Source organism: Vibrio nigripulchritudo (assembly GCF_027924785.1).
GTDB classification, from domain to species: Bacteria; Pseudomonadota; Gammaproteobacteria; order Enterobacterales; family Vibrionaceae; genus Vibrio; species Vibrio nigripulchritudo.
Window position 1 is genome coordinate 1,787,316 of sequence record NZ_AP027049.1, and the last position, 57,671, is coordinate 1,844,986.

Annotated in this window: 45 protein-coding genes (1 of these 45 only partly in view); 20 read left to right on the plus strand and 25 right to left on the minus strand. The window is 46.0% G+C overall.

Annotated features, from left to right (window positions below; all coding sequences use genetic code 11):
• Nucleotides 1-839, minus strand: the 5' portion of a protein-coding gene (locus QMG91_RS08175) for a 3-deoxy-7-phosphoheptulonate synthase (protein ID WP_022550778.1). 223 nt of this gene lie to the left of the window's left edge; the window shows 839 of its 1,062 coding nt (coding positions 1-839); it begins with the start codon at nucleotides 837-839; its stop codon lies beyond the left edge, outside the window.
• 325 nt (nucleotides 840-1,164) lie between these two features.
• On the opposite strand from QMG91_RS08175, the gene QMG91_RS08180 reads away from it, so the two are divergent.
• Nucleotides 1,165-1,644, plus strand: a complete 480-nt coding sequence (locus QMG91_RS08180) for a DUF4442 domain-containing protein (protein ID WP_281830203.1) — start codon at nucleotides 1,165-1,167, stop codon at nucleotides 1,642-1,644.
• Here the strand turns inward: QMG91_RS08180 and QMG91_RS08185 are convergent.
• Entirely contained in the window at nucleotides 1,634-2,983 is a 1,350-nt protein-coding gene (locus tag QMG91_RS08185) for a hypothetical protein (RefSeq protein ID WP_004399696.1), read from the minus strand. The genes QMG91_RS08180 and QMG91_RS08185 overlap by 11 nt on opposite strands.
• Nucleotides 2,984-3,185: 202 nt before the next feature.
• Here QMG91_RS08185 and QMG91_RS08190 point away from each other — a divergent pair, with 202 nt between their 5' ends.
• Nucleotides 3,186-4,022, plus strand: a complete 837-nt coding sequence (locus QMG91_RS08190; RefSeq protein WP_281830205.1) for a CvfB family protein — start codon at nucleotides 3,186-3,188, stop codon at nucleotides 4,020-4,022.
• A 160-nt stretch (nucleotides 4,023-4,182) separates the two neighbouring features.
• Here the strand turns inward: QMG91_RS08190 and rsmF are convergent, their stop codons facing one another.
• The 4 genes from rsmF to QMG91_RS08210 form a co-directional block, all read right to left on the minus strand.
• Nucleotides 4,183-5,613, minus strand: coding sequence for a 16S rRNA (cytosine(1407)-C(5))-methyltransferase RsmF (gene rsmF, locus QMG91_RS08195; protein ID WP_281830207.1), 1,431 nt, complete (start codon nucleotides 5,611-5,613; stop codon nucleotides 4,183-4,185).
• 99 nt (nucleotides 5,614-5,712) lie between these two features.
• Nucleotides 5,713-8,352: an MlaD family protein gene (locus tag QMG91_RS08200; RefSeq protein ID WP_281830209.1), complete on the minus strand. Its 2,640-nt coding sequence runs from the start codon at nucleotides 8,350-8,352 to the stop codon at nucleotides 5,713-5,715.
• Entirely contained in the window at nucleotides 8,345-9,592 is a 1,248-nt protein-coding gene (locus tag QMG91_RS08205) for a paraquat-inducible protein A (RefSeq protein WP_022550773.1), read from the minus strand. Before QMG91_RS08205 ends, QMG91_RS08200 begins: the two co-directional genes overlap by 8 nt.
• A 44-nt stretch (nucleotides 9,593-9,636) precedes the next feature.
• On the minus strand, nucleotides 9,637-11,427 hold the full coding sequence (locus tag QMG91_RS08210) for an ABC transporter ATP-binding protein (RefSeq protein ID WP_281830211.1): 1,791 nt from the start codon (nucleotides 11,425-11,427) through the stop codon (nucleotides 9,637-9,639).
• Between the two features lie 75 nt (nucleotides 11,428-11,502).
• Between QMG91_RS08210 and QMG91_RS08215 the strand changes: the two genes are divergently transcribed.
• The 14 genes from QMG91_RS08215 (at nucleotide 11,503) to rmf (ending at nucleotide 32,411) form a co-directional block, all read left to right on the plus strand.
• Entirely contained in the window at nucleotides 11,503-11,976 is a 474-nt protein-coding gene (locus QMG91_RS08215; RefSeq protein ID WP_281830213.1) for a GAF domain-containing protein, read from the plus strand.
• Nucleotides 11,977-12,075: 99 nt separating this feature from the next.
• The gene (gene proQ / locus QMG91_RS08220) at nucleotides 12,076-12,705 is read left to right on the plus strand and encodes an RNA chaperone ProQ (protein WP_281830215.1); all 630 of its coding nucleotides are present in this window, start codon (nucleotides 12,076-12,078) and stop codon (nucleotides 12,703-12,705) included.
• Between the two features lie 17 nt (nucleotides 12,706-12,722).
• Complete coding sequence (prc, locus tag QMG91_RS08225) at nucleotides 12,723-14,726, plus strand: carboxy terminal-processing peptidase (protein ID WP_004401683.1); 2,004 nt, start codon at nucleotides 12,723-12,725, stop codon at nucleotides 14,724-14,726.
• 130 nt (nucleotides 14,727-14,856) lie between these two features.
• Nucleotides 14,857-15,519 (plus strand): hypothetical protein, encoded by a 663-nt coding sequence (locus QMG91_RS08230; RefSeq protein WP_022550769.1) that lies wholly within the window; start codon nucleotides 14,857-14,859, stop codon nucleotides 15,517-15,519.
• A 227-nt stretch (nucleotides 15,520-15,746) separates the two neighbouring features.
• Nucleotides 15,747-18,353, plus strand: a complete 2,607-nt coding sequence (gene pepN / locus QMG91_RS08235) for an aminopeptidase N (RefSeq protein ID WP_281830219.1) — start codon at nucleotides 15,747-15,749, stop codon at nucleotides 18,351-18,353.
• 58 nt (nucleotides 18,354-18,411) lie between these two features.
• On the plus strand, nucleotides 18,412-18,630 hold the full coding sequence (locus QMG91_RS08240; protein WP_004409160.1) for a DUF2835 domain-containing protein: 219 nt from the start codon (nucleotides 18,412-18,414) through the stop codon (nucleotides 18,628-18,630).
• Nucleotides 18,631-18,847: 217 nt separating this feature from the next.
• Nucleotides 18,848-23,689, plus strand: coding sequence for an NAD-glutamate dehydrogenase (locus QMG91_RS08245; RefSeq protein ID WP_281830220.1), 4,842 nt, complete (start codon nucleotides 18,848-18,850; stop codon nucleotides 23,687-23,689).
• 45 nt (nucleotides 23,690-23,734) lie between these two features.
• The gene (pyrD, locus tag QMG91_RS08250) at nucleotides 23,735-24,745 is read left to right on the plus strand and encodes a quinone-dependent dihydroorotate dehydrogenase (RefSeq protein ID WP_281830222.1); all 1,011 of its coding nucleotides are present in this window, start codon (nucleotides 23,735-23,737) and stop codon (nucleotides 24,743-24,745) included.
• A 157-nt stretch (nucleotides 24,746-24,902) separates the two neighbouring features.
• Nucleotides 24,903-25,445: a cell division protein ZapC gene (locus tag QMG91_RS08255; protein ID WP_281830223.1), complete on the plus strand. Its 543-nt coding sequence runs from the start codon at nucleotides 24,903-24,905 to the stop codon at nucleotides 25,443-25,445.
• A gap of 522 nt (nucleotides 25,446-25,967) precedes the next feature.
• On the plus strand, nucleotides 25,968-28,094 hold the full coding sequence (rlmKL, locus tag QMG91_RS08260; protein ID WP_281870229.1) for a bifunctional 23S rRNA (guanine(2069)-N(7))-methyltransferase RlmK/23S rRNA (guanine(2445)-N(2))-methyltransferase RlmL: 2,127 nt from the start codon (nucleotides 25,968-25,970) through the stop codon (nucleotides 28,092-28,094).
• A gap of 3 nt (nucleotides 28,095-28,097) precedes the next feature.
• On the plus strand, nucleotides 28,098-28,349 hold the full coding sequence (locus QMG91_RS08265) for a glutaredoxin family protein (protein WP_080927975.1): 252 nt from the start codon (nucleotides 28,098-28,100) through the stop codon (nucleotides 28,347-28,349).
• Nucleotides 28,327-30,240 carry an ABC transporter ATP-binding protein gene (locus QMG91_RS08270; RefSeq protein ID WP_281830230.1) on the plus strand — a complete coding sequence of 638 codons (1,914 nt, stop codon included), beginning with the start codon at nucleotides 28,327-28,329 and terminating at the stop codon, nucleotides 30,238-30,240. Before QMG91_RS08265 ends, QMG91_RS08270 begins: the two co-directional genes overlap by 23 nt.
• Nucleotides 30,241-30,249: 9 nt before the next feature.
• Nucleotides 30,250-32,073 (plus strand): DUF3466 family protein, encoded by a 1,824-nt coding sequence (locus QMG91_RS08275; RefSeq protein ID WP_281830232.1) that lies wholly within the window; start codon nucleotides 30,250-30,252, stop codon nucleotides 32,071-32,073.
• A 164-nt stretch (nucleotides 32,074-32,237) separates the two neighbouring features.
• Nucleotides 32,238-32,411, plus strand: a complete 174-nt coding sequence (gene rmf, locus QMG91_RS08280; RefSeq protein ID WP_004409177.1) for a ribosome modulation factor — start codon at nucleotides 32,238-32,240, stop codon at nucleotides 32,409-32,411.
• A gap of 124 nt (nucleotides 32,412-32,535) precedes the next feature.
• Here rmf and fabA read toward each other — a convergent pair whose 3' ends face one another.
• Together fabA and QMG91_RS08290 are read right to left on the minus strand one after the other, a co-directional pair.
• Nucleotides 32,536-33,054 (minus strand): bifunctional 3-hydroxydecanoyl-ACP dehydratase/trans-2-decenoyl-ACP isomerase, encoded by a 519-nt coding sequence (fabA, locus tag QMG91_RS08285; RefSeq protein ID WP_004409178.1) that lies wholly within the window; start codon nucleotides 33,052-33,054, stop codon nucleotides 32,536-32,538.
• 64 nt (nucleotides 33,055-33,118) lie between these two features.
• Entirely contained in the window at nucleotides 33,119-34,780 is a 1,662-nt protein-coding gene (locus QMG91_RS08290) for a Lon protease family protein (protein ID WP_281830235.1), read from the minus strand.
• A gap of 280 nt (nucleotides 34,781-35,060) precedes the next feature.
• On the opposite strand from QMG91_RS08290, the gene matP reads away from it, so the two are divergent.
• The 3 genes from matP (at nucleotide 35,061) to QMG91_RS08305 (ending at nucleotide 36,322) form a co-directional block, all read left to right on the plus strand.
• Entirely contained in the window at nucleotides 35,061-35,510 is a 450-nt protein-coding gene (gene matP, locus QMG91_RS08295; protein WP_004409182.1) for a macrodomain Ter protein MatP, read from the plus strand.
• Between the two features lie 14 nt (nucleotides 35,511-35,524).
• Nucleotides 35,525-35,836 carry a DUF3634 family protein gene (locus tag QMG91_RS08300; RefSeq protein WP_281830238.1) on the plus strand — a complete coding sequence of 104 codons (312 nt, stop codon included), beginning with the start codon at nucleotides 35,525-35,527 and terminating at the stop codon, nucleotides 35,834-35,836.
• A gap of 162 nt (nucleotides 35,837-35,998) precedes the next feature.
• Nucleotides 35,999-36,322, plus strand: coding sequence for a hypothetical protein (locus QMG91_RS08305; protein WP_281830240.1), 324 nt, complete (start codon nucleotides 35,999-36,001; stop codon nucleotides 36,320-36,322).
• Nucleotides 36,323-37,006: 684 nt separating this feature from the next.
• On the opposite strand, the gene QMG91_RS08310 is transcribed toward QMG91_RS08305, so the two are convergent.
• The 11 genes from QMG91_RS08310 to QMG91_RS08360 form a co-directional block, all read right to left on the minus strand.
• Entirely contained in the window at nucleotides 37,007-39,964 is a 2,958-nt protein-coding gene (locus tag QMG91_RS08310) for a non-ribosomal peptide synthetase (RefSeq protein ID WP_281830242.1), read from the minus strand.
• A gap of 343 nt (nucleotides 39,965-40,307) precedes the next feature.
• Nucleotides 40,308-41,351, minus strand: coding sequence for a hypothetical protein (locus QMG91_RS08315; RefSeq protein WP_281830244.1), 1,044 nt, complete (start codon nucleotides 41,349-41,351; stop codon nucleotides 40,308-40,310).
• Nucleotide 41,352: 1 nt separating this feature from the next.
• Nucleotides 41,353-42,261 (minus strand): SMP-30/gluconolactonase/LRE family protein, encoded by a 909-nt coding sequence (locus tag QMG91_RS08320; protein WP_281830246.1) that lies wholly within the window; start codon nucleotides 42,259-42,261, stop codon nucleotides 41,353-41,355.
• 39 nt (nucleotides 42,262-42,300) lie between these two features.
• Nucleotides 42,301-43,626 (minus strand): TRAP transporter large permease, encoded by a 1,326-nt coding sequence (locus tag QMG91_RS08325; protein WP_022592609.1) that lies wholly within the window; start codon nucleotides 43,624-43,626, stop codon nucleotides 42,301-42,303.
• Entirely contained in the window at nucleotides 43,619-44,146 is a 528-nt protein-coding gene (locus tag QMG91_RS08330; RefSeq protein WP_281830249.1) for a TRAP transporter small permease subunit, read from the minus strand. Before QMG91_RS08330 ends, QMG91_RS08325 begins: the two co-directional genes overlap by 8 nt.
• 69 nt (nucleotides 44,147-44,215) lie before the next feature.
• Nucleotides 44,216-45,238, minus strand: coding sequence for a TRAP transporter substrate-binding protein (locus QMG91_RS08335; RefSeq protein ID WP_022592608.1), 1,023 nt, complete (start codon nucleotides 45,236-45,238; stop codon nucleotides 44,216-44,218).
• Between the two features lie 99 nt (nucleotides 45,239-45,337).
• Nucleotides 45,338-46,567 (minus strand): CaiB/BaiF CoA transferase family protein, encoded by a 1,230-nt coding sequence (locus QMG91_RS08340; protein WP_281830252.1) that lies wholly within the window; start codon nucleotides 46,565-46,567, stop codon nucleotides 45,338-45,340.
• Nucleotides 46,568-47,350 (minus strand): enoyl-CoA hydratase/isomerase family protein, encoded by a 783-nt coding sequence (locus QMG91_RS08345; protein WP_022550750.1) that lies wholly within the window; start codon nucleotides 47,348-47,350, stop codon nucleotides 46,568-46,570.
• Nucleotides 47,351-47,382: 32 nt separating this feature from the next.
• Nucleotides 47,383-48,426, minus strand: a complete 1,044-nt coding sequence (locus QMG91_RS08350; RefSeq protein ID WP_022550749.1) for an ABC transporter permease — start codon at nucleotides 48,424-48,426, stop codon at nucleotides 47,383-47,385.
• A gap of 24 nt (nucleotides 48,427-48,450) precedes the next feature.
• On the minus strand, nucleotides 48,451-49,956 hold the full coding sequence (locus QMG91_RS08355; RefSeq protein WP_281830254.1) for a sugar ABC transporter ATP-binding protein: 1,506 nt from the start codon (nucleotides 49,954-49,956) through the stop codon (nucleotides 48,451-48,453).
• 9 nt (nucleotides 49,957-49,965) lie between these two features.
• Entirely contained in the window at nucleotides 49,966-50,925 is a 960-nt protein-coding gene (locus QMG91_RS08360) for an arabinose ABC transporter substrate-binding protein (protein ID WP_281830256.1), read from the minus strand.
• Nucleotides 50,926-51,021: 96 nt separating this feature from the next.
• On the opposite strand from QMG91_RS08360, the gene QMG91_RS08365 reads away from it, so the two are divergent.
• Entirely contained in the window at nucleotides 51,022-51,798 is a 777-nt protein-coding gene (locus QMG91_RS08365) for an SDR family oxidoreductase (protein ID WP_281830258.1), read from the plus strand.
• A gap of 70 nt (nucleotides 51,799-51,868) precedes the next feature.
• On the opposite strand, the gene QMG91_RS08370 is transcribed toward QMG91_RS08365, so the two are convergent.
• The 6 genes from QMG91_RS08370 to QMG91_RS08395 form a co-directional block, all read right to left on the minus strand.
• Nucleotides 51,869-52,954: a glycoside hydrolase family 88 protein gene (locus QMG91_RS08370; protein WP_281830260.1), complete on the minus strand. Its 1,086-nt coding sequence runs from the start codon at nucleotides 52,952-52,954 to the stop codon at nucleotides 51,869-51,871.
• Nucleotides 52,955-52,980: 26 nt separating this feature from the next.
• Nucleotides 52,981-53,775: a FadR/GntR family transcriptional regulator gene (locus tag QMG91_RS08375; protein ID WP_045964184.1), complete on the minus strand. Its 795-nt coding sequence runs from the start codon at nucleotides 53,773-53,775 to the stop codon at nucleotides 52,981-52,983.
• A 298-nt stretch (nucleotides 53,776-54,073) separates the two neighbouring features.
• Nucleotides 54,074-55,231, minus strand: a complete 1,158-nt coding sequence (gene dgoD, locus QMG91_RS08380) for a galactonate dehydratase (protein WP_281830263.1) — start codon at nucleotides 55,229-55,231, stop codon at nucleotides 54,074-54,076.
• 43 nt (nucleotides 55,232-55,274) lie between these two features.
• Nucleotides 55,275-55,931: a 2-dehydro-3-deoxy-6-phosphogalactonate aldolase gene (locus QMG91_RS08385; protein ID WP_281830265.1), complete on the minus strand. Its 657-nt coding sequence runs from the start codon at nucleotides 55,929-55,931 to the stop codon at nucleotides 55,275-55,277.
• Nucleotides 55,921-56,820: a 2-dehydro-3-deoxygalactonokinase gene (locus tag QMG91_RS08390; RefSeq protein ID WP_281830267.1), complete on the minus strand. Its 900-nt coding sequence runs from the start codon at nucleotides 56,818-56,820 to the stop codon at nucleotides 55,921-55,923. Before QMG91_RS08390 ends, QMG91_RS08385 begins: the two co-directional genes overlap by 11 nt.
• A gap of 91 nt (nucleotides 56,821-56,911) precedes the next feature.
• Nucleotides 56,912-57,628 carry a FadR/GntR family transcriptional regulator gene (locus QMG91_RS08395; RefSeq protein ID WP_045964177.1) on the minus strand — a complete coding sequence of 239 codons (717 nt, stop codon included), beginning with the start codon at nucleotides 57,626-57,628 and terminating at the stop codon, nucleotides 56,912-56,914.
• Nucleotides 57,629-57,671: the final 43 nt, after the last annotated feature.

Here is a 57,671-nt window from a genome sequence, read left to right on the forward strand (position 1 = left end):
AGTTGTTTACGATGCTGCTTTTGGCAGTTAGCGTGACTAAAGTCGACCACAAGTTTTTGTGGTAAGTCGAATTCTGCTAATTGCTTGCAGGCATTTTCAATCGATTCAGAATCGAAGTTAGGTCCTTTATCTCCACCACGAAGAATAACGTGACCATAAGGATTACCCGATGTGCGGTAAACCGTCATTCGTCCATTCTTGTCTGGCGAGTAAAAGTAGTGAGACGCGTGGGAGGCGCGAATTGCATCAATGGCAATCTTAACGTTTCCGTTCGTGCCGTTTTTAAAGCCAACAGGGCAGGAAAGTGCAGATGCCATTTCGCGATGAATCTGAGATTCAGTAGTACGTGCTCCAATCGCACCCCAAGTGATGAGGTCGGCAATGTACTGACCAGTAATCATGTCGAGGAACTCAGTCGCCGTAGCCAATCCGAGTTTGTTAATGTCCAGAAGTAATTTACGCGCTTTGTTTAAGCCCGCTTCCAGCGCATAAGATCCGTCTAGGTTAGGGTCGGTGATCAAGCCTTTCCATCCGACAACGGTTCTTGGCTTTTCAAAATAAGTACGCATAACGATGAAAAGCTCATCTTTGTACTTGTCCTGGATGTCACTCAAACGCTTCGCATAATCCAGCGCAGCATCTGTGTCGTGAACCGAGCAAGGGCCAACAATAGCGAGTAGTCGGTCATCTTCACCAGCTAAAATGGCTTCAATTTGTCGACGAGACTGTTCGATTCGCTCGGCAACGTCATCCGTGAGTGGGTGAGCTTGAACTAGCTCTGCAGGGGTAGGCATAGGACCTAGCGGCTGAGTTCTTAATTCGTCTGTCTTTAAGGGCATGTTCACGCCTGTTGTTGTACTACAAAGCGGTTAAGATAGCTGAAATCCATAAGGGAATAAACACGCAATTCTCCATATGAACAAAAACTTATCTTTACACGCGAAATATCGCAAAAAAATGCCCGAAATGTACAGCTGACTTGACATGCTGTTGTTAGAACTTGACGCAATAAAGGCCTAAGTTATCCAGAATTTAGTGTGGTGACACTGTCACTTTTTTAAGGTGGTTTTAGAAGACGATCTTAATCTTTGTTTACATTTTGTTGACATTTACAGTGGCTTTTATTTAACTGGTCAGACAAGTTAAATAAATTAGGAGCAACGGATGCTCTCAGCTCTCCAAAAAGCCAATCTCTATCTTCAAATTTTTGGATTCTCTAAAGTGCCACTGATTTGGCTCTGCAGACCTAAGATTCTAAATATTGATGAGCAGTCTGTAGAAGTTCGCATCCCACTGCGAAGGCGAACCAAAAATCACTTGAACAGTATGTATTTTGGCGCGTTGGCAATTGGCGCCGATTTGGCTGGCGGCTTTATGGCGATGGGAAAGGCTCAAGAAAGAGGTGGAAAAGTTTCTCTGGCGTTTAAAGCTGTAAAAGGTGAATTTCTAAAAAGACCGGAGCGAGACGTTCATTTCACGTGCTCGGATGGTGAACTGATTGACCAGATGCTGGATGAGACGTTTTTAACAGGAGAACGGGTCAATAAACCAGTAACCATTACCGCCACTTGCCCATCCTTAAATGGAGATGAGCCCATGGCGGTATTTGAGCTGGTGCTATCAGTGAAAGCAATTAAATCGTGATTTGTTCAATGTCGACGATCTTTGAACGGTTTAGCACGATTTTCCAACGATAGTAATTGGGTTCAGCATCGTGATTGTCTTCTTTAATGATTAAGTTCAGCAAATGACGTTTTTCAACGGATTCTTTGCTTACCTGACCATCTTTTAGTTGATAGATCTTGCTGGAGCCCTTGTCCATTAATCGGGCAATAGGGCTCAGGCTCACGTTTAGGGTTTCTCTCGTTTGCTCGTAACCACTCATAAACAGAGTGGTGGTCATTTCAGTCTGGCTTCGGTAGTGCAAAACTTGCTCTTCTCGTTGAGCGACCCGGCGTTTGCGTATTTTCTGAATTCTGTCTGGCAGTTTGGAATAACTGGTGTAATCGAGCCATTCGATTTTCTGCCCCACCATTTTATTGGTGCTTGGATCGAAGTAACGACCACGCCATTTGGGTTTGCCTTTACGTATCCAGCGCCAAAGTATGTCCCTGAGATCGTCTTTAAATATCTCACGCAGGGCATAAATGAAAGACATGATAATGATGAAAGACACGGTAATTTCTCCCAGGCGATCTCTCATCAGAATGGCAATGGTGGTCACAAATATCATCACAAAACCCGTCGCGATGCCTTTTACTGCACGCATCACGTTCTTACCCATAGAACGGTTTTTCTTTTTCAAAACGATAGGGTATTCAATTAAACGTCGCAACAAGCGCATTTTGTTCGACATGCGGGTAATGTCGTTGCGCGCTTTCTTCGAGTTGTAGCGATTGAGTTCACGATGCGCCACCTCTTTTTCGCAAAGGACAATCAAACGTTCTTTGATTGCACCGTACTCTTTGCCTCGTGGAAGGTGTGCCACCAATGAGAGAAAGTGCTGTTCCGTGTACCAGGAAAGGTAGTTGTCGATGTTAGCGTAATAGCGTTTCTGAGTTTCATCATACGGAATGGAGCGGCGCAGTCGCTTGAGAATGTCTAATGCGATACCAATAACGTCATCCACTTCTTCTTCGGTGACGCTGTCACGAGATTGTTGATTCAATTCGTCTACAGCCTTATCCAGAGCGATAAGGTATTGGTATGCATACAAACTCAAACTAACACGATACTGGTTATTAGAAAGTTGTCCCCGTTTCGCCAACCGGCTGTGTACGAGTGGCAGGTGTGTTTTGTCACTGTAGTAGGCGCGTTTTTCACTTATCGCCCCGTAGTAAAAATCGTTTTCAGACAAAACGTCTGCGCTGAGCCCTAATTCCCCTGGGGCAAATATATACACGTCCAAATCCAACATCTTGGTGGTCGGCATAACGTGCGTAATTTTTAAAGTTAATGCGTCTTGTTTTTCAACCGTTATCAAATAGAAGTCCTTTCTTTTTATTTTTATGTCGTGAAAGCGTAATCAAAAGATTGGTATAGAATAATAAGTCAGATATCAATAAGCCAACAAGCACTGCTGTTGTTTGCTGCATCGTATTGAAAATGAAGAGTGATTTACCTAACCAATGATAGCAGAATTAACGTATAATCACCGCCAAATTTAAGATGAGTAACACCTTAACATGATAAAAATTGGTCAAACCAACACATTGGAAGTGGTTCGCAAAGCAGAATTCGGTCTGTTTTTGGATGCGGACGACTACGGCACTGTGCTTCTGCCCAACAAACACGTACCTGCTGGTGCAGATTTAGGCAGTGAGATTGATGTTTTTCTTTATTTCGACTCTGACAACCAGCTCTGTGCAACGACTGAAATGCCGATTGCTCAGGTAGGCGAATGGGGTCTGATGAAAATTGAGGGCATCAACAGCACAGGCGCATTTGCCAGCTGGGGGATTGATAAGAAAGATCTGCTGATTCCATTTAGCGAACAGCGTGCTCGTTTTCGCCCCGGTCAGGAAGTGCTTGTGCATGTCTATACCGATAAGGCATCAGGTCGAATTGTAGGAACAACCAAATTCAATAAGTGGTTGGACAAAACACCTGCGAAGTACACCAAAAACCAGCAGGTAGAATTGATTATTGCGGAGCGAAGCGATCTCGGCTTCAAAGCGATTGTTAATGGTGAGCACTGGGGAATGATTTTCCGCTCGGATGTATTTGGAAAGCTGTTTATCGGTAAGCGTTTAAAGGGCTACATCAAGTCTGTGCGTGAAGATGGGAAAATCGACCTGTCACTGCAAAAAGTCGGTACCGCAAAAATGGACGACCTAAGCAACAAGATCATTGAGACTTTGGAAAAGAAGGATGGATTTTTGCCGCTTAATGACAAATCCACACCAGAGGCTATTTTTGCAATTTTCCGTACCAGTAAAGGTACATTTAAAAAGACCATTGGTGGGTTGTATAAGCAGGGTAAAATCGTTATCGAGAAAGATGGTATTCGATTAAATAAGTGATTTTAAACGCCACTTATGTATTTCTAGAATTCCCGCCCAAAAAGAGCCCAGAACGATTCCTGTTCTGGGCTAGGGGAATGGCTCTTTTGTAAAGAGCCTGCGCTAATTGCTTTTACTAAAGCATAGTACACATAGGCTCAAATACCACCATATATAGTGCCTAGAACAGGTTTCCGTCCCTAACTAGTTCTCTTGGAAGACCATTTTTTATTCGGTTTCCTACCCATTTTCCGATTCCGATGACATCCTCGCCAAATTTAACGATGACTTCACCTTTGCCGGAGAGGTTCTCAGGGCGGACATCTCTTCCCATAAACCATTCTCTGGCGTCCTCGATATTCAAAGATATGCTTTGAGTTTCTTCACCTGTTGAGAGCGCCATAATGGCTTCATGTTGCCAGCGGTAACCTTTCTTATGCGCTTCTGCCAGCTTAATGCCCATGCGATCAAAGCGAATTTCGCCGATCATCGACTCAAGTGCAGTAGGGAACAGCCATACCTCTTTGTCTCGAAGCCATAGTTGGGTTTGGTCTGGCAATGAAATTCCTAGCGTTTCGGTTAGGTGATTCTCCACGTCCTGACTGATTTTTTTCGATGCTTTGTCAAACGGGAATTTACCCAGACGCTTTTTCACTTCTGGAGACTCAACAGAATGGTGTTTACGAAGGCGAGCAACAAAGAAGCCTTCGCTATCAAAAATCTGTGGGTAAATATGAAGGAAACCATCGTCGGTAATCGCATTTTCAGCGCTTTCGAACAAACCATTGAGTGGTTCAAAATCGACGGCGTCTCCAAATTTATCTTTTAAGTGATGGCATACTTGCTGATTTTCTTCCAGATTCAGAGTACAGGTCGAGTAAACTAATACGCCACCGGGCTTCAATGCGTAGAAGGCACTTTCAATCAAATCTTTCTGGGTGTGGGCGATATCAAGAACCGATTCTTTGCTCCAGTTGTTCATCGCATCTGGGTCTTTACGAATGGTGCCCTCACCAGAACAGGGTGCATCTAGCAAAATGGCATCAAACTGTTCTGGTAACCATCCACCGAATACGCGTCCATCAAAGTTGGTTAACGCAACGTTTCGCACACCACAACGTTGGATATTTGAGTACAGCCCCTTAATTCGGCTGGCAGAAAACTCGTTAGCAACAAGAGCTCCCCGGTTATTGAGCGCTGCTGCAATTTGCGTTGTTTTTGAACCGGGCGCTGCTGCAACGTCTAACACTGTATTCAGAGCATCAACGTCATTATCCGCGAGTAATGCCGTAACAGGCATCATTGAGCTGGCTTCCTGTATATAGAAAAGCCCAGCCATATGTTCCGCTGTGTTTCCAAGAGGAACGGTGTCAGTTTCTTCTCTTTCAATCCAGAAGCCAGTGCCGCACCAAGGCACAGGTGTCAAAGTCCAGCCTTTCGCCTCTGCTCGACCTAAAAAGTCTTCAACTGAAATTTTCAGAGTATTCACACGAATACTTCGACGCAGCGGACGTTTACATGCCGCGATGAATTCATCCATATCCAAATGAGAAGGCATAATATCTTGAATTTGACTGATGAATGCGTCTGGGAGTTTGATGTTAGAGTGCAAAGTGGTATCTCTGAAGAAAAATTTGCTGCCAATTCTAACGGAATATAAAAAAAATGCAGCCTAAAGTAAGGCTGCACTAATAGTTTACGGCGGCTTAAATTACCTAGGGATCGGTGTACGCCATTCAAGCCACTCTGGTTGTGACACTGCATAAAGGAAGAACGCTGACTTTTCTTTCGCTTCAGGAGGAAGAGGGCGTGTATCCGGAGTAGCAAATGCAATGCCTCCGCGGACTAAGCTGTCAACCGTACCTGCTTTGATTTTGGCGCCGGTAATGCCTATCGACACATCGACACCGGAAACGTTCCAAAATACTGTATTCTCACGTACTAAGTGTTCAAATTGATGATCAACCTGAATGGTGGTGATGATGCGATCGGCAAACGCCCCCAGATTTACGTCGATTACACGACCCACTTCCATGTCGCGGTATAAGAGAGGCGTACCAACGGAAATAGAGTTTCTTCGTTCGCTCTGGAGCTGAAACTCTTTGCCCTGTAACTGGCTACTTTGCATATGAAGTTTGAAGGCGAATGCACTTTTCTTGCCTGCCGGCTCCACATCAATGTATTTCGACAGCAAGGTTTCGATGTTTTTTACACCTCGTAAACCAACTTCCGGCTGAACAAGCCAGAAGTGCGATTTATCCAAAGCGATGTTTTTAACAAATTCTGGAAGAATCCGAGCTTTAATTTCGACTTTCTCAGCAGTGAAGTTTGGCGTAACCAAAGTGACTTCGCCAACTGGAACCCCTTGGTATCGAATTTCCATACCCGAAGCGACGCCAAGAGCACTGTCACTGGTCAGAGTAATCAAACGTCCGTACTTTCTCGCTTCATCGTAGTTGTCATACAGTTTCCAGTACTGTTTTAGCTTGTTTTCCACGCCAGGTAGTGAATCAAAAGCAATACCGCCTTGAATCAAGGTTTTGACTGGCGCTGCTTTTATGTTGACTCCGTTAAGGTCGGCGTTGACTTCAATACCAGAACGATTCCAGAAAACGGTGTTTTTGCTTAGCAAATGTTTGTACTGGTTATCCATTTTTAAGTGGAGCAGTACGCCTCCATTTGTCAGCTTGAAATCGGATACTTTACCTACCTGTAGATTACGGTAGAGAAGTGGCGCACCTTTGGAAACCGAAGGTAAATTCTGACTAAACAGGGTAAGGTCGTATGAGCCGGATTTGTTAAATTCAGCGAGTTCAGCAAGCGACTGACTGGCAAATAATGGGTAATTCGTTTTAGGTTTCTTACTACCAGAAGAAATAAAACTGATCGAACCTGAAAGTAAGCGTTTGGCTGGTGGCACCGATACGCTGATCCCAGAGTCAGTCAGCTCGGCTTTTGCGCTTCCATCGACAAAGAAGCGGTTGCGGCTTTTGATTAAGTGGGCGTATTGTGCGTCAATCAGTGCCTTCATCTGAACCTGATCATTGTCCAGTTCAATGTCGATGATGCTCCCGACCTGAATACCGCGATAGAGTACATGAGTTCCGTATTCCAGCCCAAAAGAATCCTTCGACGTGAAGGTGACTTCCAAAGAACCGGGCTTTTCCAGTGCAAATACGGACTTTCTGATGGCGGTAAATTCGCGTGATTTCTCTCCCTGACCGGGTACCAGTGTCAGGAAGTTACCTGTCACAAGGTTTCCGATGTTTTCAATCCCGGTTAGGGAAACTTCTGCTTCTTCCAATAAGAAGCGTGTACCTGTATTCAGTGTGTCGGCGAAGCTTGGTTGAATGGATGCATAGGCGATGATTTTTGTTCTATCGAGAGAAAGCTGAATATCCGTGATCTGACCAATTTCAATGCCACGATAAACAATCGGTGCGCCATTGGTACTGACCTTGTTGTCGTTTGGTAGCTCTATCTGGATAGGGATACCGCGACCTGCGGTTTTTAGATCGGGATAGAGCTTAAACTCCGCCCCTTCAGTAATCGGTTGTCCTTCGTCGGGCGAGTCCACAGCAATTGCACCGCCCAGCATAGCACTCAGGCTTTCTACCTTAACGTCTACGCCGTCAAACCCAACGTTTGCACCTATTCCACTTACGTTCCAGAAGCGGCTTTCACTGGAAACCAGGTGACGGTATTCGTCTTCTATGAAAGCTCTGATACTGACTGAGTTACCATCAGGGTCCAGCTGATAACCATACACTTCACCAATGGGGATTTTCTTGTAGACGATCTGGGAACCGACTGAAATCGAACCCAGATCGGAAGAGTGGAGCACAATATTCAGCCCCTGATTTGCTAGCAGATCTGTCGGGCTGTTTTCCAACGCGGTGTAGACGGTATCGAAGTCGTCATCTTCGTCACCACTGGCGCCTGGGTGAATGGCGATGTAGTTACCGGATACTAAAGCATCCAGACCAGATATGCCGGATAAGCTGGCTGTCGGTTTAACCAGCCAGAATCGTGTCTGACCGCTCAGTAGTTTGGTGGCTTCCGGGTAGATATCCGCTTCAACAAAAATGTTATCCAGTTCAGGGGAGAGTTTGATATCACGCACCATGCCCACTTCCAGACCTTGGTAACGAATGGTGGTTCTGCCTGCGATAAGCCCCTGAGCGTCTGAGAAATAGATCTGAATTCGCTGACCCGCTTCGTTGACGGCTTTAACGACCAGCCAGCCCGCAAGGCAGATAGTTATGATCGGCAAAAGCCAGAGAGGGGAAATGCCAATGTCCCGTTTTACACGTGGTGTATGGGCGCTTTGATTGTTGTCTAAACTACTCATTTAACGTCGCTTTCCGTTCCGGGACTTCTTTATGGTCCCATATTAACCGGGGATCTAAGCTCTCAGTTGCCAGCATAGTCAATATGACGACAATCGCAAAGGCAACAGCTCCATATCCCGGTGTAAAATCAAGAATTTGTCCTCTGTCTACCAGAGTCATCATGATCGATATGACAAATAAATCCATCATCGACCATTTACCAATCCATTTCACAGCAAAATAAATGTTCATTCGTGTTCTGTGACGTGTTTTTTGTTTGAACTGGACACTCAAAAGGATGTACCCAAGCCCAAGAATTTTGATGGCAGGAACCACAATCGATGCCACAAAAATGATCACCGCGATGCCGGGCATTCCGTTTTTCACCAGAGACGCCACTCCGGAAAAAATCGTGTCTTCCAGTCGCTTTCCGTTGGTCAGCAAAATGGAAATGGGAATTACGTTAGCCGGGATAATCGCAATGGAAGCGGCAATCAAATACGCCCAAGTTTTCTGAACTGAAAAGGGGCGCCTGTGATGCAGAGGGCTATCGCAGCGGTCACAGCGAATCGAGTCCGGTTGCGACAAATGGCAACTGTGGCAGTGAATGTCTTTTCTTGGGTAGTCGAACCCTGATTCTGGCTGCCATGTTTCCCAATATCGGCGAACGCTGATTCGGGTGACAAGCATGAGCGAAAACAGCTGCAACATAATGAGCCCCAGCAGTCCCCATCCGACAAAAATATCCGCGTAATCCTGCAACTTGAAGCAGGATATACCAATGCTGATCAGGAACACATCGAGCATCATCCAGTGTTTTAGGTGCTGAATATTAAGAAGAGAGTATTGAAGGGGGCGAAACCAGCGGTAGCGTAATGACAGATGAGCCACCACCACAGACATGCAGACAATAAAAGGTGCAATTGAGGCGCAGAACAGAACCAGCAACCCAAGCCCGACAAACCCTTCCTGCATTAATGAAAACGTGCCGTCGGGAAGGGTAGCCGGAATCATCACCCCAAACAGACGAATGCTGATAAAGGGAAAAAAGTGAGAAGGGATAAAAAGCAGAAGGCAGGCGACAGCTAACGCTAAGTCGCCATTAATAGAGCGCTCACCACCGCGGTACAACTGAGTGTTGCAACGGGGGCAATGTGCGCTCTGCCCCTTAGGAATGTCCAGCTTATCGACAGGGAGCTCACAATGCTGGCAAAGGCGTACTTGATTGACTTGCTGCGAGTGTTCCTCAGTCAGCGTCATCTTACTTTCCGCGTTGTAATCTTTATCGATTTCTTGTGACAATGTCACGCTCCGGTTTGAACGCTACCATAGAGTGTTTGATACAGCCCATCCTGTTGAACCAATTCAACATGCGTACCTGCTTGAGTTACTTGACCGTCTTCTAAAACATAGATCAGATCAGCTTGTTTTACGGCAGACAATCGGTGAGCAACAATCAGTGTTGTTCTTCCAGCGAGGAACTGATTCAGAGCAGAATGCAAAGCAGACTCAGTAGCTGTATCCAGCGCCGACGTGGCTTCATCCAGAATAACGAACTTCGGATCGCTCAGAACCATGCGAGCAATAGCCAGCCTTTGTCGCTGTCCTCCCGATAGCCTTACACCTTGTCGACCGATTTGAGTATCCAGACCATCGGTCAGCTGCTCTGTTACATCTTGTAGCTGCGCCACTTCCAGTGCTTTCCAAAGCTCTTGGTCACTGTGATTGCTGCCTAAAGTCAGATTATGCCTTAAGCTGTCATTAAAAAGTATAGGTTGTTGTAATACAACGGCAATTTGTTTACGTATGAGCTCAAAGCCTATATCGTCTGAAGAGTGACCATTAAACGATATCTGCCCCGAACTTGCTCTGTAAACCCCGATTAAAAGCTGAATCAGGGTAGACTTTCCTCCGCCACTTGCCCCCACAAGCGCTACCTTTTTGCCTGCCGGAATTTGAATCGACAACTCATTGAGCACCGTTTTTTCATCGTTGTAAGCGAAAGTGACGTCTTTGATATCGACATCCACGCTGTTGCTCATGCCAAATGGATCCACTTTACCACCAGTGCGTTTTTCTTCTTCAAGGGCAAGTAAAGAGTTAATGCGTTTCAAAGCAGCTTTTGCGCTGTACCAGGAAAATTGAATTCCCAGAAGCTCCTGAACGGGCGTGAGCATAAACCAAAGGTAACCGAATACCGCAAAAATCTGACCTATGGTCAGATCACTAAACAGGACCATAAGCATGGCAACAGCCCTGAACAGCTCAAAGCCAAGTAAAAATAGTAAGAATGATACTCGACCAGCCGCTTCCGACTGCCACGCGTATTTGTCGGCGTCGACTCGGATGTCGTTCGCTTGCTCTTTCAGCTGATCCAAGAAAATACTTTCTTTGTTAGCAGCTCGCAGTTGGTAAATGCCGTCGAGTGTTTCAATCAGTCGATTTTGGAAGCGTTCAAAAGATTGGTTTTCTCTCTTCTTTAAGTGCTTTACTTTGCCGCCAAGCTTACGAGAGAAGTAAATAACAATAGGGTTAACAAGCAGAATAAAGAGCCCAAGTCGCCAGTCTAGCCACAGGAGAATACCCGCAGTACCGATTACAGTAAGAAAGCTGACAATAAACTTGCTCAGTGTCGACCCGATGAATTGATCGATGGTTTCGATATCAGTGATTAAGTGGGCATTGATGCCGCCACTTCCGCGCGTTTCGTACTGTGCAATGCTGATTCGACCCAGTTTGTCGATCATGATTTCACGCATCTTACAAGTTATTGTCTTGGATACGAGTGTGAACTGCCGACTTTGAAGAATATTAAGCGCCTGCGATGCGCAACGCATCAAAATAACCAGCAACAGGGTAAGGCCTATATAACCCGTTGGAGTTTGCCAGTATTCGGGTAAAACCTGATTCATTGCAGCCAAACCACCGGCTGGCTGGTCCATAAGTACTTCATCGACCATAAGTGGCATAAGTAGGGGAATGGGCACACTGATTAAAGTCGCAGCAATTGCAATCAAGTTAGCGACCATCAAGCGCTTTTTGTGTTTTTTTGCTTGTGTTAAAAGCCACGAACGGCTAATAGTGTGTTCTCTCATAACGAATTTTTTACAAATGCCAGTTTTATTACATCAATGTGGCATTGTACGTACATCTCAGGGAAAAAGAAGAAAATGATAGAAAAGCAGTACCAGACTCTGACAAAGCAAGCACAGGCGATCATTGAAGGGGAGACGGATTTAATTGCCAATTTGTCGAACCTAAGCGCCTTGCTGAATATGGAGCTGGACAGGCTTAACTGGGTTGGTTTTTATCTTATGAAAGAAAACGAGTTAGTGCTCGGTCCATTTCAAGGTAAGCCTGCTTGTGTGAGGATTCCGGTTGGGCGAGGAGTTTGTGGAACTGCTGTTGTAGAAGATAAAGTTCAGCGAATTGAAAATGTCCACGATTTTGAAGGACACATTGCCTGTGACGCAGAAAGTAACTCAGAAATTGTGATTCCATTTCGAATTAATGGAGAAATTGCTGGAGTACTGGATATTGATAGCCCTGAAATCGGGCGTTTTGACCAAAAAGACGAAGCAGGTTTGACCTTCTTAATGAAGGAAATTGAAAAGCTGCTCAATTCCCACGCGAACAACGATTAATTTACAACTTGGTTGTGGTTTTTCCTAAGCATGTCACTATAATAGCGAAAATATTTACATGAACGCTTTGCGGACAGGCCGCAACAACCAGGAATCCTCATGGAAAACACTGAAAAGTTAAAAAACAGCAAAGAAGTTATTGCATACATTGCTGAATGTTTCCCTAAGTGCTTTACTTTAGAAGGTGAAGCTAAACCATTAAAAATTGGTATCTTTCAAGATTTAGCAGATCGTCTGAGTGAAGATCCGAAAGTAAGTAAAACTCAGTTACGCGCTGCTCTAAGACAATACACGTCGTCTTGGCGTTACCTACATGGTGCAAAACCTGGCGCAGTTCGTGTGGATCTGGACGGTAACGAATGCGGTGCCCTAGAAGAAGAGCACGTTGAACACGCTAAGACTGCACTTGCAGAAAGCAAAGCGCGAGTTCAGGCTCGTCGTAAAGAGAAAGCAGAAAAAGCACGTGAAGAAGGTAAAGCGAAAGCGAAGGCAAATAAGCCTCAAGCTCGTAAAGCGAAGCCTAAAGCACAAAAACCTCAGAACAATAAAGCAGCAACGCCTACACGTCCGTTGAATGACGATGACATGATCATTGGCAACTCAGTGAACGTAAACATGGGTAAAGGGAATATGGCTGCTACAATTGTTGAAATTAACAAGGATGATGTGCGTGTGCAGCTGAACAATGGCCTGCAGATGGTCGTAAAAGCGGAGCACCTACGCGCTTAAAGGAGAAATTCCTACGCATGAAATGTCGTTCTAAATTGACTCTGATTGCTGCCAGCTTTATGTTGGCGGCGTCAGCCCAGGCTCTCGAAGCCAAACTTTCCAAAGCCGACTTGCCACTTCTTGCTCCTGAAGTCCAACACACCACAGCGAGCAAACGAGTGACTTCCAGACTGACTCGTTCACACTACAAGCATTTCAATCTTAATGATGAATTCTCTCAGGCGATGTTTGATCGCTACGTAGAAATGCTTGATTACAACAAAAACATCTTCACTCAAAGTGACATCAACTCATTTGCTGAATGGTCAGTACAGCTTGACGACCAGTTGAAATCTGGCAGCAATATGATTGCGTTTAAGTTGTATAACCTGGCAAACGAAAAGCGTTTTGAACGCTTTGCTTACGCGTTAACTCTACTGGATCAAGAGATCAAGTTTGATACCGATGAATCGATGATGGTTGATCGCTCTGATGCCAAATGGCCTACAAGCCAGGCAGAGATTAATGAGCTTTGGCGCAAGCGAGTGAAATACGATGCGCTAAACCTGAAGCTGACAGGCAAAGAGTGGTCAGAAATTAAAGAAGTGCTCGAAAAGCGTTACAACAACGCAATGAAGCGTATTTCTCAGACCAAAAGCGAAGACGTTTTCCAGCTTTACATGAACGCGTTTGCCCGTGAAGTAGACCCGCATACCAGTTACCTTTCTCCTCGTAATGCCGAGCAGTTCCAGTCGGAAATGAACCTTTCACTGGAAGGTATTGGCGCGGTTTTACAGATGACCGAAGATTACACCGTGATTCGGTCGTTGGTTGCTGGTGGTCCGGCTTCTAAAAGCAAGCAATTGTCGGAAGGCGATCGCATTATTGGCGTCGCGCAAGACAAGGAAGAGATGGTTGACGTTATCGGATGGCGTTTAGACGACGTAGTCCAGCTCATCAAAGGTCCGAAGGGAACAAAGGTGCGTCTGCAAATTTTGCCTGAAGCAAAAGGAGCAAAAAGTTACGATGTCACCATTGTTCGCGATAAAATCCGACTTGAAGACCGCGCTGTAAAATCTGAAGTATTTGAAAGAGATGGCAAGAAAATTGGCGTTCTTGAAGTGCCAAGCTTCTATGTTGGTCTTTCCAAAGACACAGACAAATTGATCAGCGAGCTAAAAGAACAAAACGTAGACGGTATTGTTGTTGACCTGAGAAACAACGGCGGTGGTGCGTTAACTGAAGCAACTGCTTTATCTGGTCTGTTCATTAAGAGCGGTCCGATTGTTCAGGTTCGTGACAGCTATGGTCGCATTGAACAGAATAGTGATACTGGCGGGCAGATCAGTTATGACGGTCCGGTTACTGTTCTAGTCAATCGCTACAGTGCTTCGGCATCTGAAATCTTTGCTGCGGCACTTCAGGATTACGGTCGAGCCGTTGTTCTGGGTGAAAACTCGTTCGGTAAAGGTACGGTTCAGCAACACAGAAGCTTGAATCATATCTACGATCTGTTCGAGAAAGAGCTGGGATATGTTCAGTACACCATCCAGAAATTCTATCGAATCAACGGTGGCAGTACGCAAAACAAAGGCGTTGTTCCAGACATTGCATTCCCAACTGCCGTTGAACCCGAAGAAACGGGTGAAAGTGTAGAAGACAATGCATTGCCTTGGGATCAGATCAAAAAAGCTGAATATTCAGTATTGGATGACAAGTCTAAGTTAATTGCTGAGCTTACTGCGCTTCATGACAAGCGTATTGCTTCTGACTTGGAATACTCCTTCATTAATGAAGATATTGCTGAATACAAAGCAGAGAAGGAAGAAAATTCAATTTCTCTGAATGAGGCTGCTCGTAAGCAAGAACAAAATGAAGCAGAAGATAAGCGTTTGAGCCGAATCAATCAGCGCCAGAAGGCGATGGGAGAGAAGGTTTACAAGAGTTTAGAAGACCTGCCGAAAGATTACGAGGCACCGGATGCTTACCTTGATGAGGCGGTAGCGATAACGGTAGATATCGTCAAGAAAACAACCTCTTAAGGTTAAATAATTTGAAAAGCGAGCATTGTGCTCGCTTTTTTATTGTCAAAAATTAATGTGATATAGATCTAAAATTTTGGGTATTTACTCAATTCACTTCTAAGCTTAAAGAAAAAGCGAGGTAGAAGTGATGAGAGTATTACTATTAATTCTTACCTGTTTTTTGTTAGGTTCGACTCATGCCGAGGTGAAGCAAAAAGCGGATTTGACCCAATTTACCCATCCATTTTTGCTGGGAGACTGGTATCTTTTCAACCCTGAACCAGATGACTCATCAGAAGATTTTCTCGCTATCCGTCTGACCCTTGAGTCTGACTACATCTTCACTATAGAGATTCAGAAGAAAGACCACAGTGTCGATTACTGGCAGGGTCGATATGAAGCGGATGAATCGACACTTGTACTAGGTCTAGATACTGACACTCCTCAAATCTATCAATACCAAAACAATCACAATCAGCTCAATTTAAACGGCGTTGTCTTCCAGAAAGCACTGCCTTCAGCACTTGTAGGGAGCTGGACAAGCGAGTCACTGGGTGGTGATGACATTCTAGCTAGTGACGTGAGCAAAATGGACTTAGTGTTGAAAGCAGATTTTGTCTTCTCATTCCGGGTTGAATCCAGCGAGGGTGTGGAAGCTATTCATGAAGGCATCTATATAATTGAAGGCGACCATTTAGTCCTAATGTACAGTGACGGCGAACACGATTCCCGCTACACACTTGTCGATGATCAGCTCACCTTAGACAGCCAGTCGTCAGATATGTACGCTGTCCTTAATCGAGTAGAATAACCCCATCTAATTTACCGGAATAGCAGCGTATGCTATTCCGGTATCATTTTGTGAGACTTGCAGTTTTCCATTATCTTCTTTAGCCGTCTTGTCTTATGATACACCTGTCGAGATATACCTAAGTAACCTCATACCTGATCTAAGTTCAAATACTCCTATTTAGGCTACAATCGTTTAAGCCGCTTTGTTGCCATGCAACACAAAGATATCTAAAAGGAAATTTCATTATGGCTCAGAACCCTCAAGCCAAATATCGTAAAGATTACCAGTCACCAGAATTCACTATTACACACGTGGATCTAACGTTCGATTTGCACGATACAGCAACGGTCGTTACTGCTGTTTCCAATGTTAAAAAGCTTAAAGACAGCACAACGTTGTTTCTAGATGGAGACGAGCTGAAATTACTGAATGTTAAAGTTGATGGTCAGGACTGGACTGATTATCAAGAAGTGGAAGGTGGTCTCGAAATCAATGGGTTAACTAACGATTTTGAGCTGTCTATTAAAACAGAAATTAATCCATCGACCAATACGGCGTTGGAAGGGCTATACAAATCGGGTGGTGGTTTTTGTACTCAGTGTGAAGCAGAAGGTTTCCGTCGAATTACCTACTATTTAGATCGTCCAGATGTATTGGCAATTTTCACAACAACCGTTATTGCAGACGAAGAACAAAACACTTACCTACTGAGTAACGGTAACCGAGTAGCAGAAGGCAAGCTGGAAAACGGTCGCCACTTTGCAAAATGGAATGACCCACATCCAAAACCTGCATATCTGTTTGCGTTAGTCGCCGGGGATTTTGATGTTCTGCGTGATAAATACGTCACCGCTTCTGGTCGTGAAGTCGATTTAGAGATTTACGTAGACAGAGGAAACCTGGATCGAGCACCATTTGCGATGACTTCGCTGATCAATTCGATGAAATGGGATGAAGAGCGCTTTGGTCTTGAATACGACCTGGACATTTACATGATCGTTGCTGTTGATTTCTTCAACATGGGGGCGATGGAAAACAAAGGTCTGAATGTTTTCAACTCTAAATACGTTTTGGCGAATGACAAAACCGCAACCGATGATGACTACCTTGGAATCGAAGCGGTAATTGGTCACGAGTACTTCCACAACTGGACAGGCAACCGTGTCACTTGCCGCGACTGGTTCCAATTGAGTTTGAAAGAAGGGCTAACCGTATTCCGAGATCAGGAATTTTCTTCTGATTTGGGTTCTCGTGCTGTCAATCGTATCAATAACGTCCGTGTTATCCGTGGTCCTCAGTTTGCGGAAGATGCGAGTCCAATGTCTCATCCGATTCGCCCTGAAAAAGTGATAGAAATGAATAACTTCTACACTTTGACTGTCTATGAGAAGGGCAGTGAAGTGATTCGTATGATGCATACTTTACTTGGTGAAGAAGGCTTCCAAAAAGGCATGAAGCTTTACTTCGAACGCCATGATGGTACGGCAGCAACTTGCGAAGACTTTGTCGCTGCGATGGAAGATGCATCCGGTGTCGATCTCAAGCATTTCCGTTTGTGGTACAGCCAGTCGGGAACACCGGTTGTAGATGCCGAAACCGAATACAACGCTGAAGCAAACACTTTTTCGTTAACGCTAAAACAACATACACCAGCAACACTAGAGCAAAAAGACAAACAGGCTCTGCATATTCCGTTTGATATTGAGCTTTACAATCAGGATGGCAGTGTTATTGAGTTACGCTGTAACTCTGAAAAAGTTCATAATGTTCTGGACTTCACTCAGGCAGAACAAACCTTTGTGTTTGAAAATGTTGAAGAACGTCCGGTCATCTCGATGCTTCGTGAGTTCTCTGCACCTGTAAAACTCAACTACGAGTATTCAGATGAAGATTTGAGTTTCTTGATGGTTCACGCGCGTAACGATTTTGCTCGTTGGGATGCAGGGCAAATGTTACTGGCAAAATACATTAAGCTGAATGTAAGCCGTCACCAGAAAGGTGAATCATTTGAACTGCCTGAAAATGTTGTTGACGCATTCCGCGGTTTGCTGCTGGATGACTCACTAGAGCAAGCATTTATTGCTGAAGCGATCAAAGTACCTAGCGAAGTCGAAATTGCAGGTTGGTTTAAACCAGCTGATGTCGATGCTATTCGATTCGTTCGTGAGTCGATTCGCAAAACTTTTGCAGCAAGCATGAGTGATGAGCTAAGTGCGATTTTCCACAGTAATAGCCAAAAGAATTACGTGGTAGAACACGATGCCATTGGCAAGAGACTGCTCCGTAATACTTGTTTGAATTACCTGGCGTTGACAGCACAGGGTAACGACTTGGTGAAAACAGTTTACCAAGAAGCAAACAATATGACGGATACTCAAGCGGCATTGATGGCTGCGAACGCTGCGCAGTTGGCTTGTCGTCAAGAATTGATGAATGACTTCAGTGACAAGTGGAGTCATGATGGCCTGGTGATGGATAAGTGGTTTGCACTTCAAGGCACGAACCCAGCAAGCAATGTGCTTGAGACAATTCGAGATGCAATGAACCATCAGGCGTTTGACCTGAAAAACCCTAACCGTACTCGTAATCTAGTAGGGACATTCTTCGGTGGTAACCCAGTTAATTTCCACAACAAAGATGGTAGTGGTTACCAATTTGCAGGGGAAATTCTGGCAATAATGAATGAGAGTAACCCTCAAGTTGCGTCTCGCCTGATTGATCCGCTGCTGAAATACCGTAACTACGATGAAGAGCGTCAGGCATTAATGCGCAAAGAGCTGGAAAAACTGTCCAAACTCGACAATCTGGCCAAAGACCTCTTTGAAAAAGTAACAAAAGCGCTAGAATCTTGATTAAGACTGACTAGCAGAAGAAAATAAGTGGCAGTTTTTACTGCCACTTTTGTTATCTATGAACCAGTATCAATTTTCTCTAAACATCACCTATCAAGAGTTTTTGAATCACTATTCTGGGGCAGCCAGTTCCGTAATTGTGTATACAGACCAAGGATTAAAAATCCAATTACCTGCATCTCGTTTCAGACCGTTTCTTAGTCAAATTGGTGTCAAAGGGCGATTTAGACTAACAACTGACCAGAATAATAAGTTTCTCAAGTTAGAAGCTCTGTGAATCAACGAGTTTTCAGAGAGTTAAATAGGTACCTTAATCACAGATTCAGACTTTTTTCTCTTTCCCACACGCAATTCATTTAACCTTTTATCAATATTGCTTTTACAATATATGTATGCCTGATTTTTCTAGTCAGGTTAAGGCATTACCAAGTTGCAGTAAGGGCGAAAGACCCAAGCAATAACCCTACAAAAAATTCTAAGATTGGAGCGTTAATATGACCGCACGAGAAAACGTTGTGCCGGTTCTTCTTGAAAAAGTTTACAAACTGATTCAAGACAAACTCGAGCTTGCCCACCAACCTTTAGTGACAAAACTTGCTCAACACCTGTTTAGTACCATAGGTCAGGAAGACCTGGTGCAAAGGAATGAGTCCGATCTCTACGGTGCCGTTGTCAGCCTTTGGCATCACATCAGTGAGAAACAGGCGAAGGATATTTCGGTAAGAGTATTTAACCCTACGGTAAGCCGACATGGATGGAAGTCTACCCATACGATCGTTGAAATTGTGGTACCTGATAGCCCATTCCTAGTGGACTCGGTGAAAATGGCGTTAGCTCGCTTAGATCTTTCCAGTCACTTAATGCTCCATGGTCCCACTCGAATTGCTCGCGATAAAAACAATAACATCAAAGGCGTAAACGAAAAGTCAGGAGACAGCCTGTCTCTTTTCCATATCGAAGTCGATATGCTGGCAGACAAAGCCAAGATGACAGATCTGAAAAATGAACTTGTCTCTATTCTGACGGATACTGGTTTAGTGGTTGCGGATTGGAAACCAATGGCAACGAAACTGAACCAGGTAATTAAAGAAATTGAAGATCAACGCGTTGCGCTTCCGGTAGAAAAAGAGCGCGTTGATGAAACCATTGCGTTCTTAAAGTGGTTAGGCAATCACAACTTCACCTTTATGGGATACAAGGAGTACGACCTTGTTGCCGTAGAAGGGGATCATGAGCTGCGCCCAACTGAAGAAAAAGGGTTGGGCATATTCTCTGTCGATAGCCGGGTGCGCGCTGTGAAACTTTCGGATCTTGCTGACTCGGCGAGACTGGAAGCCAAAAAGCCTTACTTACTGATCGTCACCAAAGGTAATACCGCATCCCACATTCACCGTCCAGCCTATACCGATTACATCGGTATCAAGAAGATTGGTAAGAATGGCAAAGTGATCGGTGAACACAGATTTACTGGTCTTTATACGTCGGCAGTATATAACCAGAGCGTGGCGAACATTCCTCTGATTCGTGACAAAGCGAACCGTATTCTTGAGTCAAGCGGCTACTTGCAAGGGGCGTACTCTTACAAAGCACTTCATAATATTTTGGAAAACTTCCCGCGTGACGAACTGCTTCAGGCAACTGAGCAAGAATTGCTGCAAGTGGGGTCGGGTGTTGTGCAAATGCAAGATCGTGATTTGCTAAGACTCTTCATTCGCAAAGACCCATTTGGTCGTTTCTTTAGCTGCATGGTTTACGTGACTAAAGAGCGATACAACACTCAGCTTCGCCGTCAGACTCAACGCATTCTTGGTCAGTACCTGAATTCCGATCAAGAAGTAGAGTTCACCACTTATTTCTCTGAAAGCCCACTGGCGAGAACGCATTACATTGTTCACGTTAAGAACAACAACATCGATATTGATGTCAAAGAGATAGAGCAGAACCTTATGGAAGTATCTTCATCCTGGGATGACCGACTACAAGAAGCGATCATTGCCAACACTGGTGAAAGCACAGGTTTGCCATTATCCAAAGAGTATCTGCGAGCTTTCCCTCGTTCTTATAAAGAAGCTATGCTACCAGGCTCTGCAGTGGCAGATATTGAACGCCTTGAAGCATTGGATACACCAGAAGACTTGGGCATGCTTTTCTACCGTCCTCAGGAAGAAAGCCATGACTCAAAAGCGGTACACCTTAAGTTGTACCATCGCGAACAACCTATTCATTTATCTGATGTTCTTCCAATGTTGGAAAACCTCGGATTGCGTGTCATTGGTGAAGCACCGTATGAAGTTCGCAAGTCTAATGGGGTGACATACTGGATCTTAGATTTCTCAATGTTGCTGGCTTCTAATGTATCCGTCGATCTTCGCGAAGCACGTGATCGTTTCCAACAAGCGTTTGCCGACATCTGGTCTGGTACGCTAGAAAGCGATGGCTTCAACCGATTGGTATTGGGTGCAGGTTTGACCGGGCGTGAAGTAACGATTCTTCGAAGCTATGCGCGCTATATGCGTCAAGTCGGGTTCCCGTTCAGTCAGAGCTACATTGAAGAGACGCTCGCGCATCACCCTAATATTGCAAAAGGGCTGGTGGATCTGTTTAGCAAACGCTTTGAACCTAAGTTCAAGGGGGCGAAGAAGAACCAGACTGAGCTGATCAACAAGATCAACGAGCAGTTAGATGCGGTTGAAAGCTTAGATGATGATCGTATCATTCGCCGTTACATGGATATGATCCTTGCAACGCTTCGTACTAACTACTACCAAAAAGCGGACAATGGGCTGCCAAAACCTTGGCTGGCTCTTAAGCTTAAGCCGACGGAAATTCCGGAAATCCCACAACCTGTTCCTGCGTTTGAGATTTTCGTTTATGCCCCAGACATCGAAGGTGTTCACCTACGTGGCGGTAAAGTGGCACGTGGTGGCTTGCGTTGGTCAGACCGACAAGAAGATTTCCGTACAGAAATTTTAGGATTGGTGAAAGCGCAGCAAGTTAAGAACACGGTTATCGTTCCAGTTGGTGCAAAAGGTGGTTTCATCTGTAAACGCCAACCAAACCTAACGACTCGTGATGAGATATTTACGGAAGGTCAGCGTTGCTACAAGCAATTCATTCGTGCATTGCTAGACGTTTCTGACAACATTATTGAAGGTAATGTCGTATACCCAGACAGTGTGGTCCGCCATGATGAAGACGATGCTTACCTGGTTGTTGCGGCAGATAAAGGTACAGCAACATTCTCTGACCTTGCCAATTCGGTTGCAGATGAATACAACTTCTGGCTGGGTGACGCGTTTGCTTCTGGCGGATCTAACGGTTACGACCACAAAGCCATGGGTATCACCGCGAAAGGTGGCTGGGAGTCGGTGAAACGTCACTTCCGGGAAATGGGCGTTAACTGTCAGACAACAGATTTCACCTGTATTGCCGTTGGTGATATGGCGGGTGACGTGTTTGGTAACGGCATGCTGCTTTCTAAGCATATTCGTTTGCAGGCAGCGTTTAACCATCTGCACATCTTTATCGATCCAAATCCAGATTCAGCCAAGAGCTGGAAAGAGCGTGATCGCTTGTTCAAACTTCCTCGTTCAAGCTGGGAAGACTACAACAAGAAGCTTATTTCTAAAGGCGGCGGCATTTTCTCCCGCCGAGCGAAGTCTATCGACCTGACACCAGAAATTCAGAAAATGCTGGGTACACGTAAGAGTTCGATGGCACCGAATGACCTGATCAAAGCGATCTTGCAGATGGAAGTTGATCTGTTCTGGAACGGTGGTATCGGTACTTACGTCAAAGCGTCCAGTGAAACTCATACCGATGTAGGTGATCGCGCTAACGATGCATTGCGCATTGATGGTCGTGACATGAAAGCCAAAGTCGTCGGTGAGGGCGGTAACTTGGGTATGACTCAATTGGGTCGTATTGAATACGCGCTTAATGGTGGTCGAGTCAATACCGACTTCGTTGATAACGTTGGTGGTGTGGACTGTTCAGATAACGAAGTGAACATTAAGATCTTCCTGAATAGTCTGGTTGCAAACGGTGATCTGACGGTTAAACAACGTAACCAGATCTTGGATAAGATGGAAGACGAAGTGTCTGAAATCGTATTGAAAGATGCGTACTGGCAGTCCGAGTCCATTTCGGTCAGTGAGCAGCAAGGTCCTTCTTTGGTGAAAGAGCAAATTCGCTTTATTCACACTATGGAGAGAGCAGGCTATCTTGACCGTGCACTGGAATACATTCCAGATGACGATACTTTGCTTGAGCGTGAAAAAATGGGTCAGGCACTGACGCGTCCTGAGTTATCAGTATTAGTTGCTTACGGCAAAATGGTGCTGAAAGAGCAGTTGGTGTGTGATGAAATCTCGCAAGACGAATTCCATGCTCAGCAATTGGTTAGCTACTTCCCGTCTGAGTTACGCCGTAACTATTTAGATCAGATGGTTAACCACCCATTGAAAGCCGAAATCATCGCAACTTGCCTTGCAAACCAGATGGTTAACGAGATGGGTTGCAACTTCATCACTCGAATGCAGGAAGAGACGGGCGCTTCAGTTGTTGATATTGCCAATGCTTATTCTGCTGCGCGTGAGATCTTCGAGCTTGGCGGCATAATGAAACAGATCCGCGATTTTGATAATACAGCGACAACGATCGCACAGTATGATCTGATGTATGCGATTCGCCGAATCCTTCGTCGCTTGAGCCGTTGGTTGCTAAGAAACCGTTCGAATAAGTCGACAGTGAAAGAGTTGGTTGCTTTGTACCACGATGATGTTCAGGCAATCATGAAGAATCTGGATACGCTTCTGGTAGAAGAAGAAGTGAAAGAGCACAACGATCTTGCTGACCTGTGGATCGCGCAGGGCATTGATCGTTCAGTAGCGAACTATGTTGCTCGCTTATCTAGTCTCTACTCAGCACTGGATATATCCTCAGTAGCTCGCGAGCAGGGTAAAACAGTGGAAGAAGCCGCGAAAATGTACTTCACATTGGGCGATCGTCTTTCATTACACTGGTTCCTTAAACAAATCACCAATCAGGCAGTCGAAAATAACTGGCAAGCGTTGGCAAGAGCGTCATTCCGAGAGGATCTCGATTGGCAACAGCGTTTGTTAACCGCACAAGTACTTAACTGTGATTGCAGTTCTGGAAAAGTGAAAGTAGACAAAGCATTGGATGAATGGATGGAGAACAATAAATCGTCGTTGGTTCGTTGGGAAAACATTCTAAACGAGTTTAAGGTCGGTTCTGTCCATGAATTCGCTAAATTTTCCGTCGCTCTGAGAGAATTAACGTTATTAAATTTGAATTGTGCTTCAAATGAGTAAATAATACAGCCCCGTTTAACGGGGCTTTTTTCTTTCGGAGGCACAATGCTTTACCGTCTAGCCAGAACTGGCTTTTTCCAACTCGATGCCGAAAAGGCACACGATCTCGCTATCGAAAACTTCAAACGTTTCAACGGCACACCTTTCGATCTTTTCTATCGTCAGCAACTTCCTAATCGTCCAGTCGAATGCATGGGACTTACTTTTAAAAATCCAGTCGGTTTAGCGGCAGGTCTGGATAAAAATGGTGAGTGTATTGATGCGTTTGGTGCGATGGGTTTTGGTTTTGTTGAAGTTGGAACGGTCACACCACGTCCACAACCTGGAAACGACAAACCTCGTTTGTTCCGTTTGGTTGAAGCTGAAGGCATCATTAACCGAATGGGCTTTAACAACATGGGGGTTGATCACCTTGTTGAAAATGTGAAGAAGTCAACTTACGATGGAATCATCGGAATCAACATAGGTAAGAATAAAGATACGCCGATCGAAAAGGGAAGTGAAGACTACCTGATTTGTATGGAAAAAGTGTATCAGTACGCGGGCTACATTGCTGTGAACATTTCCTCACCAAATACTCCGGGACTTCGTTCGTTGCAATACGGTGAAGCATTGGACGAATTGCTTTCGGATCTGAAATCCAAGCAAGCGGAACTGGAAATCAAACATGGTAAGTATGTACCGCTAGCTCTGAAAATTGCTCCGGACCTAAGCGATGATGAAATCGTACAAATTTGTGATTCGCTATTGAAGAATAAAATCGATGGTGTAATTGCAACTAATACCACACTTGACCGTTCTATTGTTGATGGGATGAAACACGCAAATGAAGCGGGTGGTTTAAGTGGTCGTCCTGTTCAGTCTCGAAGCACAGAAGTTGTTCGCAAGTTACACGAAGAGTTAGGCGACAAACTGCCAATCATTGGTGTGGGTGGTATCGACTCGTACGTTGCAGCCAAAGAAAAACTTATGGCTGGTGCGTCTTTGGTGCAAGTATATTCTGGCTTTATCTATAAAGGTCCTGGTCTGGTCAGAGATATAGTGAAAAACTTATAAATTTTCTTCTGAAAATCACATCATATTCACAAAAATGAAAGGGGAGTTTTCCCCTTTTTTTTGTCGATCGCTTTGTAGAATAAATGAGTAAATGGATTTTAGTGAAGTAGGCTGAAATCTAACTTACTGATCACTATAAAGATTAAAGAGACAGGACATGTTGAAACCAAGCGACAACTGGAAGTGGTACTTTGATAACGAAGTAAGCGCCCTGGTATTAGGGCTTGATGGAGACATGGCCTTCAAAGTAGAAATTCCTCAAAAATTTCTGGTGGATTGTGCATTTAAAGACAGCGAGTTTTCTGTCGACGACGCATCCGTATTCCAGCAATTCAAGGAATCTGTAAGCACTTTGCCTCTGAGTGAGCCTAGACAAGCTCAACTTATTCTTAATTGTGTTGCCACAAATCGTTTTCATAAACCTGTTCAACCTAAGAGCTGGTTCTTCGATCACCAAGGTGGGGGATACGCTCCTTCACAAGGCGAGCTGGTCCACTTGAAGAATGAGTTGAACAGCGGTCTGTTTATGGTGGTTGAAGTTTGCGACAACGCGAGTGTCTGTGCTTCGGTAGAGTTAGATGGATTCCAGTTGACGTCTTCGAAATCCTTAAGTTTTTGTCAGTCTGTCAAAGTCATGCATGACCGCATAGCTAGGGCAGAAGTATTCGACAACTATGCGCCAATAGCTCTGGTAGGCTAAAACGCGTTTTTACATCCCTAATGAAATCGTTCCTTTGAGCTGCTGGCATTGCCAACAGCTCTTTTTTTGCTTGCTCACCACCAACCGTTCGTTACAAATACCTATCTAGTTCTTCATCAAGTTGAGTAAAAATTGAGCTCAAATTTGAGAACTTTGAACCGCATCAAATATTTTTTTCCTTCCATATTTCCTCAAATCTGGGGATTAACGTTCGATTTTTCATCTAAAAATTCCCATTTTAAGCCTGAATGTAGTTAACTTTCAGCTCTCAATTAGTTCTGGTATATACCAAAAAACACTCGAATAAGTATTCACTATCTAAACGACCCTTTATTTAACGTCAACTATATTGTCACTAAGTACTTACCAACTTAATTAGCGTAGTATTATGTTATGGCTCGCTGGTTTTTGATGGAAAAGTGGTCAATTGAATGGATGGGGAGAATAATTCGTCATAATGGGTTCGGCCTGCCAAGTTAGGTCAGGTATAATTGAGCTCATTTTTGTTATTAAAAGACCAGTATGAATCAGTATTTAGCCGTCACTTCTAACGGACTTGAAAACCTGCTTGTTGACGAACTTAAAACGCTAGGGATTAGCGATCCAAAACCTGTACAGGCAGGTGTGAAATTCAAAGCAACCAATGCTCAAATTTACCGCGTCTGTTTATGGAGTAGGTTAGCTTCGAGATTCGTTCGCATACTTGCTGAATTCAATTGTCAGGACGACATGGATTTATACCTGTCTGTGACCGCTGTGAATTGGGCTTCTCACTTTGATAGCAACAAGACGTTTGTTGTGGATTTCAATGGTACAAATAGAGAGATTCGCAACAGTCAGTATGGTGCGTTAAAAGTTAAAGACGGAATCGTTGATTCCTTTAACAAGAAAAACCTTTCTCGTCCGTCGATCCGCAAAGATCAACCAGATCTTCGTGTTCATGTGCGTCTATTCAAAGACAAAGCGCTGGTGGGCTTCGATATGGTGGGATCCGGCTTGCATCACAGAGGTTATCGTACTGAGTCTGGTCGTGCCCCTTTACGTGAAACGCTCGCGGCGGCAATTATCTCGCGTTGTGGTTGGGAGCAAGGCATGCCTTTGCTAGACCCTATGTGTGGCTCGGGAACATTACTGATTGAAGCCGCAATGATTGCTGCCAATATGGCACCTGGTGTTCACCGCAAATACTGGTGTTTTGAATCACTGAAAGACTTTGAACCGGAAACGTGGGCTGAGATCAAATCTGAAGCGAATGTACAAGCGCGCAGAGGCACCAAAAAGGTGGAATCTAAGTTTTATGGCTTTGATAACGATACCCGCGTTCTGAAAACAGCGCGTGAAAATGCGAAACGTGCGGGTGTAGAGTCTCTGATTCACTTCGAGAAAGGAGATGCGGCTCAGATCAAGCGCCCGGGATCGTTTGATAACGGCGTGATTGTCTCTAACCCGCCGTATGGTGAGCGTTTGGGTACTCACCCAGGTCTAATCGCACTTTACACAGCCTTTGGTGGTCAACTTAAGACTGAATTCGGAGGTTGCAAAGCGTCCATCTTCTCCTCTTCAGATGAATTACTGAGTTGTTTGCGAATGAGAGCTGACAAGCAGTTCAAATTGAATAACGGTGCGTTACAGTGTCACCAAAAAAATTATAGCATCTCAGACCGTGCGCCGGGTGATACAGCTAAAGCAGCAGACAGCGAGACTCTGATTGCGCCTGATTTCGCAAACCGCCTTAAGAAAAACCTGGGTAAGCTAGGTAAGTGGGCGCGTAAAGAAAAACTGGACTGCTATCGTGTCTACGATGCGGATCTACCTGAATACAACGCAGCGATCGATATCTATCAGGATCATGTTGTGATTCAGGAGTATGCTGCCCCTAAGAACATTCCTGAAGAGAAAACCAAACGTCGTCTAACCGATATGATCCGCGCAACCATTCAGGTTACAGGCGTGGAGGCAAACAACGTTGTTCTTAAAGTCCGAGAGAAGAAGAAAGGCAGCAGCCAGTATCAGAAGCTGAGTCAGGATTCGGAGTTCATGCAGGTAACCGAGTATGGCGTAGAACTACTGGTAAACCTCCACGACTATCTCGATACCGGGTTGTTCCTGGATCACAAGCTTACACGTCGCAAACTAGGTCAGATGGCAGGGGGTAAGGATTTCCTTAATCTTTTTGCTTATACCGGCTCTGCAACCGTTCATGCCGCTTGTGGTGGAGCAAAATCTACAACAACTGTCGACATGTCGAAAACCTATCTCGAATGGGCTCAGGAGAACCTGAACATCAATGGCGTGGGTGGCAACGAGCACGAATTCATTCAGGCGGACTGTCTGCAGTGGTTAGAGCAGGCGGAAGAAGACTTTGATCTGATATTCATCGATCCGCCAACGTTCTCTAACTCTAAGCGCATGGAGCAGTCATTCGATGTTCAGCGTGATCATATTCAATTAATGAAAAACCTAAAGCGTCTGTTACGTGGTAACGGAACCATCGTTTTTTCAAACAACAAGCGTCATTTCAAAATGGATGTGGACGCACTCAACGAACTTGGGTTAAGGGCTGAAAACATTTCTTCGCAGACCTTGCCACTGGATTTCGCGCGTAACAAGCACATTCACAATTGCTGGATCATCACTCATCAAGGATAAGGTGTGATAACTCTCTACAGCACAGAAGGATGCCATCTCTGTGAGATGGCATATGACCTTCTTAAACAGGCTGGGGTAACCAGCCATGTTGAAATCATCGATATCGCATTCGACGAAGAGTTATTTCAACGTTACGGGGTCACAATTCCTGTCATTTCTGTTTCTGAATCAGGCGAATCTGAGTTAGGTTGGCCTTTTGATTTACCACAATTACAACAATGGTTAGACAAACATGGCATTAATCACCATTCATAATGGTCAGCTGGCTTTTGGCGACCACCCATTACTGGATCATGCAGACTTTGCATTGCAAGAAAACGAACGTGTTTGTCTGGTTGGTCGTAACGGGGCAGGCAAGTCAACACTAATGAAGGTGTTGGCGGGCGACATTCTTCTCGACGATGGCAAGATGCAGGTTACTCAAGACGTAGTGGTATCACGCCTTGAACAAGATCCGCCGCGCAACGAAACAGGTACAGTTTTCGATTATGTGTCTGAAGGCTTAGCTGAAGTGGGTAAGCAACTTAAGATCTACCAGGATTTGCTCGATCTGGTTGCTAAGGACCCAAGTGAAAAGAACATCAACAAGCTTGCGAAGACGCAGGAATCCCTTGAACACTCTGGTGCCTGGCGATTCGAAGACCGTATTCAGAACGTTCTGGCGGCGTTAAAGCTTGATGGGCACACTCTACTCACCGATTTATCGGGCGGATGGCAGCGCAAAGCTGCTCTGGCGAGGGCTCTGGTTTGTGATCCAGACGTACTGCTTTTAGATGAGCCTACCAACCACCTAGACGTTACCACCATTGAGTGGCTTGAAGGTTTCCTGAAGGATTTTCGTGGTTCTATCATCTTTATTTCGCACGACCGCGCGTTTATTAAGTCGATGGCAACGCGAATTGTTGATCTTGACCGTGGGCAGCTTGCCAGCTTCCCGGGTGACTATGAGAATTATCTGGTCGAAAAAGAAGAGATGCTCCGTGTTGAAGAAATGCAGAATGCAGAATTCGATAAAAAACTGGCGCAGGAAGAAGTTTGGATACGTCAGGGCATTAAAGCGCGACGCACACGTAACGAAGGGCGTGTCAGAGCGTTAAAAGCGCTTCGCAAAGAGCGAAGTGAACGCCGAGAAGTGCAGGGCAAAGCCAATATTCAGATTGACGATGCAGCTCGTTCAGGAAAAATCGTATTTGAAGCCCAAAACGTCAACTTTAACTTTGAAGGCAACAAGATCGTTGATGATTTCAGCTTCAACATCATGCGCGGCGACCGAATTGCTTTGATTGGTCCAAACGGTTGTGGCAAGAGTACGGTGCTTAAGTTGCTGCTAGGGGACTTAGAACCCGAATCCGGACGTCTTCATTGTGGTACTAAGTTAGAAGTTGCGTATTTTGACCAGTATCGTGAAATCCTGGATCCAGAGAAGTCGGTTATCGACAACTTGGCTGATGGCAAACAAGAAGTGATGGTGGGTGGCAGGCAACGACATGCATTAAGCTACCTGCAAGATTTCCTTTTCTCACCAAAGCGTGCCCGGACTCCGGTGAAAGCTTTGTCCGGGGGCGAAAAAAACCGCTTATTACTGGCTCGCATTTTCCTGCGTCCGAACAACTTATTGGTGCTAGATGAACCAACTAACGACCTGGATATAGAAACTCTGGAACTTTTGGAAGATTTGCTTGCCAACTATCAGGGTACATTGTTGTTAGTCAGCCACGATCGTCAGTTTGTGGACAACACAGTGATGACCAGTTGGATTTTCGAAGGTAACGGCAAAATAGAAGAGTTTGTTGGTGGCTATCACGATGCCCAGCAACAACGTCTGCAAGTTAAAGCGGTCCGAGAGGTTGAAAAACCAGCAGTAAAAGATAAACAGGTTGAGGAAAGTCCCAAAAAGTCTCAGGCTCGTAACAAGCCTAAGAAGTTATCGTATAAGCTACAGCGAGAGCTTGAAGCCTTACCGCAACGACTAGAAGATCTGGAACAAGAGATCGAAGATTTGCAGGCAAACGTTAACGATCCTGACTTTTTCGCCAAGTCAGTGGATGAGACTCAGCCTGTACTGGATAGATTGTCCGCTGCGGAACAGGAATTAGAAATTGCCTTTGAGCGCTGGGAAGAGCTCGAAGCGATGCAACAGGAATAAGAAAGAAATATGAGTCGTAATAAAGTATTTAAACTTTCAGCGATAGCGTCACTGGTTATCGGTGCCACGTCTGCACAGGCTGCTTTGTATAACATTGAAGTTGTAGAGCAGTCTCAGAATGAAAACTTCGGTTCAGCAATCAGCGAAGTTAGCACAGTGACTAACTGTTTTACTGAAGACTGCGTTTCTGCTAATCCGAAAGTCGCGTCTCGTGGACGTATTGGTGAAGCAGGTCAGTGGATCAATGATGAAATGGACTTTCTGTTCGATAATCGATTCAGATTTGTCGACCAAACTAGCAACCGCGACGAATACCGTAAGTACTGTGACTACAACCTTCGCTACAACACTTGTGAAGCGTGGGCAGACAGGTTCTTCTATGGTACTAACGATTCAGGCGGTGCGCGCCGCGTTCTGAACTCTTTCAGCTGGTCAACACCATTTACTGCGGCTAACAACAACACCAAAGCCTTCGTTACAGGTGGCGTATCATTAATCTCTGAGGTGTCTGGAAACATTACAGGCACAAATGAAATCGTCGTGAATAACTTTGACGGCGATACCGCGATTGGGAACTCCAGCAGTGGCTATATGCATACGGGCAGCAGCAACTTTGCGCGCCAGTACAAAAGCCGCGGCTTTTATGGCACAACCGCGCTTGAGCCTATCGTGACGTCACAACCACTCGATACCATGGGTGTAACTCGCGCCTTTGATTCATTTGAGTACAACGGCAAGAAATACGTCGTTGGATCTTCTGCTTTCTCCATCTTCGGTGATAAGTCGGATTGTGAAACAGTATCTGATCCGCATACTAAAGCGCAGTGTCAGAATCTACGATTCAACAATCAGGCTGTAGTTTGGGATGTGACAAACACCGGAGCGATTACTGTCTCTAAGGTGACAGACACGTCTACAGGTACTCAGTCCTATCAGGCAAGTGTGCGGGCAGCGACAATCAATCCAAACGATTCGAACAAGCCAGTATTGGTAGGGTATTACAACCGCAAAAACTCTTCGGACATGCTTCCTGAAGCGGCGGTATTCTTGCCAACGTTCGATACCGGAGGTGAAATCAACGGTTGGAGCACGAAGGCAATCAGTGGTACCACTCTGAATCCTGATGGTTACATCTACCACAACTCCGTGGCTACCGATGTGAACCAAAACCTTTTAGTGATCGGCAACACAAAACGCGGTAATTACGATTACAAACGTAGCCGAACGGATGTTCCTGTTGAGGAGGGCTCACTGAACAACCGACTATGGGTTGCAAATGCTTCTTCCAGCAGCCCATCTGCGACGTACCTTTCTGGAGGAATCTTCTTTGCTGGTGCTGGTGGTGATATGCGTTCAGTGAACGATTTCAACGAAATCGTTGGGCGCATCGACGCGGAAAACGTTCGTGAAGTGGATGGAAAGATCCGACGCAAACGCGGATTTATTTTCCCATATGCAGCAACCGGCATTACAGGAAACCGCTCTGGTATTTTCCAAAATCGCGCGTGGTGGTTGGATGATCTAACTAATGATGGATCCGTGGGTGGCAATAATAACCAGTTCCGGATCATCGATGCCAATGACATTAACAATGCTGGCATTATTTCTGCTTCCGCAATGATGTGTGCTGGTGGTTACAAAACCACGAGCCACAACGCTTCATGTGACGGAACGGAAAAGCTTGTTTCTGTTAAACTTACTCCGATTAACGGCGCAACGGCTGCCAATATTCAGCAAAGATCGGCTGATAAAGATCCAGTTGAACGCAAAGGTGCAGGGGTAGGGATCTTACTTTTAGCAGCCCTATCACTAATTAGTTTCCGCCGTAAATAAATTAATTGTTAATAATGGGCATGGGTTCACAAAATTGGATCCATGCCTTTTTTGTGCCTTGAGGATCGAGTTCGATTGGACGATTCTTAATACCGGAGTCATAAAAACTCCATCTAAAAGTAACAGTAGTAAGATAACGATTTACATTGTATGAGGACTGTACTATGAAGAGACAGAAGCGTGATCGCCTTGAAAGAGCTCAATCTCAAGGATACAAAGCGGGTCTGAATGGTCGATCTCAGGAGGCTTGCCCCTATCAGCAGATGGACGCGAAATCGTATTGGCTAGGCGGTTGGCGTGATGCCAGAGATGACAAGCAAGCTGGTCTCTATAAATAACCACCCATTTCCTCACAGACCCCTAAGACAGGGGTCTTTTTAAAACCATTTAATGCACTATAACTAAATATATTGCATCAAAAAATACAGTGGGCAAGCCACTGTATTTTAGAATCTGGGGTGATTAAAAAGCAGAAGTGTCTTGGAACAGACCTACTTTCAAATCTTTCGCTACGTAGATCTCTTTGCCATCAACTAGAACACGACCATCTGCAAGACCCATAACCAGCTTACGGTTCACAACACGCTTCATGTCGATTTCGTATGTGACTTTTTTCGCAGTTGGCAGGATTTGACCTGTGAATTTCACTTCACCTACGCCAAGAGCACGACCTTTACCTTCGCCACCAATCCAGCCAAGGAAGAATCCAACTAGCTGCCACATCGCATCCAAGCCAAGACAACCTGGCATTACTGGGTCACCTGGGAAGTGGCAATCAAAGAACCACAAATCTGGAGTAATATCCAATTCAGCTTCAATGCGACCTTTACCAAAAGCACCTTCAGTTTCAGACATCTTTGTCACACGATCCATCATCAACATGTTTGGCGCTGGAAGTTGAGGACCAGTAGGACCGAACAACTCACCACGGCTAGACGCTAGAAGTTCTTCGCGATTGTATGATTCACGTTTGTTTTGCATTGTTTATTACTCCAAAAATACGTAGGGGCATCTTAGTGAACAGGTGTACGCCAAACAAGTCGGATCAGTTATGGTCGAACCACTGTTTTATTCTATCAATCAAACGATTACTATGCTCCGGTTTATCTGACCCGGCAAGCCTTTCTTCAATCTTTGCAAGAATGGTATCTTCGCCTTCGCCACGGAACTCTTTGCCCGTCAGAAGTGGTAACGCTTGGTCTACGGATTCCACTGTCCAGATGTGGAATTTCTTCTCTTTGATCGCTTCTACCAGCTCATCTTTAAGAGCCAGATGCTTCAGGTTGGATAGGGGCAAAATCACGCCCTGGCCACCAGTTAAGCCCTGATGAGCACATACATCATAGAAGCCTTCTATTTTTTCGTTTAAGCCGCCTACAGCCTGTACACGACCAAATTGGTCGACGGCACCAGTGACAGCTACTTGCTGATTCACTGGTTGCTCCGCCAATGCGCTTAAGAAGGAGCATAGCTGAGCAAGAGAGGCGCTATCGCCATCCGTTTCGCAATACGATTGCTCAAACACAATAGAGGCAGAGTAAGGCAGTGGCTCTTCAAGTTCCAGTGCGCGGCTAACAAAAGCCTGCATGATCATCATGCCTTTCGCATGAAGGTTACCCGCTAGATCGGCTTTGCGTTCGACATCCGAGATATCGCCATCACCAAAGTGGATTACACAGGAGATACGGGCAGGCTCACCATAGGAAATAGGGTGACCGGCAACATCCACAACCGTCAGACCATTAACCTGACCGATCTGTTCTCCCTTGGTTTCGATAACGACCTGACCATCCAAAATGTCTTCTAAAGCACGATTCGGCAGGTAAGACTCGCTGTAGCGTTTTTTCGCAAGGGATGCCTTGATGTGTGTGGCTTCGATTGTTTTCCCACCTGATTCAACGGCGGCTTCACTCAACAGAGTATTGTGCCAAAGGGGACCAAGTGGAAAGAATTGTTGATCCTCACATTCACGAGCACCCGCACGAAGCAACTCTTCAATACCTGACACAGATAAAGAAGGCAGTGAGAATTCCGTTGTCAGAGATCGAACGTAACCTAGGTATCTCTCCATAGACTCGTCTGAGATTCTTGAGTCTGCTTCAATCTCGGCAAACATACAGAATCCGCTAGCAATGTCTGCGTCCATGTAATCAAGGTCGCTCATTTGGCTACGGTTTCCAACAATTACCAGTTTTACATCAACGTGACGAGTTGGGATCTCATCGACCAGAGCTTTTGATGAAGTGGGCTCGAGTGAATAGGACTCACCCAATAGAGCGGATTTAAGCTTTGCCCAGTTAGAAAAGCTAGCAAAAAGAAGACTGGCAGACACAATCAGGTAGCCGCCATTTGCCTGTTGCAGCAAACCTTCTTCAACTCTTGTCACTTCTCCGTCTTTAGATTCAAAGCGCCCGAAAAGTACTTTGCTATCAAGAGATTCGGTTTTAACTACCGGTTTTTTTTCGATCTCACCGATACGCTGTAACTCTTGAAACGAAGCGACTAATGTTTGGCGGTATATCGCGTTGTCGGGAGCGTTAACTAGAAGGACACGGGTTAAGTTGCTAAGTTTATCAAAGCGGATCAAGGCAGAAGAGACGCGCGGCTGCATTGCGATGAAGGATTGTGAAGGGATGGTTTCAAATCGTTCGAAAAGCGCATGATACGCATCGTATTGAGGAGTAACTTTCTGCCAAGTTTGCTGCATTTTTTGTGTTTCGTAAATTTAAAAGAGCCAAAGTATATACCCAAACAACGTGAAGATGCAGTGTTGAAAAGGAATTAATTGCTCAAACTGCAACAGTTTGATTTTTAAAACAGACATAGTTAGCGAATAGCCGTACGACTGCACTAAAAAAGTGGAAGTCTTTTGAGCTTAAAATCGACAAAACCAGAAGGATGTTAGGGCAAAGTGTGATCGTTATAAGATTGTATTTTGGCATGTTCTGGGTTACGCTGTCACACAGGCATACGTTAAGGACAGGTTCATGAAATATCAACAGCTTGAAAACCTCGAATGTGGTTGGAAATGGCAGTATCTCATTAAGAAATGGAAAGATGGTGAGGCGGTTACGAAACACATTGATTCCAGCGAAGCAGATCAAGCCATAGAGCAGTTAAAACGCATTGAACATGAACCGACGTTTGTTCTTGAGTGGATCGAAAGGCATATGTCGCCTGAGCTCGATAACAAGATGAAACAGGCTATTCGGGCAAAACGAAAGAGACATTTCAACGCTGAGCAGGTTCATACGAAAAAGAAATCCATCGATCTTGATTATCGAGTGTGGGAAAAACTGTCCAACCGCGCTAACGAGTTAGGCTGTACTTTGTCAGATGCCATTGAATACCTGCTAAGTGAAGCTTCGCGCAGTGAGAAGGCGAGCAAGAAAGTAAGCAGCCTGAAAGAGGACTTGAGCAAACTGCTCTCAGATTAATATAGGAGACAAGCATGTTATGGCTATTACTGGTCGCTGCCGTTGTCATCTTCTGGTTAGTAGGTGTCGATCGACCAAAACTGAAAATGGAATTCAAGGACGGGGAGCTGAGCAGCCACAAAGGGCATTTACCAGCAGGCTTCAAACATAATTGCCTTGAAATCGCTCATAAAAATCCATTTTCCGGTGTAATCAAAGTCTATACGACAAGAAATGGTGCAAGGCTGACTTTTACTAAATCCATCCCAAATAAAATTCAGCAAAGAATCCGTAATGTGTTCCCTCACCAAGGATTCAAAATCGACTCTTCTAAAAAGTCCGCATAATCACAATGCCAAGTTGGTGATACTCATCAGCTTGGTTCAAATCTTTTATAAAACCCTTGCAAGCCCCAGGCTAACAACACGAAGCGGATCGTAATTCGACTTTTGTGAGTTAGGTCAATAGCTTCAAAAAGCGTAAGTTTCTCTGCAGTGAAAGGGGGAAGCATGATCCTTAGAGCCTTACTTATTTCTTTTATGTTCAGTGGTATTAGTGGTGCGGCAATTGCCGATGATTCACATACCAACAAAGTTGCCGAGAAAATCAAAAAACGAGTCGAGAGATCAATCAAACGTTATAGAAAGCCCTTGCAGGGATACTGTAACTATATGATTGAAATGGAGCATAAGGGAAAGTATGCCTACATTAAACGCATACGTTATGCAGGAGACAAAAAGATCTGCAAAGTAGGTAAGAAGGGTCTTAAGAAAGGTATGCGCTTCAAATATAAAGTTCCTGAAATGTATATCCGTATCCATGTCTCCGAGTAAGTGGATTTTCATGAATTTAAAGCACCCATCTATATCATAATGCACTATAACTAAATATATTTTGTTAGCTTCCAATAAACCTTTCGGTGAATAGATCCATTTCACTGACATTTTTCAAGTACGTAGCTATCCAGAAAAACGAGTTCATCCGTTGTTAAAGGTGATTAATAAATCTTGGGTGATTTTCGATGATTTCTGTTACACAAATATTTTTGTCGATAAACGCAAAAAAGGAGCCTAAAAAGGCTCCTTAACCCCAGCGCAGCAAGCAAAGGTGTGAGGTCGGGTGTAATAATGCAATCGATTACATTTCTGTGTAAATCATTATTAACCAGTGTTTGATTTTGATCGCAGCAAAATCTTTAAGTTTTCATAGATATACATAAATGAAACAGCAAAATACCGTATTTAGACTGGAATAGAGACAAAAGAAGACTTAATTAAGAATGGTACTAAAAGTGCAAGAATGGGATGACACTGAGTACGTGGGCAAAATACATTTGTATGAGATCGTTATCTGTTCTGGTTCTGCTCAAGAAGGTCTAAATTTTCAGGGAATAGTTGCGAGAATACTGTAATCAGCGAATCGAGGAACCTTGACGTTTTCACTAGAGGCAAAAAAGACGATGGGTTATCCATCGTCTTTCATGTTGTAGATCTCAAGTTATCCAGAGTTCAGGTTAGTTAGCTCAATTCAAAGTCCAGATGCTCTGAAACTTGCTGTATCAGATCTTTCATATCCTCTTCTTCGCGCACGATAGAGTAATGATCACCTTTCAGATTCAGGACTTCCATCCCTGGCAGGTCGTCATGCCAGGTCGCTGGGTTAGGGTACCAGGCCATAGGGTTTTCAATGCTTGGGCTGGCGTGCAGGTAAAGAATATTACCTTGGATACTCAGGGGCTCAGGAACATAACCATGAACGGCATCTTTAGTGGTGTTCTCCATCGCGAGCAGACGGGCAAAATAATCCGCAGTTAGAGCTGGTGGGAATAGGTTGAGCTTCTGACCCTCACCAACTACGTAATTTAGCCTTTCCAGGTCTGTTTCGTACTGCGCCAGCTTTTCTATATCCACGTCCAGCTTAAAGGCGTATTTAAAGAAAAGGTGCATTGTCTCGACTGGGTCTTCTTGTTCCGGTTCGTACATCACACCATTAAGAGCGTCGCGCAGGAGCTGGTATTGATCAGCTTCTACCAACCTTGCCGTTACTGCTTGATCGAACAGCAATTCAAATTGGTCTTCAGGGGTCATGCTGTGATTTCGAAGTTCCTCAGCGCTGGTGTTCAACCCGTACATCTGGCGGAAGAAGGTAGTTAGCCCCTGAGCGATATCAGTGTTTTCTCTCTTGTGGTAGCCGTTAGGGAGGTCAACCAGTGCAAGCGTACCGACTTTCCTGCCATAGCTTTCAAGGATGCGAGCAATTTCAATCGAAATCGGGGCGCCAGCACAGTAACCCAGAATAGAAATATCACCTTCTGGCTGCTGTTCTACGATCAAGTCGGCGTAACGCTGAGCGTATTCATTGACACTGAATCGGGCGATCTCTTCGTCCGATTCCGCGCCCGGAGCCCTTAACCCATATACGTTTACGTTTTCAGAAATCAGGCCCACCAGCTTGTGATACACCTGAACGTGACCATCACCTGGGTGAACGAGGAATAGATAGTGGTCGCTCGTGCTTGTTTGCATTTCAATGAGCGAATTGACCGCTTCAGGTGGGACAATTTTCCCTGTTTCAGGATTGCGAACTGCCTGCTCTACAGCATTAGCCAAATCAGCAAGCGTATCCTTATTCATTAGGGTATCGGCTTTAATTTTCGTATTGAACTCCCGGTTAACCTCAGACAGCATCGACAGTGTTTGCAAGGACGTTCCGCCCAAGTCCGTAAAGCTGTGTTCAAGGTAAATCTGGTCGCTAATAGAAAGAACATGCTGCCAGATACTGGCGATACCCAGTTGCGTAATGGTCTCAGGGAGGGTTTGTGGTTCCAGAGCGATTTTTGAATCTTGAGCGTGACTGATAACAGCTTGCGTATCCAGTTTACCTCCAACCTTAATGGGAAAACTCTCCATCCAAGCGTAGCGTTTTGGATGCATGTAAGGCGGTATCTGGCTAACCAGATAGTCACTTAACTGACAGGCAATGTCGTTGGCGTCTTCCGGATCATGCGCGGTGTGATATGCCGTCAGAGATGTGGGTGTCCCTTTGGAGTTTCTTTCTACAGCAATGTAAATATCAATGGCTCGGTCACCAAAGAGAGCAGTACACGCATCCTTAAGTTGATTGGCAACTTCGTCAGTCACGACCAATTGTCCAGAAAGTTTGATCTGGTTGTCTTGCCTGCCCACAAACACCAGTTCTCCGCTAGACGTTATCTCTACAATATCGCCAGTCCGGTAGAAGCACTCAATGTTATCTGTTACCGGATCCGGAATGTAAATGTATCGCGACTGGTTGTTTTTCTGATCTTTATAGACGTTCTGAAGGCGATTACTCACCAATAATTCGCCTTTCTCTCCCTGTTGGCAAAGATGCCAATGTTGAGTGTTTTCATCGAAGTGCATGACTCTGGCGTCTACACCGCGAATCGGCTTACCCAAGTGAGTGGGGATGACTTCGCTAGAAATGCTTTCATCATAAAGAACTGCACTCATCACCCAGATCCCAGCTTCTGACGGACCGTAGCCATTCACAATGCGAGACACGCCCGCTTTAGCCAACCTATGCGGAAGATCGTCGCTGAATGCTTCACCGACCAGCATAATCGTATTAACAGGAGCAAAAATGGGGTTCGGGTTACCCTCATGAGTCTGAAGGAGGTGGCTGACGTGGGATGGGGTAATCGTGATATGGGTGATATGAAAGTCATGGATAAAGTCGATAAATCCCATATGACAGAACATTGTCTGCTCATCGATCAGGACCAGACAGGCTCCGTTACCCAACGCAATCGCCAACTCATGCACTACCGCATCAAAGTTGCGTCGAGCCAGTTGTATGATTCGGGCTTCGTGGTTGAGTTTTAGCTCCTCGTTACCCGTGCGAGTCAGGTTTGAAAGAGGGAGCATTGGCATAGAGATGACTTTCGGTTCCCCTGTGGTGCCAGAGCTGCAGAACACGCAGGCGTCGTGCCTTGCACCAACAGCCGATACCGATTCGTCGGAAGTTTGAGATATGTCAGACTCATGCTCACTAAGCAATAGCGTTTTAAAGCCAGAGAAATGCGAGCTTAGGTTGGCGTTTTCATCGTCCAGAAGAATGATATCGGGTGCAATCTTATGCAGCCGTTTAGTGTTTACTTCTGCCCCTAGTTTGGGTTCCACCAGATGGATGGCAGCCCCCAGTTTTAAAACCGCCACAAAAACGGTGGCAACTTCTATGTTGGTGCGTGATGTACACAGGGCAATCACATGTTTACGGTGACCTGGAGAAAGGCGTCCTAGCTCTTCACGCAGGTAATTTGCTAGCCGGTTCGCTTTTGAATCGAGTTCCCGGTAGCTGTAGCTTTCTCCTGCTGGGTTTAAAATGGCTTTATTGTCAGGATATTGTTTTGAGATAAGTTCGAACTGATGAATCCAGGGCAAAGCTACATGATCGCTTTTTGCCGACAGCTTGCGAAGATGGATTGAAGCTTCCATATTTGATTGATTTCCACTCAATTTAAGTCAAATACAAAGTTCACCTCATAGAAAGATAACCTCTTGCTTGTCCTTGTTTAGCGGAGGCACGTGGTAAAACTATCTTTCATAAAAACAGCGTTGAGGTGGGTTGGTTTAATCAAGTGCGAAAGCTAGCAGAACTCAGTTGCATATTTTACCGTTTCATATTCCCTTAATATAAAATTTGCACCAAAGATGGGGAATATTGAAATCTAGAAATACGTCATTTACACCAATCGGGCATATTTGCCCAACTGGTAATATTATCAATGAAATCTTGAGGTTAGCATTGAGTTTGGAGTGGCTGGAGAATGCGAATCATTTATAGTTTGAGCTTTTCGAGTGGTTTAACTTCAATACGATAGTCGATGAAAAGCGTGGAGTCTGGACTCAAAGAAACGCAAGTTGGCGATGCTTTTTGCTGGTAAGGGTTAGCGATTTGAGCGGTATTCGGAGACAAGCCAAAAGGTGAGCAAACTGGTTCCATTCCTAAACAGACATTGCGTCCATTCCACGGCTCTGCTTTAAACCCTCGGTTTGAATACCAAAGTAACAGATCTGGCAGTACGTCAGAGTCCCAATCCAAGGTCACCATCCAGTCTTCTTCAATATGGTGTAACGCGGCTTTGCCATCTGTCTTCTCCAGTTGCATTACTTCTTCTATGTCTTCTTTAAATGGAACGCGGGACGCATCAATATTTCCACCCAGAATATGAGGCACCTCCTCAAGAGACAGAAAGGTTCTGTCCGGCTGAAATTGCTGAGACCCTGGCAGCACGATAGATGGATGTGTGTGTCCCCTGGTGAATTCTCCGGGGACTATTTTTGCTCCTTGAGGTTGGTTGGGTAACTTAAGGCAAGTATGCAGCGACACAGGCTGGCAAGTAGGGCGTCTGGCTTGAATGCCAAGACGAAGATCCACCGCGGGAGCGTTAGGATCGGGTCGTAAAGTACGGGTCAGCCGGGCGATATCATGGTCGCTGGGGTAGTCTATGTACATGGAAATTTCGTTGTCTTCTGATGGCTCGAAAGTCCAGTTGTGATGAGAACCATAGCCATGAACAAAATCTATCGATTCGTGCTCGTCTAAAATATCGCGCCACGTTTTGGGAAAGTGTTCGGTTGGCATTGGGTAGCCAAAAGGCACGCACGGCCATTCCCCCCTTAAATGTCTGGTGAGGTTATCCACTTCATCTCCAACTTCTTCGCCATGCCAGGGCGCTATGTAGAAAGGGTTTACCTGTTTCCCATTGGGTAGAATGAAAACACTTGGTCCGATCATAGCGCCCATCGACTGCACACTAATAGTGCCAAACTCCCACGCCAATGCGCGGGAGTCTGTATTTTGAGGTTTTTTCTTATTCATCTCAGACTCTCTGTAACCGGGACCAGTTTGGAATGTTCGCCCGATAGGTAGGCAAGCCTGCGACGTCACTGTGATAAAGCTGAATTTCTCCCGCTCGTTCGTCACCCTCCAACAGATAGGCGGCAGTCGTAACCAACAGGGTTTTCATATCTCTCCCTCCAAAGCACACATTGGTAGGGCGAGACGTGTTGACCTTGTACAGCGTCTCTAACTCGCCAGAATGGGTCAATCTTGCAATGCCTGAACCGTCCCATCTGGCGCTCCAGATATGTCCTTCGCTATCCATGGCAGCGCCGTCGGGCACTCCATAACTGTCGCCAAGTTTAGAAAACACTTCAGGTGATCCGATCGAGCTTGTTTGCGCATGGAAAGGAGCGCGATAGATTTCACTCTTCATTGAATCAGCAAAATACAGCCATTTATCATCGGGTGAGAACACCATCATATTGAATACGCCAATGTGCGTCTGATGATTGCGAATGGTGTGTCTGTTCACCATAGAGAAGAAGTTGCCGTTTGCACCAATATCAAGAGGGCTGCCATCATCGGCGATGTTTTTCTGCATCGAACCCAGCCAGATATTGCCATTTCTGTCGACACCGCCATCATTCATCCGATTTAACGGATCAGAATCAATTTCAGTCCAAAGTACCCATTCGCGCTGCTTTAAATCGAGCAGATACAAGCCGTCGTATAGGGTGACCAGTAACTTGTCGGGATCTTCGGAAGGCAAGGTGTTAACAGGTGGCGCAGGTGTGGGGAAGGTAACCAGTTCTTCTTCATACAGTTTATATTGAAACAGCAAAGATCGAGTCACGTCTATCCAGAAAAAGGACTCTGTTTGATCGCACCAGCAGCATCCCTCTGCTAGATCGCAGCGGTCACCAATGGCTTTTTGAAAGTTCAGCATAGAGATTACCTCTCTGTTGATTAGAAATGGTAGAAAAACTCATGACCGCCACCAAAGTGCTAATTCGGGGAATACGATCAATAAAACCAGAGCGACAATTTGCAGCGCGATAAAAGGAACCACGGCTTTGAAAATCATCCCTAGTGATATTTCAGGAGGTGCGACCGACTTAAGATAAAAGGCGGCAGGACCAAAAGGAGGCGTAAGAAAAGAAAGCTGCATGTTGAGTGAAAACACCACCCCAAACCAGATTGGGTCGTATCCGATTTGATTGATGATCGGCACAAAAATAGGGAGGGTCAGTAAGGCGATGCCTACCCAGTCCAGAAACATGCCCAGAATGAACAAGATACCCATCATCAAGAACAGGATGTAAATCGGCTCGCCATCACCAAATGAAAGGATTAGCGATTCAATAAACCGAATCCCACCCATCAGGTTGTAAACCCCAACCAGAATGGACGCTCCGATACCAATCCAGATGATCATTCCAACGGTTTCGAGCGTTCGTATCGTACTTTCTTTAATGAGTTTGAATGTGAGCTCTTTACGCACCCAGGTAGAAATCAGGATCCCGATAACACCCAAACCAGAGGCTTCGGTTACTGATGCGATACCAGAGTAGATAGAACCCAAGACCATAAAGGCGACGAGAACCGGAAGAATCACGCCTTTGAAAGCGACCAGTTTCTCTCTTAATGGCGCCTCGAGCTCCTGATCAGAGGCGATAGGTGCAACCGAAGGATTGCTGTAAGCGCGCACCAGAACATATGCCACATACATGGATGCCAGCATGAATCCAGGTACAAATGAAGACGTAAAGAGATCACTGATCGAAACGTTGGCAATCAATCCATAAATAATCAGTACAATGGATGGCGGCACCATGGAGCCTAATGCACCACCAGCAACGACGGTTCCTATCGCCAAGTTTGGATCGTATTTTTGCTTTAGCATTTGCGGCAGTGCGAGCAAGCCGAGCAATACGATTTCACCCCCAATAATGCCAGACATGGCAGCCAGCAACACGGCAACCAGTAGTGTCTGGATGGCGACACCACCTCGCAGGCGACCTGAAACCAACCTCATGGCGTTAAACAGATCGGTTGCGATAGACGACCGATCAAGTATCGCCGCCATCAAGACAAACATGGGCACGGCAATAAAGACGTAGGAGGATATAAAGGCGTAGATCCGGCTGGCGAGCAGTGGTGTGGCTTTTGGTCCAATCCAGAACAGCAGAAAGAACATGGCGACAAAACTGGTCACGAAACTCAATGGCATGCCAAGAAGCAACAGCACGAGCAACATGCCAAGCAATAACAGGCTGCCCCATTCAATACCGATGGCAGAGAGTTCAAACATGCGACCCCCGAGTCAGTTTGTTGATTAATCGGAAAACAAATTGAATGAACATCAGGCAAAGAATGAGAAAGAGGGTGATTTTAATGAAAGCAGGAAAAGCGGGGTCCCACGCACTGCCCGTTGTTTCAAATCTAATGTCGCCATTGGGAGCAAACACAGCACGAAGAAGCACTTGCCAGGCTGCCCAGGCTAACATCCCGGTAGAAACGCAGCACATCGCATAAATAATAACATCAAGCCAGCGTCGGACTTTGGGAGAAACGGCGTCATAGATGATGACGACACGAATGTGCTTATCTTTTGCGACGCAGTGACTGCCTCCGTACACAAACAACAACGCGCCGATCATCACCGTGGTTTCGTGCACCCAGAAAGTGGGGCTGTCGAACACATACCGCTGAATGACTTCGTAAAATATAACGAGAGCACTAACCAGAAATAGAAAACTGATGGTGTGACCGACTTTTACAACCAGCCTGTCCAGGCAGTTCAAAGGTTCTTGCTGTTCACTTAAATCCATAAAACCTTCCTTGGCTTAAGAGGCTGTGCAAAACAGCACAGCCGTGGTGTTGGACGGTTAACGGTTCAGCTAAAGCATGCCGTTGTCTGCCAAAAACTTGGTTATCGCTTGATAGACTTTTTGAGCATTAGGCGACTTTTTGGCGTACTTCTCCCACTCATTTTTGGCAATGGATCTGAACTTATTACGCTCCGTTGCCGACCAGTCGTGAATCGTGATTTTTCCACCAGCTAGTACTTCTGCCACCGCTTTCTGATCCGCCATTTTCAAGCGAGAAACCATCTGGCGGGCAAAATCGCGAACCGAAACATCAAGAATGGTTTGCAGATCGGCAGGCATGCTGTCCCAGGTTTCTTTGTTGATTGAAACCTCTAAGACTGGAAGAGAGTGGAAGCCTGGGTAAACGGGGTGAGGGGCGATGTCGTGCATGCCTTGCTGGTGGTTGGTTGAAAACACCGTGTAGTCTGCTGCATCAATAACGCCTTTATCCAGAGCGGTAAACACTTCCGAACCGGGTAAATTCACAGGGATTGCACCAGCTGCGGTGAAGATCGTCTGCACTAAACCTTCTGGCGCGCGTAACTTCAAGCCCTTGAGATCTGCTACTGAATCAAGTGGTTTCTTTGAAACGAAAGCTTCAAGACCTGTAGCGGAAGCACCAATAAAGTGAAGCCCGTAAGGCGCTAGCAGTTCCTGATAAAGTTCTTTGCCGCCGCCGTGTTCAATGAAGAGCAACATCTCGCTTGGGTCTGACCAGGCACCCACAGGGTTACCCAAAAGCCCGAACGCTGGATCTTTTCCTGAAAAATAACCCGTAGCCGTAATATGACCATCAAGGATGCCAGCGCTGATTGCGTCGATGGTTTCGGTATGCTTCACCACAGAACCCACGGATAACACTTCAATCATCACTCGGTTATTGGTCATCTGAGCAACGCGTTCTGCCCATTCTTTTTTAAGCAGGAAGTTAGGGTTCCCAGAATTATCACTGGATTGGAACTTGAGTTTGTACGTCTCTTTGGCTGCATGTGCAGTGGTGCCTACCACACAAAGCAGAAGCACGAGTAAGAATTGCTGTATCTGTCGTTTCATTGGTCTATCTCCATGTATAGTCAATGCTCCTTCCTTCTGGAGCCGTAAAACCTAGCTCGACGTTGTTGTTTTATCTCTCACTTGTATTTTTTGTATGGGTTATTTATTTGCGTGAATAACCTGCTGTTCTAAAAGTGTTTGTGTTTCTTCTTTGCTAAAACCAAATTCGGCGAGTATCTCAACAGAATGTTCTCCATACAGAGGGGCATGAGTGAGACCGCTATGCGACTTCTCCCCAAATCTGATTGCTGGTGAAACCGCTTTGTATTTCCCACCGATGGGGTGCTCGATTGTGGTGATATGAGGTGCCGCTTGCGGGTGAGACAAAAACTCCTGATAGGAATTCACCACGTTGCACCAGACGCCCAGAGGAGTCAGCAGTTCATCCCAATCCTGTGCTGAACGTGTTTTGAGTGTGTCGGCGACAAGGAAATAGATTTGGTCGCGCCACTCACACATATCGTCAATATCACTTTGCGATGGGCGTTGAGATTTCAGAGTTTCTAATTCAGGTTTTTCCAGTGCCTGCGCGAGCACCGACAAGTCTGCCTGCGCAATGGCAAAGTACCCAGACTGACATTGGTAGATCCCATAGGGTGGTTCCTGATATATCGACACGTGAGGCGCTTTGCTTCGTTTGGGAGGTGAGTCAGAGGCAAACCATGTGGCGATCTCCTGACATTGCATTTCCATAATGGCACCCATCATGGTGACAGACACTTCTTCGCCAACCTGAGTTCGGCTTCTGGCAATCAGAGCAGCTAGCACTCCTTCACACAGCATGTGAGAAGCCGTGACATCCACCATGTAAAGGGGTGAGGGCATGGGTAATCCGTCTTCCCGGCCACCGTGCATGGTTAAACCGGTAAACGCCTGCAACAATAAATCCTGACCTGGGCGATCTTTCATTGGGCCGTCACTGCCATAACCACTGATTGAACCGACCACCAGAGACGGATTGATCGCCGAAAGCGATTCGAAGTCGATACCCAGCTTTTTTGCGACTCTCGGGCGAAAGTTCTGAACCAGCACGTCTGCCTGTTTCACCAAACGGTACAACGCGTTTCTGCCTTCTTCCGATTTAAGATCCATCACCAGCGAGCGTTTGTTTTGGTTCAAAGTGACATAGCATGTGGCGTCACCGAACTTGGTGACATCGGCCATTGGGGCGTGGCGGGAAAAATCTCCGCCGCCCGGTGCTTCAATCTTAATAATATCTGCGCCCATTTCTCCTAAGCGCTGAGTGCATAGGGGACCAGCCATCGCAATCGTCAGATCCAGTACTTTTATTCCCTGTAATGGACCTTTATTTGAATTGGAGATTTCCATTTATCGCCCCTTAAACACCGGTTCTCTTTTCTCGCCAAATGCTGCAATCCCTTCTGCGGCATCGTCCGTCATCATGCACAGCGTATAGCCGTCGTTTTCCCAGGATAAACCTTGCTCAATCGAGGTTCCCTGACTCTGGCGAATTACATTTTTAGCCGACTGAACCGCAATCGGCGGGTTTTGCGCGATGCGTTTTGCAAGGCGTTTTGCTTCCGACATCAGGTCATCTTCCGAAACGATTTTCTGAACAAAACCTACCCGGTGAGATTCTTCTGCACTCATTAGCTCGCCCGTAAGGATCCACATGGCTGCGTTTCCAAACCCAACCAGACGAGGGAGAATAGAAGTGTTGCCACTCCCTGCGTGCCAGCCTCTCTGTATTTCAGGAGCACCAAATCGGGAACGTGGTGTCGCGATTCGAATGTCACAGCAAATTGCAACTTCCAGTCCACCTCCTAAGCAATAGCCATCAATGGCTGCAATCGCAGGCTTGCGCAAATGGAGAAGTGGGGCGATGTAATCACGGTCGTAATTGGCGCGGTTTCGTCCTTCCCACGCAGTGCCAAGATCATCAAGCATGTTGACGTCACTGCCAGCAGAAAAAGCGCGTTCACCCTGACCCGCAATCACCAACACCTTGATATCGTCATCCGTGTCGACCTGCTTGGCATACTGGACGATTTCTGTCCCCATCGCGGCGGTAATTGCATTGAGCTTGTCAGGGCGATTGAGCGTGAGCGTCGCGATGCCATCTTCGACGTTGAATAAAATATGGTCCGACATAATTCCTCTCTATAGTTCGTAAATTGGTGGCGTTATTTAGATTGTTGTTTTTCAGAGCGGGCGAGACGCCACTGACCAATAGCAACAGCAAGAACCAGCAATAAGCCTTTAGCCACGAGTTGATAAAACGTTGGAATACCGAGTAAATTCATGCCATTTGATAACGTGGCAAGAAGTAATACCGCGAGCATGGTGCCAAAGACGGTCCCTTTACCGCCGGCGAGTAATGCGCCGCCCAGAAACACGGCCGTGATCGCTTCCAATTCCAGCCCCTGTGTTCCGGATGCGGGTTGGCCGGAACTTGTTCTGGCCGTCACTATGACGCCTGCTAATCCGGAAAGCGCGCCTGAAATGGCGTAAATGTAGAAGCGCATGCGAGTCAGGTTGATACCCGCCAGCCTTGCGGCGGCGGGGTTGCCCCCCATGGAGTAAATGGAGCGACCAAATACCGTGTAGCGCATGATGAAATGCCCCATAAGCGCCACAATCACCAGAATGATAAAAGCGACGGGAATGCCGGGGAAATCGCCGAATGCCATCACTCTTCCTGAACCTAAATAGGCAAGCCCCTGATCCAAAACACCTACAGGTCGGCCACCGGGTGCAATTAAGAAAGCAATTCCCCGAAAAGCCGAGAACGTTGCCAGAGTTGCTACAACAGGGTTCACTTTGAGATGAGAGATAATGGCAGCATTGACCAGCCCGAGTACCAAGCCAATCGCAATGCCTCCTGCGACACCCCCAGCTACGGTTCCCATTTGGGTCACAATAATGGCGCAGATAACCGACGCACAACCCGCGATAGAACCCACGGATATATCAAGCCCTTGGGACACAATCACCAGTGTCATTCCGACAGCAATAAGCCCGACAACCGCCATGTTCTGACCAATGTTGAGCAGGTTACGGGGTGAAAAAAAGTATTCGGTTTGGGTGGTGATTAAAGCCACCATGATGATAAGAGCAATAATCAGCGACAGATTTTCTACGCCAACCAGATCGGTCATTCTTTTTAGCAAAGAAGGTTTCGGGTTGGGCGCTTTTACTGAAACCGAGGCTGCTTCATTTGTGGGCATGTGACTCTTCCTTGAACACAATGTTTAATGAACGGCTTTACCGCTAATGGCAAAGTTAACGATGGACTCTTCGGTGGCTTCCTGACTGGGAATAGGGGCAGAGATTTCACCTTCATGCATCACGATGATGCGATCCGACATAGACAGCAGTTCGGGCATTTCAGATGAAATCATCATGATGGCCATCCCTTGTTGTGCCAGTCGATCTATCAGACGGTAAATTTCGGCTTTAGCACCCACATCCACCGCCCGAGTGGGCTCATCAAGAATGAGCACTTTCGGGTTCGCGGCAAGCCAGCGAGCAAGTACCACTTTTTGCTGATTTCCTCCAGATAGCTTCCCAACTTCCTGATCTAAACTCGGTGTTTTGATTTCTAACTGATTAATGAAGGGGGTGATGGTGTCGCCCATTTTGGCGTAGCGTAAAATGCCAAAGCGAGCTAGAGCGGAGTACACAGCCATAGAGGCGTTTTCCAAAACGGAGCGAACTAAGATCAGCCCCTCCGCTTTACGGTTTTCTGGTGCAAATCCAATGTTGGCTTTAATGGCATCAGCAGGGGATGAGATTTTCTGTTCTTTCCCTGCGACAAAGACCTGCCCAGAGTTTTTTGGAAATTCTCCAAACAGCACTTTTGCCAGTTCTGTTCTTCCAGCACCGACCAGCCCGGCAAACCCTAAGATTTCGCCTGCCTTGATTTGAAAACTGATGTCTTTATGCCAGTGGCTCGACAAGTTTTTCACTTCAAAAACGACGTCTTGCTGGCTGGCATTTTCCCGTTGAAAACTGTGTACCAGTTCGCGTCCAACCATCATGCTGACGATCTGATCTTGATTGGTCTCAGAAGCGTTAACATCTCCTGTGACTAAACCGTCTTTTAACACCACAATGCGGTCCGCGATTTCCATAATTTCGTGCAAACGGTGAGAGACGTAAATAACCCCAAGCCCTTCAGCTTGTAATGTCCGAATCAGGCGGAACAGCTTGGTGCATTCTTCGGTGGTTAAAGACGAAGTGGGTTCGTCAAAAGCCACCACTTTCGCACCGTGTTTAACCGCTCTCAGGATCTCAACAATGTGCATCTGAGCAGGGGAAAGTTTGTGCCCTAAGGTATGAACATCGAGCATGCCAGTGAAGCCGTATTTCTCCAGCAGTTGCTCAGTGCTTTGCACTATTTCAGAGTGATCCACTCTGCCATCCTGAGTCTGGGGATATTCACCAATAAACACGTTTTCAGCGGCAGAAATGTAAGGCACGATTTCCGGTTCCTGACGGACAAGACGAAAGCCTGCATTTCTGGACTGAAGTGGCGTGGCTGTACTGATGTCAGATCCGTCTAAACTGACCTGACCTTTATCCAGTTGGTAATCACCGCACAATATTTTCAGGAGTGTTGATTTGCCTGCTCCGTTCTCACCGATAAAGGCGACTACTTCCCCTGAGTCGACCTTCATCGAAACGTGAGACAGGGCTTTGACGCCTGGAAAAGATTTCCAGACGTCCTGTACAGACAATACCGTTGCCGATTCCATATTGATTCCTCAATTACAGGGCATGAATGTCTGATAGTTTGAGGCATCGACTATGGTGGTGTTCGCGACCGTTTTAAGTGGTAGCGGCTGACCAGACTCAATGGATTTAATTAACGCACGGGCAGCCGCTTCACCAACATCCACTCCGCTGATGTAAAGCGCGGCTTTGAACCCGCTTGGGATATTGGCTTTCCAAGGGCGGCACGCTTCATAAGCACCAAGACCGACTGCGATGACATCTTTAGCAGGGAACCCTGCATTTTTAAGGGCATTTGTTGCACCGAGTACGCCTTCATCGTTACAGGCAAAAACAACCCACTTATTGATGTTTGGATGGGAGGTGATAACAGGTCCCGTTGCTGTCAGGCTGCTGTCTGTAGTACCGGAATAGGCAACGGGGTAGATCTTACTGGCATCGGCACCCGCGGCGATCACCTGCTCCCGAGATGCATCAGTCCGGTCATTACACACCGACACTGTTTGTACTTCGACACTCAGAACACCGTAATCGTTTTTCTCCAGCCAGCCAGATTCTCTCAAAAGCTTACCAGCTCGCTGACCCACTTTGGTTCCCATCGCTTTGCCATCGAATCCAGCGAATGGAATCGGATTTCCATCTCCATCCTTAAGGGGATCATCGGTGGCAATGACTGGGATCCCGGCTTCTTTAGCCGCGCGAGCGACTGCTGGACCCAGTGCCTGATCCGGCGCTGTAATCGCGATGGCTTTCGCGCCAGACGCAATCGCATCGGTCACCGCATTGATGGCGAGGTTAGCGTCGAGTTCCACATTAATGATTTTTGCTGAGTAACCCAGAGACTGGGCAGCGTCTTTAAATCCGTTGCCCTGATCAATGAAGTATTGCTGAGTACCACTTTTGTAGATGGCAACAATTTCTCCATTACTTGCACTTGCGCTCGCAACTGCCAGCAACGCAGACAAGGCAACGATCGAACTTCCTTTGTTCATGTTTCTTTCCTTGTGGTGGTTGGTTATTTTTTGTACTTTAGATTATTATATGTTTATCAGACAAAGTTGATGTGATCAAGCACAGGAAAAATAGAAATGCAGCGTTTAACAGGGAAAGTAGCAATCGTGACCGGAGCCGGTCGGGGGATCGGAAAAGCCATTGCACATCGGTTTTCAAGTGAAGGTGCAACAGTGGTAATCGCAGAGCGGGATGGCAGGCTGGGCAAGGAAAGTGCAGCGTCCATTCAGAACGAAACAGGGAACGCCGTAGTCTGTATTACAACGGATATTTCGGATTCTGATTCGGTATCCGCAATGGTCAAAGAGACGAGCTCATTGTTTGGAAGTGTGGACATTCTGGTAAACAACGCGGGTATTGCGGTATTCAAAGAACCACTGGATACGGCTCAGGATGACTGGGACTTATGCATGAAAGTGGATCTTGAAGGAGCCTGGTATTGCTGTAAGGCGGTATTGCCCTTCATGCTTGAGAAAAGAAATGGGGCGATCATCAATATCATTTCTAATCACGCTTTTTCCATCATTCCTAAAACGTTTCCATACCCTGTTGCCAAGCATGCTCTGCTGGGGATGACGCGCTCTTTGGCTCTGGAATACGCTGGTGAGGGCATTGCCGTTAACGCCATTTCCCCCGGGTATACCGATACTCAAATCGCACAGGATGAGTTTAATAAATCGGATAATCCAGACAAAGAACGGGCAAAGGTAGAAGCCAAGCAACCCGTTGGGAGGTTATGCAAGCCCGAAGAAGTGGCGGCAGTCGCCGCGATGCTCGCCTCTGAAGAAGCGCGGTTTATGATAGGAGAAAACCTAGTGATCGATGGTGGCGTGACGATACGAATGTACGAATAATATAGTTCGTAAAATTTGAAATAGACAACGAACACAGCTTCATCTACTGAAGCTGTGTTCGTGTATTGATCTATGCGGATTCTAAATACGCTTTTCTTTCCGCTAACGCTGTGAGCACTGGTCCTTGTCCCCAAGGAACAATTTTATTCAGAGGGACATGCCAATAGTGTTCATCCACTAAAGCAGACATCACTGCCGCAGACACACCCATCAGGTTTCCGTCGTTATCCAGATTTTTAACCATCGCCTCAAATGCTAGTTCGGCAGGGTTTTCAAAGGTTTCATGATCCAGAATACCTGCTTTCATTCCACGATAAAAAGCAGTCGCCATAAAGGCAGCAGTGGAAGATTCAGGACCTGAACGCTCTTCGTGAATCATCGCGTACCAGTTGCCATCTGGAAGCTGGAATTCCAGCATTTTACCGGCTAATTGCTGAGCCTGTTCTTTAACCGTGTTTGCACCTTCTACACTTGAGGCGTAGTGAGCGACGTCCAGTAAGCCCAGCAACGCCCATCCTTGCCCACGACCCCAGCCATCAATGTACGATTGCTTGGTGTCTTCCAGCCAGTAGTGACGATAAAGCCCAAGTTCAGGGTTAAACAGAAATTGTCGATAACCGAGTATTTCGCGAATTGCTCTTTCTCCCCAGTTGCCTGAAGGGTCGATATGAGACAGGTGAGCATAGAAAGGTGGATCGAAGTGCATGCAGTCGAGCCAGATACCAGCCCCCGGATTGAGCATTTGTTTTTGTTGCTCTTCAGATAGCGGAACGCCGCCGTATGGCTGTCTGAGCGAGCGAAGGGTGTCTTCAAAGGTGACGGGCACGCCATCGATATTGCGTCTTTCACTCAAATGGTGCGCTAAGTCGATGGTAGCCTGTTTCAGGTTTTCGTCTTTCTTTCTCTCGATGATCGAGCACATGATGTGACCTGGTGCCGTATTGTCATCCAGTTGAAACGGGGTTCGTCTGGTAGCCCAGCCGCGGAAAAATCCCCAGGTAAAGTCAGACCATCGGTTGTCGCCAAGATAATCTGACGCTGCCAGTAAACCTTCAAACCCTACAGAATCGCCATAGAACCACCCTTGAAAAGGGTGTTCTAATAATCGGTCGGCGACATTGGCAATGGTTTCATTTCCTAATACATCCTTGTTCATGTAAGTCCTTTAAGGGTATACAGACCCTAGTTGTTAACCAATTTCATTCCCTCGTGAGCATCACTGATTGCACGATTGATAAGCGCTTTCATTGCTTCCTCTGCAACGGTCGCGTCTCCTGCCATAAAGGCGTCGTATACGTCTTGATGAAGAACGTGGCTTTCTTCCATCCCTATCATTTTGTCGGTGTATCCTTTGCCTTTCATTTGCAAATCAATGAGTAAGGCGAGGGCTGCTTCAATAACAAGAAACAGGTGATTGAGCAGTTCCGACTGAACGCACGCAATTAACGCACGATGAAATTCCAGATCCGTTTCAATAAAGCGGTTTCGTCTTTCCTGCTCTGGTGCGTTATCGTCTTCAAACACCGCCACTTTTGCATTCCATGCATCGGTAACTCGCTGGCGGTCTGTATCCGTTGCGGTTTGAGTGGCAGAGAAGGTAATACCCGGTTCGAGGACGAGTCGGGTTTTAAGCAGATCGTTCAGCAGGTCGTGGGTTTCGCCAGATTTGATTCGCCATTCCATTAAGTCCGGGTCGAGCAGACGCCATTTTGAGCGGGGCTGTACGCGTGTCCCATCCGATGTCCGGCTAAAAATAAGCCCTTTGGCAGAAAGCATACGAAAGGCTTCTCGGATAACAGAGCGACTCACACCCAGCTCTTCAACTAAGGCGGCTTCTTTGGGCACGGCTTCATTCTCACTCCATTCACCGCCCACAATGCGAACACCAAGGTGTTCAACAACGGTTCCGAGAATGCCGCGGTGTTTGATTGATCCTTCAAGCAAGCTTGCGCGATTCAGTAAGCTATTTTTACTCATGTACGCTCTCCATATTTATATGTTTATCATATTAACACACAAAATAAAGCGCTGCTTACTTCATAACCAGATGGGAAATGATCGGGGAGGAGAGAGGTGTTATTGAATGCTCGTTTGTCTTTATATCAAAAATTGAACAGGAGCGATCCATTGGTGCTGATAAACAAGATTTGGGACAAGTAAAATCGCCGTTTGTCAGACGTTAAAGGAATAGTTTGGGGTGAGAAAGGTCGGTGGAAAACAAAGAAGCAGCAACACGAGGAAGCTGCTTTTTAATGTGAATTAGAATGGGAGTGGATTACCACTCTGCGAAGGAGCCGTCTTCATTTGTCCAATGTGGGTTTCGCCATTTAGGTTGTGAAAGGGCTTTTTGATGCTGCTCGCGCATAAAGTCTTCGTCTATGTCGATGCCTAACCCCGGTCCTTCAATGTTAAGGCAGTAGCCATCTTTAAAATCGAAGACATCTTTATTGTTTACGTAGTCGAGAACATCGTTTCCTTTGTTGTAGTGCATCCCGATACTTTGTTCCTGAATGATGGCATTCTGGCAGGAGGTATCAATATGAACAGACGACGCCAGCGCAATTGCGCCCAGTGGGCAGTGAGGGGCGAGTGCGACGTCGTAAGCTTCTGCCATCGAGGCGATTTTTTTCAGTTCGGTAATACCGCCACAGTGGCAAACGTCGGGCTGAATAATGTCGACGCCACCATGTTCCAACAGCTTTTTGAAATCCCATCGAGAATGTAATCGCTCGCCAGTAGCAATAGGAATGGCACCATAGCGGGCAATCTCGTGGATGCAGTCGAAATGTTCTGCCAGTACGGGTTCTTCCACGAACATAGGGTGCATTGGCTCTAGCTCTTTCATCATGACTTTCGCCATGGCTTTGTGAACCCGCCCATGGAAGTCGATTCCAATACCAAAATCCTTACCCAGTGCATCGCGAATACCCTGAACTCGATCGAGCAGCGCGTCTACCTTGCTGTAATTGTCGATGAAATTGAGCTCTTCGGTGCCATTCATTTTGATGGCATTAAACCCTAATGCTTTTCGTTCCTTTGCCATGCGGACTACATCGTTGGGTCTGTCACCTCCAATCCAGGAGTAGGTTTGGATTTTGTCGCGGCATTTGCCTCCGAGAAGTTGATAAATAGGAGAGTCTAGTGCTTTGCCTTTGATGTCCCAAAGCGCCTGATCAATACCCGAAAGGGCGCTCATCATCACTGCGCCGCCTCGGTAAAAGGTTGAACGGTGCAGGTAGTTCCAGTGCAGTTCTATGTCTCTTGGATCTTTACCAATAAGGTATTCCATTAACTCATCAACGCAGGTATGAACTGTGTGCGTTCTGCCTTCTAAACAAGGTTCTCCCCAGCCTGTAATACCTTCGTCGGTGGTGATTTTTAAAAAGCCCCATCGGGGTGCCACTATAAATGTTTCGTAACCAGTAATTTTCATATAACGCCTTCAATAAGTCTTTGAGTAAAAAGGGGATTCACCTTTAACGTTCTGTGGAATTTAAGGATGCCCAACAATCCCGAAACGCTTTGGCTCGCGTTCGCAATTCAGATGACGTAATCCCTTTCTTATACAACCCCGATCCCAAGCCAAATCCGTCGACACCAGCATCGATGTAGGACTGCAATTGATTTTTGTCTGCTTCAATCCCACCTGTTGGGCAACAAATCATGTTGGGAGGCAGAACCGATTTAATGGCTTTAATACCGGTAGGTTGAATCAGTTCAGCGGGGAAAAATTTCAGTGCGGTTGTGCCATGTTGAATGGCAGAAAAGGCTTCCGAAGGGGTTTGAACCCCAGTGAAGACAACGCAATCGTGCTCTCTGGCTGTGGAGACCACGTCGGGGTTCAGGTTAGGAGTGACGATCAGTCTGGCACCTGTTTCGATAACGGGCATCAGTTTATCCACCGTTGTTACCGTCCCTGCACCTATGATGGCTTTATCGCCAAAGCGCTGCACCAGCTTTTCAATGCTTTTTACGGCATCTGGAGAGTTCAGCGGCACTTCAATAAATCGAAAATCATACTCCAGAAGTACGCTGGCAATGTCGATGACTTCATCAGGCTCTACCCCGCGGAGTATGGCGATAAGTGGCAGGGTGTTAAACCATTCATTATTTCTAAGCTGATCAGTGTTCATTGCAGTTCTCGCTGTTGTAAATGGTTGTCATACCTTTCAAAAAGCACTGGTCGCCATCATGAATCTGGTGGCGAATATTCAGATAACTCAATGCGTTGGAATAGCGGTTGCTCAAACCTTTTGAGCCGACCAGATGGACTTCTTCCTGTTCATCGATTTTGGAGAGTTCATGACCAATGAGAAGCCCAGAAATGTATGAGTGGACATGCGTTTCTTTGATGTCTTTTGTTAAACGGAATGATCTCGCGCTGAACAAAACGTGATTTAAAGGGTGGCTGATGCCGATATCCAGACCTTTGTTAAACACGGCTTCATCGGGTTCCTGTTCTGGTAAGGCTTTGCCTAACAAGCTATGGCTGGTCAGAACGGAATAGAGTTCACCAGTCATCACAGTGGAGAAGTGCATCAGTTGATCGTTTTTCCAGATCGCATGCTTGCTGTGTGTGCCACACAAAATAGCTGTGAAATCTTGCTGGAGCTGGTCACTTAACCCCACCAACTGAACCTCTTCCCCACGCATCACATCTGGGTGACCAAAAGCATTTTGGCAAAGAACGCCAGCGACAATCTTTGCCTGGATTCCCGAAAGTAAGGTCACGGCTTTAGACCCTTGAGCAATATCAGAAATGGTCGCGGGGGCAGGGAGGTAAGGCACTTCACGCCAGCCCTGTTGAGAACCAACCATTCCAGCCATTATGACGGGCAGCGGACCATGACTCTCAGTCCAGTGGTGAATCAGCCCGTCAAATTCTTCGGGGAATTGTTGGTGTTTAACGGAAAGCAACCCTTTAGGAGCCTGAATGGTATCCAGACAGTCGCCTGATTCAGACATCAGAAATGCTCTGAAATTGGTTGTTCCCCAGTCTACGGCAATCCATTGCCCAGCCATAAAAACTCCATGTATTACTTTTAATTCAACCTTGTAATACAAGATTGATAGGTGTGAAATCGTTCCGAAAGCCAGGTGCCTGCAACTCAGGCTAGCGAATCAAATCGCTGGCTTTCAGCTCTTTAACGGTTTTACTTGTTGCGTCTAATACAATCTCGCGCATTGTTTCCCGAGCTTGTTCGGGGTTTCTCATTCGCACTGCATCCATCACTTTGTAGTGATCTTGCAAAGCAGGTTGGCTTAGCGTCATGTTTTGCTCTAGCGTTCGGGTAAACGACACCGCCATCGTTGTTGTCAGAGCATCACCAAGCGAAATCAAAAACGGGTTTTTGGTCGCTACTAAAAGTTGCTTATGAAATTCCATATCACCCAGTCTGACTTTCTCTCGGTCGCCCTCCGCCAAACCCGTTTCCATCAGGTTGTAGCCTTTTTCTATAGCGGCTAAGTTGTCTCCGGTGGCATTTAACGCCGCTAACGCTGCTGCGTTTGGTTCAACCATTAAACGCACTTCAAGCAGGTGGGGAATAAAGGTATCGGACTCTTTGAATTCAGCCACCCAGCGCAAAACGTCGTGATCCAGCCAGTTCCATTTATCTGGTGTGTTAGCAACACTTCCCACCTTGGGGGTTATGGTAATAAGCCCTTTGCTGGCTAACGTCTGTAATGCGCTTCTTACCGATGTTCTCGATACGCCCATGGCAAGTGCCAATTCGTTTTCCCCTTTAAGAAAGGAGCCCGGTTGAATGTTTTCTTTCAAAAGGTCATAAACAATCTGGTCAATCGCCAGTTTCGATTTAGATATTCTCATTTATGAATTCATTAACTCTGTTCTTGTCATACATGGTGGGTTA

Bases quoted from the DNA above. Each gene is read 5' to 3' on its own strand.
- QMG91_RS08350 (WP_022550749.1), bottom strand. From the start codon at position 48,426: ATGCCCACAAATGAAGCAGCCTCGGTTTCAGTAAAAGCGCCCAACCCG.
- fabA (WP_004409178.1), bottom strand. From the start codon at position 33,054: ATGCAAAACAAACGTGAATCATACAATCGCGAAGAACTTCTAGCGTCT.
- QMG91_RS08305 (WP_281830240.1), top strand. From the start codon at position 35,999: ATGATCCTTAGAGCCTTACTTATTTCTTTTATGTTCAGTGGTATTAGT.
- QMG91_RS08190 (WP_281830205.1), top strand. From the start codon at position 3,186: ATGATAAAAATTGGTCAAACCAACACATTGGAAGTGGTTCGCAAAGCA.
- QMG91_RS08300 (WP_281830238.1), top strand. From the start codon at position 35,525: ATGTTATGGCTATTACTGGTCGCTGCCGTTGTCATCTTCTGGTTAGTA.
- QMG91_RS08315 (WP_281830244.1), bottom strand. From the start codon at position 41,351: ATGAATAAGAAAAAACCTCAAAATACAGACTCCCGCGCATTGGCGTGG.
- pyrD (WP_281830222.1), top strand. From the start codon at position 23,735: ATGCTTTACCGTCTAGCCAGAACTGGCTTTTTCCAACTCGATGCCGAA.
- pepN (WP_281830219.1), top strand. From the start codon at position 15,747: ATGGCTCAGAACCCTCAAGCCAAATATCGTAAAGATTACCAGTCACCA.
- matP (WP_004409182.1), top strand. From the start codon at position 35,061: ATGAAATATCAACAGCTTGAAAACCTCGAATGTGGTTGGAAATGGCAG.
- rlmKL (WP_281870229.1), top strand. From the start codon at position 25,968: ATGAATCAGTATTTAGCCGTCACTTCTAACGGACTTGAAAACCTGCTT.
- QMG91_RS08345 (WP_022550750.1), bottom strand. From the start codon at position 47,350: ATGTCGGACCATATTTTATTCAACGTCGAAGATGGCATCGCGACGCTC.
- QMG91_RS08395 (WP_045964177.1), bottom strand. From the start codon at position 57,628: ATGAGAATATCTAAATCGAAACTGGCGATTGACCAGATTGTTTATGAC.
- QMG91_RS08340 (WP_281830252.1), bottom strand. From the start codon at position 46,567: ATGGAAATCTCCAATTCAAATAAAGGTCCATTACAGGGAATAAAAGTA.
- proQ (WP_281830215.1), top strand. From the start codon at position 12,076: ATGGAAAACACTGAAAAGTTAAAAAACAGCAAAGAAGTTATTGCATAC.
- prc (WP_004401683.1), top strand. From the start codon at position 12,723: ATGAAATGTCGTTCTAAATTGACTCTGATTGCTGCCAGCTTTATGTTG.
- QMG91_RS08355 (WP_281830254.1), bottom strand. From the start codon at position 49,956: ATGGAATCGGCAACGGTATTGTCTGTACAGGACGTCTGGAAATCTTTT.
- QMG91_RS08360 (WP_281830256.1), bottom strand. From the start codon at position 50,925: ATGAACAAAGGAAGTTCGATCGTTGCCTTGTCTGCGTTGCTGGCAGTT.
- QMG91_RS08270 (WP_281830230.1), top strand. From the start codon at position 28,327: ATGGCATTAATCACCATTCATAATGGTCAGCTGGCTTTTGGCGACCAC.
- QMG91_RS08320 (WP_281830246.1), bottom strand. From the start codon at position 42,261: ATGCTGAACTTTCAAAAAGCCATTGGTGACCGCTGCGATCTAGCAGAG.
- QMG91_RS08275 (WP_281830232.1), top strand. From the start codon at position 30,250: ATGAGTCGTAATAAAGTATTTAAACTTTCAGCGATAGCGTCACTGGTT.
- rmf (WP_004409177.1), top strand. From the start codon at position 32,238: ATGAAGAGACAGAAGCGTGATCGCCTTGAAAGAGCTCAATCTCAAGGA.
- QMG91_RS08325 (WP_022592609.1), bottom strand. From the start codon at position 43,626: ATGTTTGAACTCTCTGCCATCGGTATTGAATGGGGCAGCCTGTTATTG.
- QMG91_RS08335 (WP_022592608.1), bottom strand. From the start codon at position 45,238: ATGAAACGACAGATACAGCAATTCTTACTCGTGCTTCTGCTTTGTGTG.
- QMG91_RS08310 (WP_281830242.1), bottom strand. From the start codon at position 39,964: ATGGAAGCTTCAATCCATCTTCGCAAGCTGTCGGCAAAAAGCGATCAT.
- QMG91_RS08210 (WP_281830211.1), bottom strand. From the start codon at position 11,427: ATGAGAGAACACACTATTAGCCGTTCGTGGCTTTTAACACAAGCAAAA.
- QMG91_RS08255 (WP_281830223.1), top strand. From the start codon at position 24,903: ATGTTGAAACCAAGCGACAACTGGAAGTGGTACTTTGATAACGAAGTA.
- QMG91_RS08370 (WP_281830260.1), bottom strand. From the start codon at position 52,954: ATGAACAAGGATGTATTAGGAAATGAAACCATTGCCAATGTCGCCGAC.
- dgoD (WP_281830263.1), bottom strand. From the start codon at position 55,231: ATGAAAATTACTGGTTACGAAACATTTATAGTGGCACCCCGATGGGGC.
- QMG91_RS08205 (WP_022550773.1), bottom strand. From the start codon at position 9,592: ATGACGCTGACTGAGGAACACTCGCAGCAAGTCAATCAAGTACGCCTT.
- QMG91_RS08390 (WP_281830267.1), bottom strand. From the start codon at position 56,820: ATGGCTGGGCAATGGATTGCCGTAGACTGGGGAACAACCAATTTCAGA.
- QMG91_RS08375 (WP_045964184.1), bottom strand. From the start codon at position 53,775: ATGAGTAAAAATAGCTTACTGAATCGCGCAAGCTTGCTTGAAGGATCA.
- QMG91_RS08200 (WP_281830209.1), bottom strand. From the start codon at position 8,352: ATGAGTAGTTTAGACAACAATCAAAGCGCCCATACACCACGTGTAAAA.
- QMG91_RS08215 (WP_281830213.1), top strand. From the start codon at position 11,503: ATGATAGAAAAGCAGTACCAGACTCTGACAAAGCAAGCACAGGCGATC.
- QMG91_RS08240 (WP_004409160.1), top strand. From the start codon at position 18,412: ATGAACCAGTATCAATTTTCTCTAAACATCACCTATCAAGAGTTTTTG.
- QMG91_RS08365 (WP_281830258.1), top strand. From the start codon at position 51,022: ATGCAGCGTTTAACAGGGAAAGTAGCAATCGTGACCGGAGCCGGTCGG.
- QMG91_RS08230 (WP_022550769.1), top strand. From the start codon at position 14,857: ATGAGAGTATTACTATTAATTCTTACCTGTTTTTTGTTAGGTTCGACT.
- QMG91_RS08290 (WP_281830235.1), bottom strand. From the start codon at position 34,780: ATGCAGCAAACTTGGCAGAAAGTTACTCCTCAATACGATGCGTATCAT.
- QMG91_RS08245 (WP_281830220.1), top strand. From the start codon at position 18,848: ATGACCGCACGAGAAAACGTTGTGCCGGTTCTTCTTGAAAAAGTTTAC.
- QMG91_RS08385 (WP_281830265.1), bottom strand. From the start codon at position 55,931: ATGAACACTGATCAGCTTAGAAATAATGAATGGTTTAACACCCTGCCA.
- QMG91_RS08180 (WP_281830203.1), top strand. From the start codon at position 1,165: ATGCTCTCAGCTCTCCAAAAAGCCAATCTCTATCTTCAAATTTTTGGA.
- QMG91_RS08330 (WP_281830249.1), bottom strand. From the start codon at position 44,146: ATGGATTTAAGTGAACAGCAAGAACCTTTGAACTGCCTGGACAGGCTG.